Origin of the sequence: Microbacterium sp. (genome assembly GCF_040394595.1) — a bacterium.
Lineage (GTDB): Bacteria > Actinomycetota > Actinomycetes > Actinomycetales > Microbacteriaceae > Microbacterium.
The window spans coordinates 112,575-166,545 of the sequence record NZ_JBEBSA010000004.1; the positions used below are offsets into that span (position 1 = coordinate 112,575).

Consider the following 53,971-nt stretch of genomic DNA (forward strand, 5'->3'; position numbering starts at 1 on the left):
GCAATCCATTCGGGCTGCGTCACGGCGGCGCTCATGACCGGCTCCGTCGCGCCACGCGCTCGCCGCAAACGCCGTGCTCGAAACACCGAACACCGGCCGGAGCCGAGTGTGCCGCACAGGCGACGGCCAGCGCCGACGGCAGGATCGCCCTTGCCTTGAGCCGACTCCGAACGACGTTCGGGGGCGTCATCAGGAGGTCGTCATGCTCCTGAGCCTGCTCCGCTTGCGCGGGCCGGGCGGTTCGCAGCCGAGCTGCGATATTGGCGGCGGATGCTCCGCCGTGGCGATCAATTGGCATTGTCATTCCCTTCCTTGTCACGTTGTTCCCCGCACGGCACGCAGTCGAGCAGTGCAGGTGTGAGGTCGTGCATGCGCAGCAGGAAGCCGGTGATCTGGCGCTGCTGGCAGTAACGCCGCCGCATGAGCGCCCGACGATCGGCGAGAGCGTCGAGCGTCTCGTCTTCCGGGTAGTCGGCCCACTCCTGCGCGCGGATCACGGGAGCGACGAGACGGAACCAGCGATCCTGCCGTCGCGCGTGCACGGTCATCTCGTGATACGGCGTCCTCCAACGGCATGCCTCCAGCGCCCGCGCGCCGCAGGTCGGGCACGCGACGCCGTGCGGATCGTCGAGGAACACGGTTCCGGCATCCCTGATGGTCGTCATGGCTTCTCCTCCTGCGCTCGGTCGTAGACGTCGTACTTCGCCCCGCGAACGGTCTTGCGTGTGACAGAGAAGCCCAGCGAACGGAGCGGCCCTGCGTTCTTGGTGAGCATCTGGCTGAGGCCGCTCGGCGTCTTCGGCAGGTACGCATCGTGCCGACCGAACGGCGGCAAGGACGCCCGTAGCGCCGTCAGCGCATCCGACGGCGCCATCGTGAACGGCAGGCCGTTCTTCTCAGCGATGCCCCGGAGCCAGTCGGCTACCGCTCCGATGAACGGGTCGCCCTCGGCAACCTCGCGGACCATGTCGGCGGTGGCCTCGCGGTAGGCGTTGTCGATCGCGGGGTCGAGCGCATAGAGCACGTCCGAGAAGTCGGCCATGCGAGGGCGTGACCGCTTCGTTGCCTGCACCTCCGGGAGTTGCCCGAGCACCCGCACGACGTCATCCAGCACAGCGCCGAGGATCTGCGGATGCGCGTCGTCGAACGCCGCCCGCATCCGCGACTCGCTCGTGCGCTCGCCCGAGGGGATCGTCTCGCAGTGCACGGGGATGATCCGCTCCAGGGCATCGGCTTCGAGCATCGGGAGCGAGAGAGCCGTGATGATCCCCGTCCTGCGGATCGCGCGGACGTGCACGTCCTCGTCGGAGTAGAGCACCCTGCGTTCATCGCTCCCGCCCGTCACCAGCCGGCAGATGAGGTTGCTCGTCTCGATCGAGACAGAGGTGATGTTGTCCCAAGCCGCGATGTATCGAGCACCAGCCGCGACCAAGGCATCGCGCTCGTCCTTGCCGAGGGAGCCGCCGAGCTCGTCCCGCGGATCGAGCACGCTCGCCAGCACGCGGCCCCGGAAGGTCTTCCCGCTTCCGGCTGTCCCGGTCGCGAAGAGCAGAGGCCGGGCGATGTCGGGGAATAGGGCTGCGGCGAGCCACCCGCGCGCCATGAGCCAACGACCGTCCTTCTTCGACCAGCCGAGCAGTCGGCGAAGCGTCTTGTGCCCGTGGGCGCCGTGCTTCGGCTCGGGCAGTGCGCGAGTGGCACGACTGAGCCGGAAGTGCACCCCTGCGGGTGGACGGTCGCGAGCTTTCCATCCCTTCCGCGTGATGACGATGCACCGCGTCGAGTTCATCTCGCCCAGGTCGAGCACGATCATCCCCGGCTTCGGCTGCGCGGCTCGCAGGTGGAGGTCGGCGACCGGCGCCGTCTGCGGGGCGAGATCATGTGCCCACGTCAGTGCTTCCACCAGCGCCGAGCGCGGCACGCGCGGCGACTCGCCCTCAGAGGCAAGCCGGAGCACGCCCAGCGCCGCCCCTTCGCCTCGCGGCGTGAGCATGATCGCCCGACCGCCATCGCGTGGCACCGCGAACGGACTGCCGTCGGAGGTGACGTACACCTCGAAAGTGCGATCCAGCACGCGGCGGGCGACGACGATCGGATCTTCCTTGGTGCTCATAGCGTCGTCACCTCCTCGCCGCGGATATCGGCGATCACGCGAGCCAGCGCGCGCTCCATGTCGGCCTCGAACTTCCTCGTGTCGTACTTCTCGCAATAGGGATCGCGGATGTGCTCGACGAACAGGTCGAACGCCTTGCGTCCGCCAGGCCGGCCTATGCACGCGCGAGCGGCGAGACCGACGTGTGCGAGCAGGTTCGTATTGCCGACATCGCAGCGGCGCACCGCCGTCATCTCAGCGCGCAGGAGCGACGACGGTTCGCCATCGGGCAGCCGGTCGAGCCATCGCACCACATCATCAGACCCCGCGCGCCTCGACGGCCCTGCTGTCGCGTCGGCTCGTAGGAAGTTGATCCAGGACGCGGGCAAAGCCGCGACGTCAGAGCGAAGCGGAGTACGGATGCGCTCTCTCTCAGCGGAGTACCAGCGGTACCGGGTGCCGTCCTTGAGGCGTGAGGGCCAGACGACCGCGAATCGGTGATGGTGCTGGATCAGCTCGACATCGGCCAGCGCACGCTCGCTCAGCCGCACGCCTTCGGGGATCTCGTAGAAGTGGATGCGGGTATCCGATTCGGCACCGTGTCGTGTTGACGAGAGCGTGCCCGGTAGAGTCCCGAGGCGGGAGGAGAGAGCGTCGATCGATGTCGGACCGCTCTTGCCTTCGCCGTGGTCGGCGCCGTCGATGTCGAAGCCGATCAGCCAGGCCGGGACGCGAAAGCCGACGTTGCCGCGCGGATGCCTCTCCGCATCGGTGCGTGCGAGCTCCAGACTCGTCTCGCCGTCGTAGCCAGTGCGGCCGGCCAGGGGCGGCGACTTCTTCCCGCGAGGGAGCGGCACCAGGCCGTCGGCCACGAATGATCCGGTGCGGGCGTACTCGCGCACGGCCCTCGCGAAAGGGGAACGTCCGAGGCCCGCGCTATCGTGCTTGTGATGATTCCTCGCCGGATTCTTCGCGCCCGCCCTGGCCTTGCCCGCCAGGGCGGCGGTCTTCCCGGGAGTCACCGCGTCTGCCCCTGCGGGCGGGCGAGGGCGGGGCGCAGGATGCGGGAAAGCCGTTCGCGAGTGGCGGCGCTCAGCGGCGGAGCATCGGCAACGAGACGCGCGAGGGTGCCGTCCTCGACTTCGAGGGCGATCATCGCGCCGCACCATTCAGACGGGCCGCGAGCTGAGCCGCGTGCTCACGCTTGAGACTGGCGCCGGAAGCAGTCAGCGCGTCGGTGATGGCGTGGTCGATCTTGGCGGCGGCGAGGTCGCTGCGGGCGCTCCGCTCAGCGGATGCGTCACCGCGTCGAACCGCGCGCCCGATCGCCGCGACAGCGATCCGAGAGGCCGGGATGGACATGGGAAACCCGATCGGTAGTAGATCTACCGATCGGTGCACTCAACCCGCGTACTCTCCGGGCGGCTGATTGGCGCTGCGCCCGGATCCTCTGCGGCACCACGGTTTCCCGCGTGCTACCTCTCGTCGAGGGGTATCCCTCTAGCGGCCCTTGCGTCCGCTTTTCGAGTAGTTCAACTCTAGCACTACGACTAGCCAGAATGCAAGAAAAAGCCCAGGTCACGTGACCTATTAGGTGACGTGACTATCCTCCGTGGATGCTCGGCGCACCGCCGTCGTCTGGCTTGGATACCCAAGGGGCGTCTTCGGCGTGACTGCATTCAGGGCAACGCCAGCCGCCCCGAACCTCGCGTAGAAGGATGCCGCACTCCGGGCACCGCGGGGACTGGCCGAACTCGTCAACGATATCCACAGAGTCGATCGGCTATTCGTCGCCGAGGGCTGCTCGGGCTTGATCAATGCCGGCTTGCGCCGAGCGGCCCACCTTCTGGACACTCTCCATCTCTTCGAGTAGGTCGAAGCGGCGATTGATGGTGACCCAATCGTCATCGGTGATGTCTTGCGGCTCCTTCGAGAGCGGGTCGTCGAGGTTACTGAGCTCGTTCCTGGCGGCGAAAAAGCGTTCCATCGCGTCGAGCTTGTCTTCCTCTAGTCGCTCAATCCAGGCTTCAGCCTCGTCGCGCGTCGCGAAGGACTGCGCCGGCGGCGCAAGACGCTCTTCCGCAGCCTCGTAGGCGCGATCGACGGCGAGTGAAGCGTCAACCGCCTCGCCGGCCAGCTTGCCCGCGACCATAAGCAGCGCCCGTGCCTCTTCGTTGAGGGGGGCACCTACAACGCCATCGCGCGCCACGTCACCGTATCGACTCTCGAAGAGTTCAAGCGCCATCTTCGCCGCCATCCGCTTCAACACGAAAGCTTGCTCCAGCTCGTTGATATCGTCAGTCATGCCCCGAGCGTAGCGCTACCGATATACGCCTAATCTCTGCCACAGTTGCGGCGGTGGCGTTCGCCGGGCTGCTGGTGATCATCATGCGCTCGGACGAGGTGCGGGGGATCCTCACCGATCTCGTGCGCCGCGCGCTCACGGTGTCATGACCGGACCGCACCGGCGCGGCCCCGTCCGAGAAAGGGCGGGAAACCCGCGGAAGGGACGGGGCGCGGGGCGGGGAACGGGGCAGCGGCGGAGGAGCGAGCGGGGGTCGGTGGCCGCCGAGCTGGCGGTCGCCCTCCCCGCCGTCGTCCTCGTCCTCTCCATGGGTGCTGCCGCCCTCGCGGGGGCAGCCAGGCAGGTCGCCCTGCAGGACGCGGCGGCGGATGCGGCCCGGCTGCTCGGCCGGGGGGAGAGCGCCGCGCGGGCGTTCGGGCTCATCGCCGCGGGGGTCGCCGGGGCGTCGGGGTCGTCCTCCCTCCGTGGGGAGCTGGTGTGCGTGACGGCCTCGGCCGAGCTGAGAGTCGGACGGCTGATCTCCGTGCCGCTGCGCGCGTCGAGCTGCGCGCTCGCCGGAGGGCGATGATCCGGGCGTCCCGTCGGGGAGGAGCCGAGAAGGAGAGGGATCCGAGGGGATCCGAGAAGGAGGAGGGAAATGGCAGGTACCGTGCTCGCCGCGGGAGTCCTCGCGGTGGCCGCGACACTCGCGCTCGGACTCGCCGCGGTCGGCGGGGCGGCCGTCACCGCTCAGCGGGCAGCCGGGGCCGCCGACGCCGCTGCGCTCGCCGCGGCCGACGCGGCTTCCGGTGCCGTCGATGCACCGGAAGGGCCCTGCGCGCTCGCGGAACGCGTCGTCGCGGCGTCCGGAGCGGTCCTGTCCGGATGCCTGGTCGAGGGGCTCGTGGCGACGGTGGAGGTCAGGGCGGCGTACGCTGGTCTCGCTGCCGTCTCCCGCGCCCGTGCCGGGCCACCCGAGGGATCCTGACGGCGTGCATGTTCCCGATCGCCGCTGTGATCACATCACGACAGCGGTGTGTATGGTGTGCTTCGAAGAAAGGACGCACCCTTGGCTGAAGGCAAGAAGCTCGTCATCGTCGAGTCCCCGACGAAGATGCGGTCTATTCAGGGGTACCTCGGCGACGGCTATGAGGTGCTGAGCTCGGTCGGGCACATCCGCGACCTCGCCGACAAGAAGGACATCCCCGCTGCCGACAAGAAGGCGTACGGCAAGTACTCCATCGACGTGGAGAACGGCTTCGACCCCTACTACGTCGTCTCCGATCGGAAGACCAAGACGGTCGCGGAGCTCAGGCGCGCCCTCAAGACCGCCGACGAGCTCCTGCTGGCCACTGATGAGGATCGCGAGGGCGAGGCCATCGCCTGGCACCTGCTGGAGACCCTCAAGCCGAAGGTCCCCGTCAAGAGGATGGTCTTCCACGAGATCACCAAGGACGCCATCCAGGCCGCCGTCGGCAACACCCGTGAGCTCGACCTCGCGCTCGTCGACGCGCAGGAGACCCGGCGCATCCTCGACCGGCTGTACGGCTGGGACGTGTCGCCCGTGCTCTGGTACAAGGTGAAGACCGGTCTCTCCGCGGGGCGGGTGCAGTCCGCCGCCACCCGCATGATCGTCGACCGGGAGCGCGAGCGCATGGCGTTCGTCTCCGCGGAGTACTGGGACGTCGAGGCGTCCGCCGCCGCATCCGGCTCGTCCTTCACCGTGCGGCTGGTCCGTGTCGACGGCGGTCAGCTCGCCCGGGGCACCGACTTCGACGACACCGGCTCGCTGAAGAAGGCCGTGGTCGTCCTCAGCGAGAAGCAGGCCGGCGAGCTCGCCGCGGCCGTCGAGGCGGCCGGAGCCGCCCGCGTCTCCAAGGTCGAGGCCAAGCCCGGCACGCGCAGCCCATACGCGCCCTTCACCACCTCCACGATGCAGCAGGAGGCCGGGCGCAAGCTCTCGATGAGCGCGAAGCAGGCGATGAGCGTCGCCCAGCGTCTCTACGAGAAGGGGTACATCACCTATATGCGCACCGACTCGACGGCGCTGAGCACGCAGGCCGTCCAGGCCGCGCGCAATCAGGCCGTCGCGCTCTACGGCGACGCCGCGGTGCCGCTCAAGCCGCGCGTGTACAAGTCCAAGAGCAAGAACGCGCAGGAGGCGCACGAGGCGATCCGTCCCTCGGGCGAGACCTTCCGCACGCCGGCATCCGTCTCGTCGCAGCTCGACAAGGAGGAGCAGCGGCTCTACGACCTCATCTGGAAGCGCACGGTCGCCAGTCAGATGGCCGACGCGAAGTACGAGACCACCACCGTCACGCTCGAGGTCGACGCCGCGGGGAAGAAGGCCGAGTTCACGGCCTCCGGCACCGTCTACACCTTCAAGGGCTTCCTCGAGGCGTACGAGGAGGGGCGCGACGAGAAGCGCAACTCCCAGGACGCCGCCGACGACCAGTCGCTTCCGGCCGTCGCGGTCGGCGACGAGCTCGGCATGAGCGACGCCGAGGCGAAGGGTCACCGCACCACCCCGAAGCCCCGCTACACCGAGGCATCCCTCGTGAAGGCCCTCGAGGAGCACGGCATCGGACGTCCCTCCACCTTCGCCAGCATCATCGGCACGGTGATCGACCGCGGCTACGCGACCAAGCGCGGGCAGGCGCTCGTGCCGACCTGGCTGGCCTTCAGCGTGGTGCGGCTGCTCGAGCAGCACTTCACCGACCTGATCGACTACGACTTCACCGCCGCTCTCGAGGATGATCTCGACGCCATCGCCCGCGGCGAGCAGAATCGCAACGAGTGGCTGCGGTCGTTCTACTTCGGATCGGACGCCCACGTCGGCCTCCGGCAGATCGTGGACAACCTCGGCGAGATCGACGCGAGGGCGCTGAACTCGACGCGGATCACCGAGACGGCCACCCTGCGGTTCGGCAAGTACGGGCCCTACCTTGAGGTGAGCGACCCCGAGAACCCCGAGGCCAAGCCGCGGATCGTCAACGTCCCCGAGGACCTCGCCCCGGATGAGCTGACATCGGTCAAGGCGCAGGAGCTCATCGACGCACCCGTCGCCGGTGACCGTGTGCTCGGCGAGAACCCCGAGAACGGCAAGATCATCGTCGTCAAGGACGGCAGGTTCGGACCGTACGTGCAGGAGAACGATCCGGTGTCGGAGGACGCCGCGGTCGACGAGGCGACGGGCGAGGTCGTCGAGGAGGCGCCGAAGAAGCGGGGAGCGAAGAAGGACGTCGCCCCCAAGCCGCGCACCGCGTCGCTCCTGCGTTCGATGTCGGTCGACACGATCGAGCTCGAGCAGGCACTGCAGTTGCTCAGCCTGCCCCGCGTCGTCGGAGTCGACCCCGAGTCGGGCGACGAGATCACCGCGCAGAACGGCCGGTTCGGACCGTACCTGAAGAAGGGCGCCGATTCCCGTTCGCTCGAGAGCGAGCAGCAGATCTTCGACGTCACCCTGGAGCAGGCCCTCGAGATCTACGCGCAGCCGAAGTACGGCGCCCGCCGCGCATCGAGCGCACTCGCGGAGTTCGACGCCGATCCCACCAGCGGCAAGCCGATCCGCATCCGGGACGGGCGTTTCGGCCCCTACGTGACCGACGGCGAGACCAACGTCACGATCCCGCGCGGGCAGCAGCCGACCGACATCACCTTCGAGATCGCCGTGCAGATGCTCGCGGACAAGCGCGCCAAGGGGCCGGCTCCCCAGCGCGGCCGCGCGGCGGCGAAGAAGGCGCCGGCGAAGACCACGGCCAAGAAGGCCCCTACCAAGAAGGCCCCGGCGAAGACGGATGCCGAGAAGGCGGCGGCGCGTTCCGCGGCGGCGAAGAAGGCTGCGGCGACCCGCGCCGCGAACGCGGCGAAGAAGTCGTCGTGACCTCCGGGCCCGGCCTCTGGATCACCCTCGAGGGCGGAGACGGCTCGGGGAAGACCACGCAGGCGGAACTGCTGACGAGCGGGCTCACGGCGCGGGGGCGCACGGTGCTGCGCACCCGCGAGCCCGGAGGCTCCGAGGTGGGGCGGCTCATCCGCGACATCGTGCTGCACCACCGCGGGGACATCGCCCCGCGCGCCGAGGCGCTGCTCTACGCGGCCGACCGCGCGCACCACGTCGCGACGGTCGTGCGGCCCGCCCTCGCGCGCGGCGAGGTCGTCATCCAGGACCGCTACCTCGACTCCTCCGTGGCCTATCAGGGCGCCGGGCGGGTGCTCGACGCGGAGGAGGTCCGCGGCCTCTCCCTCTGGGCGACCGAGGGCGCGCTGCCCGACCTGACCGTGCTCCTCGATCTCGACCCCGCCGTCGCACGAAAGCGCCTGGACGCGGACGACAAGCCCTTCGACCGGCTCGAGGCCGAGAAGGAGGAGTTCCACGCCCGCGTGCGCGACGCCTACCTGCAGCTCGCCGAGGCCGAGCCGCAGCGTTTCCTGGTGGTCGACGCCGCCCTCCCCGCCGAGGAGATCGCCGGCCGGGTGCGCTCCCGCGTGGACTCCCTGCTCTGACCCGCCCGGGCGGGTCGGGCCCGGCACGGGCGTGACCGTCGGCGTCGGACGCCCCGGTTAGGCTGGAGCGCATGACCTCCACCGACCTCGCGCCGTTCCCCTGGGGTGAGGTGTGGGGGCAGGACGCCGCCGTCGAGACGCTGCGCACCGCGGCGTCCGATCCGGCGGCGATGTCGCACGCCTGGCTGATCACCGGGCCGCCGGGATCCGGGCGGTCGACCCTCGCCTATGCCTTCGCCGCGGCGCTCGTCGCGGACCGGCCCGACGACGAGAGCGCGATGCGGCAGGTGCTCGCCGGCACGCATCCCGACGTCACGTCGCTGCGCACCGACAAGGTGATCATCACGATCGCCGAGGCGCGTGCCCTCGTCGAGCGCTCCTACTTCGCCCCCTCCGTCGGACGCTACCGCGTGATCGTCGTCGAGGATGCGGACCGCATGGTCGAACGCACCTCGAACGTGCTGCTGAAGGCGCTCGAGGAGCCCCCGGAGCAGACGGTGTGGATCCTCTGCGCCCCGAGCGAGGCCGACCTGCTGCCGACCATCCGCTCCCGCGTGCGCTCGCTGCGCCTGCGCGAGCCCGACGTCGCCGACGTCGCCCGTCTCATCACGCTGCGCACCGGCGCCGACGAGCAGACCGCCGAGCAGGCCGCGCGGCACGCGCAGCGCCACATCGGCATGGCCCAGCGCCTCGCCACCGACGACGCGGCCCGCCGGCGCCGCGACGACACGCTGCGGTCCGTGCTCGGTGTCCGCGGCGTCCGCGACGCGGTCGATGTCGCGGGACGGGTGATCCAGGCCGCCACCGACGACGCGAAGGCCCTCACGGCCGAGCGCGACGAGGCCGAGCGCCAGGCGCTGCTGCGCACGGTCGGCATCGCGGAGGGACAGGCCGTCCCCCCGGCGCTGCGCGCCCAGGTCTCCGCGCTGGAGGACGACCAGAAGAAGCGCGCAACCCGCAGCCTGCGCGACGGCATCGACCGGGTGCTCACCGATCTGCAGTCGATGTACCGCGACGTGGTGATGCTGCAGTTCGGCCGCGGCGATGAGCTCATCAACGCCGAGTTGCGCGCCGAGCTGACCGCGATCGCCTCCGACTGGCCCGCGGAACGTACCCTGGTGGTGCTCGACCAGCTCGCCGAGACCCGCGAGTCGCTGGAGCGCAACGTCGCCCCGCTGCTCGCCCTGGAAAGCCTTCTCGTGACCGTCACGAGCGGAAGGACACCGTGAATCACCGAACGACACCCCGCCTGCGCCGCCTGACGGCGATCGTCGCAGGCTTGGCCGCCACGGCGATCGCGCTGAGCGGATGCCTGTACGCGAACATCCCCGACGGCGGGACCACCGCGGGCCCGGACCGTGAGCCGGACACCTCGGACGTCGCACCGGACCTCCAGCCCTTCTACTCGCAGAAGCTCGACTGGAGTTCGTGCGGCACCGGTTTCGACTGCGCGGAGGTGAGTGCCCCACTCGACTGGGAGAACCCGGGCGACGGCAAGAAGATGTCGCTCGCGATCGTGCGGCACAAGGCGAACAAGACCGCGAAGGGCTCGCTGCTGGTCAACCCCGGTGGGCCCGGGGCGAGCGGCAAGGGCTTCGTGCAGAACAGCCTCGACTACGCCGTGGGCAAGGCGCTGATCGACGACTACGACGTCATCGGCTTCGACCCCCGCGGTGTCGGCGAGTCCACCGCCGTCTCCTGCTTCGATGCGAAGGAGATGGACGCCTACCTCTATGGGATTCCGAAGTCGCCGCGGAACACCCCGGAGTGGAAGACCGAGATCGGCGAGGGGAACAAGAGGTTCGCCGACGCCTGCGTCGCGAACAGCGATGGCATCCTCCCGTACATCACCACGGTGAACTCGGCGCGCGACATGGACCTGATCCGTGCGGTGCTCGGCGACAAGGAGCTGCACTACCTGGGGTACTCCTACGGGACCTTCCTCGGCGCCACCTACGCCAAGCTCTACCCGCAGCGCGCGACCCGCCTCGTCCTCGACGGGGCGATCGACCCCGCGATCCCCGGCCTCGACGTCGGCACGACCCAGGCCCTCGGCTTCGAGTCCGCGCTGACCGCCTATCTGAAGGACTGCCTCTCGACGAGCGAATGCCCGTTCAACGGCACCGTCGACGAGGCGAAGTCCGACGTGGGGGCGCTGCTCGCCTCGGTCGACCGCACCCCGCTGACCGGCGCCGACGGGCGGAAGATGAACGCGGACTCGATGATGACCGGGATCATCCAGGCGATGTACACCCAGGACTACTGGCAGTACCTCAGCAAGGGATTCGCGGACGCGCTCCAGGGCGACCCGGAGATGATGTTCGCGCTCGCGGACTCCTACAACGGCCGTGACAAGGACGGGCAGTACACCGACAACACCTCCGAGGCGTTCCGTGCGTACAACTGCATGGACTACCCGGTGGAGGACGATCCGGCCGCGCAGGCCGCCGCCGACGCCAAGGTCGCGAAGGGCGCCCCCACGTTCGCGCCCTACTGGAACGCGCCCGATCCGTGCGAGCAGTGGCCCTACCCGGCCACCGGGAAGCGGGAGGCGATCACGGCGGAGGGCTCGGGCCCGATCCTCGTGGTCGGCACCACCAACGACCCGGCGACCCCCTACGAGTGGGCGGTCTCCCTCGCCAAGCAGCTCTCCGAGGGCGTGCTGATCACCCGCGTGGGCGAGGGGCACACCGGGTACAACAAGGGCAACTCCTGCGTGAACGAGGCGGTGGAGAGGTTCCTGCTCGATGGCACCGTGCCGAAGGACGGGCTTCGGTGCGAATGAGCCCGCAGGCGACGGTCGAAGGACGAGCGGAGACACGATGACCGGAGCCGGCAGTACGCCGTCCCGGCACGGGGCCTTCTGGATCGCGCTCGGCATCGCCGTGGTCGTCGTGCTCATTGATCAGCTGTCGAAGGTCTGGGCTGTCGCCGCGCTCGCCGACGGCCGTGTCGTGGATGTGATCGGCGACGCCGTCCGGTTCCAGCTCGCGTACAACACCGGCGGGGCCTTCTCCACGGGCAGCGGCGTCACCTGGATCTTCACGATCGTGTCGGGCGTCGCCGCCGTCGCGCTCGCGGTGTTCGCGTGGCGGGTGACATCGCCCGGGTGGGCGATCGGGATCGGCGCCCTCCTCGGCGGAGCCGTCAGCCACTTCGGCGACAGGCTCCTCCGCGGGGCATCGCTCGGCAACGGTCACGTGGTCGATTTCATCGATTACTTCGGCTGGTTCATCGGCAACGTGGCGGACATCGCGATCGTGCTGAGCGTCGTCTACCTGTTCATGCTCGCGCTGCGGAAGGTGCCGACGAGGCACGACGCCCACCCGCAACCGGAGGAGCCCGCGGACGCAGAGGAGTCCTAGGGCGCCTGCTCTCGGCTCGAATCGAAGAGGCCCGGATGCGTGATGCATCCGGGCCTCTCTGTGGAGCCGCCTAAGGGAATCGAACCCTTGACCTATTCATTACGAGTGAATCGCTCTGCCGTCTGAGCTAAGGCGGCGTGCGCCTGGCACGAGAAGAAATACTACCCTGCGAGCCGGGCAGGAGCGAAACCGACGGTGTCCCCTCCCGCACTTCCAGTCTATCGGCGGGGTGGGGGCTTGCGGCAAGGCCCCCGGCAGGGGGCAGAATCGACCTTCGCCGCGGCGGCCCGCGCCGCGCAGGAAGGACCTCCGTGCCCCGCACTCCCGATACCTTCTTCGCCCTCCCGTCCGACCGCACCGCCAAGTCCGACATCGCCTTCACGGCCGCGGATGACGCACGGCTCGCCGAGATCGCCGCGACGATCGACGCGGACAACCGTCGCATCCGCCGCCGGCTCGACGAACTGCGCCGCCGTGCCGTGCGCGCCGGTGCCGCCGCCCTCGAACGGGACCAGAACATCCGCGCGCTCAGCACCCGGCTGCGAGTGCGGGAGCGGTTCGGAGCCGATCTGTGCCTGGGGAGGATCGTTCCGGACGACGGATCCGACCCGGTGTACATCGGCCGGCTGGGTCTGACCGGAGCCGACGGACGGCAACTGCTCGTGGACTGGAGGGCGCCCGCCGCGGAGCCGTTCTTCGGCGCGACGCACGCCGAACCGATGGGGACGCGCAGCCGGCGGCGGTTCCGCTGGGCGGGAGGGACGATCCGCGACTACTGGGACGAGGCGTTCACCGAGGCCGGGCTGGCCGACGCCGCGGTGCTCGATGACCGGTCGGCGTTCATCGCCAGCCTCGCCGAGAGCCGCACCTCCCGGATGCGGGACGTGCTCGGGACGATCCAGGCGGATCAGGACGCGATCATCCGCGCCGGAGCGGGGAAGGCCCTCGTCGTCGACGGAGGTCCCGGAACCGGGAAGACCGTGGTCGCGCTGCACCGGGCCTCGTACCTGCTGTACGCCGACCCGCGGGTCGACGAGCGGGGCATCCTCTTCATCGGACCGCATGAGCCCTATCTCTCCTACATCGCCGACGTGCTGCCCGGTCTCGGGGAGGACGGGGTGCGCGCATGCACGCTCCGCGACCTGGTGGCCGAGGGGGTGCGGGCCGCTCCGGAGGAGGATTCGCGCATCGCCGCCCTCAAGGCCGACGTGCGCATGGTCGAGGCGATCGAGCCCGCGGTGCGCCTGTACGAGGAGCCTCCGGTCGTCGATCTCGCGATCGAGACCGAATGGGCCGACCTCGAGGTGTCGGCGGCGGACTGGGCGGATGCGTTCGCCGCCGCCGAGCCCGGCGTCCCGCACAATGAGGCCCGCGACCAGGTGTGGCAGGCCCTCGTCGAGATCTTGCGGACGCAGGCGGAGGAGCAGGTGGGCGACGACGTGCCGCTGCGCGCCCTGCAACGGCAGCTCGCCCGGCACCCTCTGCTCACTCGCACCTTCGCGCGCGCCTGGCCGCTGCTCGAGGCGTCGGCGCTCGTCGCCGATCTGTGGGCCGTCCCTGCATACCTGCGCCGCTGCGCGCCCTGGCTCGACGCGGACGGGGCGGGACTGCTGCGGAGACCCCGTACGGATGCCTGGACCGATGCCGACCTTCCGCTGATCGACGCGGCCCGGCATCGGCTCGGCGACCCGGACGGTGCGCGCCTGCGCCGACGGCGGGAGGCCGCTCTCGCGGAACAGTGCGAGTACATGGGCGAGGTCGTCGAGGCCTTCGTCTCGGCGGGCCATGAGGTGATGCAGTGGATGAACGGCGCCGACCTGCGCAACAGCCTCATCGACGAGAGCGCCCTGCCCGAGATCGAGAGGGACGCGCTCGCGGGCCCCTTCGCGCACATCGTCGTCGACGAGGCCCAGGAGCTCACCGACGCCGAGTGGCGGATGCTGCTGCGTCGGTGCCCGTCCCGGAGCCTGACCGTCGTGGGCGATCGCGCGCAGGCGCGGCAGGGGTTCGCCGAGACCTGGGGGCAGCGGCTCCGCCGTATCGGGATCCCGGACGCCGACCAGCGCTCGCTGACGATCAACTACCGCACGCCCGAGGAGATCATGACGGCGGCCGAGCCCGTGATCCGCGCGGCGTTCCCCGACGCCAACGTCCCTGTCTCGGTGCGCCGCAGCAGCGTCCCCGTGCGGCGGGGGAGGGCGGGTGATCTGGACGAGGTGCTGGACGAGTGGCTCCGCGGGCATCCGGACGGGACGGCCTGCGTGATCGGAGCGGCGCGCGGCGACGACCCGGCCGGGCGGGTGCGCTCGCTGACACCGGTCACCGCCAAAGGGCTCGAGTTCGACCTCGTGGTGCTCGTCGACCCGCTGTCCTTCGGCACCGGCATCCGGGGTGCCGTCGACCGCTACGTGTCGATGACCCGGGCGACCGGTGAGCTCGTGGTGCTCGACGAGGCGTGAGCGATCAGGCGTTCCAGCGGGCCTCGGCGACCTCGGGGGCGGGGGACGAGGCGTCGTAGACGCGCACCCAGGCGGGGCGGACGGCGACCACGGCGAATCCGTCCGTGAGCGCCCGGGAGCCCGGGAACCGGGTCTCGTACTCGGCGGCCAGGGCGACGCGCTCCTCGCCCTCGACCACCAGGGCCGTGCCTTCGACCTGCACGGACACATCGCCGCCGGTGCCGATCACGACGGCCACGCGGTCGTCGGCACGGAGGTTCGCGATCTTGCGAAAGGTCTCCGGGCTGTCGAAGATCAGCGTCCCGTCGTCCCGCGCGGTCAGCCCGACGAGGGCCGCCTCCGGAGCGCCGTCCGGCGAGACCGTCGCCACGACGCCGCGTCCCTCGGCGCGCACGAAGGCGGCGAGGGACGCGGGGCGGTGCGGGTCCGGGGCCATGCGGGGACTCTACCGAACCGGCGCGGGCGGCGTACCCTCGGATCATGGCCAGGGCACTGCTGATCGTCGACGTCCAGAACGACTTCACGGAGGGCGGCGCGCTCGCCGTCGAGGGCGGGGACGCCGTGGCGGCCGGCGTCACGGCCCTCCTCGCTGCGAGATCCGGCGACTACGCGGTCATCGTCGCCTCGCGGGACTGGCACGACGCGGACGGCGACAACGGCGGGCACTTCTCCGCGGAGCCCGACTACCGGGACAGCTGGCCGGTGCACTGCGTCGCCGGGACCGACGGCGCGGCCTACGACCCGCTGCTCGTGATCGACGCGGTCACCCACCACGTGAGGAAGGGGCAGGGAAAGCCCGCCTATTCGATGTTCGAGGGCGTCTCCGACGACGGGGAGACCGTGGGCGACATCCTCTCCGCGCACGGCGTGGTCGCGGCGGACGTCGTCGGCATCGCGACCGACCACTGCGTGCGCGCCTCGGCGCTCGACGCGATCGCGCACGGCGTGCGGGTGCGGATCCTCACCGACCTCGTGGCCGGCGTCGCCCCCGCGCCCAGCGAGGCGGCCCTCGCAGAGTTCGCCCATGCCGGGGCAGAGCTCGCCGCGAGCGGTCTGTGACCGTGCGCGGCGCCCTGCTGCTGCGCGCGGTGAACGTCGGCGGACGGAACCGCGTGCCGATGGCCGAGCTGCGGTCGCTCCTGAGCGGGCGTCTGGGGCTCGAGAACGTGTCGACCTACATCGCCAGCGGCAACATCCTCAGCGATCTGCCGGCGGACCGCCCGGCACTCTCCGCGGAGGTGCGCGCGCTCATCGCGGAGGAGTTCTCCGTCGACACGCCGGTGATCGTCCGCACCCACGACGAGCTGGTCGCGGCGCTCGCGACCAACCCCTTCCCCGATGCGGCGGAGGACCGGATGCTGCACACGATGTTCCTCGAGGGGCCCGCCGACGGCGGGGCGATCGAGGCCCTCACGCCGCGGCTCCAGCCGGGGGAGAGGATCGCCCTCGTCGGCGCCGACCTCTGGATCGACTACGGGACCGGCGGCGTGCAGTCGACGAAGCTCACCACGGGGGTGCTCGATCGGGCGCTGGGGGTCTCCGGAACCGCGCGGAACCTGCGGACCGTGCGCACTCTCGCCGAGCTCGCCGCGGACACCGACCGGTGACCGCGATGCCGTTCCCCGCGACGATCGCGGGGGCCGTCGAGCATGAACTGGTCATCAAGAAGTCGCGGTTCATCGCACAGCTCTCCCCGGTCTCCTCCGCGGCGGAGGCCGACGAGGTCATCGCCGCGGCAAAGCGACGGTTCTGGGATGCGCGGCACAACTGCAGCGCGCAGGTGACCGGGCTGCACGGCGACCGTGCCCGGTCCTCCGACGACGGCGAGCCGTCCGGAACGGCCGGCATGCCGATGCTGGAGGTGCTGCGGCGCCGGGGGCTGACCGACCTCGTCGCCGTGGTGACCCGGTACTTCGGCGGGGTGAAGCTCGGGGCCGGAGGTCTGGTCCGGGCATACTCCTCCGCGGTCTCCGAGGGTCTCGACCGCGCGGCACTGGTGGACCGGATGCTGCTGGCGCAGGCCGTGCTGTCCGTGCCCCACGCCGAGGCGGGTCGCTACGACAACGCGCTCCGTGCGTGGGCCGCGGCACATGGCGGAGTGCGGGGCGAGACCCGGTACGCCGCCGATGCGCGGTTCGAGCTCTGGGCGCCCCCGGCGTCGCTGCCGCGGCTCGCCGCCGACGTCGCCGAGCTGTCAGCGGGCGCCGTCGAGGCTGTCGTCACCGGCGAGGAGCGCGTCACCGGCATCCCGCGGACCTGAGCGATGCGGCCGCGGGCGGCGTTCAGGCGGGGGCGCCCAGCCAGCCGCGGTCCTCGGCGATGCGTGCGGCATCGGCGCGCGTGCGCGCCTCGAGCTTCTGCATCGCCGACGACAGGTAGTTGCGGGTCGTGCCCTCGGACAGGTGCAGCTCGGCGGCGATGTCCGCGATCGTGCCCCCTCCCCGCGCCGCGGACAGCACGTCCGTCTCGCGCGGCGTCAGCGGCGACTGCCCCGCGGTGAGCGCATCGGTCGCGAGCGCGGCGTCGATCACGCGCTCCCCGCGCACCACGCGGCGCACCACGTCTGCGAGCTCGGTCGCCGGAGTGTCCTTCACGACGTACCCGGTCACGCCCGCGGCGAGGGCGCGGGAGAGGTATCCCGCACGCCCGAAGGTCGTCACGATCACGACGCGGATCCCGGGCATCTCGGAGCGCAGCTGCGCGGCGGCGGCGAGGCCGTCGATCCCCGGCATCTCCACGTCGAGCAGCGCGACCTGCGGGTCGTGCGTCCTCGCGGCCTCCAGGACCTCGTCGCCGCGCCCGACCTGGGCGACGACCTCGAGATCGTCCTCGAGCGACAGCAGCGTGGCCAGGGCCCCGCGCACGAGCGCCTGATCGTCGGCGACGAGCAGCCGGATCATGCGGAGACCTCCAGCAGGAAGCCGCCGCGGCGCGAGCGTCCGATGCGGATCGCACCGCCGGCATCCCGCGCGCGCTCCGCCAGGCCGTGCAGCCCGTTCCCGCTCCCCGCCCCTGCCCCCTCGGCGGGTCCCACGCCGTCGTCCTCGATCGTGATGCGGCGGGGGGCGAGCGTGACCCAGCATTCGGATGCCTGCGAGTGGCGGAGGATGTTCGTGGCGGCCTCCCGCAGCGTCCAGCCGAACAGCTCCCGGTTCTCCTCCGGGACGTCGTCCGTGGTGCTGGGGAGGTGAGCCTCGAGCCCGGCGGCGGCGAGCAGCGCGCGGATGGAGGCGAGTTCGCTCGCCACCCGCACCTGCCGATAGCCGGAGACGACGGCGCGCATGTCGCCGAGGGTCGCGCGCGCCAGCGACTGCACCTCCCTGACCTCCTGCGCTGCGGAGGCGGGGTCCCGCTCGGAGAGGGCAGCGGCGAGGTCGGCCTTCAGCGCGATCGCGGAGAGCGAGTGGCCCAGGATGTCGTGCATGTCGCGGGCCATCCGGTTGCGCTCCTCCTCGACGGCCACTGCGGCGAGCTCCTGCTGAGTGGCGCGCAGCTCGCGCATGGTCTGCAGATTGCGTGCGAACGCTACCATCAGGCTGCCCACCGACCCGATCACCAGAGGCACCGACCAGGAGGGCGTGCCGCGGTCGGCCTCGAACGCCGGGTCGAGCGCGGCCATGACCTCGATCACGAGGAAGGACAGCAGGGCGAGGGAGAAGACGACGATCATCGCCGTGCGCGAGCCGAGGCACAGCGCCGATGCGACCGCGACGTACACCCAGAGGAGGGTCGAGCCGGGGCCGAGCAGGCCGATCAGCGGGATGGTGAAGAGCATGAGCACCGCGGGCGGCACCCACTGGAAGCCCAGCGGCAGCGCGAGCGCGACGGGAGTGGAGGTCACGAACATCGCGCAGAACAGCACGAGTCCTGCGACGATGCCCCACGAGGCGGGCGCCGCCACCTGGGTGAGCGTCGGGATGATCGTGAACCCGAGCGCGAAGAGCAGGCTCAGCGCCGCCCCGGGATACCAGCGCAGCGACGCGGGAGCGGTCAGCGCTGCCAGGAGGCGCTGCCACCCGCGGGCATCGCCGAGCGCGCGCCGATCGAGCAGCCAGTCCTTCGTGCGCGGCTGCGTGCGCGGGCCGTCATCGCACTCGTCCATGGGCTCCACCCCTCCATCTTCCGCCCGCCCCGGGCCCTGGTGCCAGCGCGCGGCGCGCCGCGCTCCGTCACCGGAGGCGTCGCGCCGCGCGACGAGCCGCGCCGTGGTCACACGCGCTTGGTGTCGCGACGGAACATGAGCACCGCGAACCCGGTGAACAGCACGAACCAGACGACGAGGTTGGGAACCGCCCAGACATCCGGCGCCTCGCCCACGATCGCCGACTGCGAGAGGTTCGCGATGCCCCAGACCGGGGTGAACTTCGCCGCGACCTGCACGCCCTCGGGCATCAGGGCCAGCGGGAAGAACAGGCCGCCCATGAAGCTGAGGATCGGGAGGATCGGGCCGAGGTAGCGCATCGCGTTCTGCGCGGGGAAGGCGTAGCCGACGGCGAGGCCGAGGCTGGTCATCATCAGCGAGCTGATCCAGGCGAGGATCGCGGCGCCGATGAGGTTGCCGACCGGGGCCGTGATGCCCAGGGCGGTGCCGACGATGAGGGTGATGAGCACCGCGAGCCCGCCGAGGAGCAGGCCGCAGAGCACCTTGACGAGGATGTAGACCACCGGGTTGAGCGGGGTGAGCCTGAGCTGTCTGCTCCAGCCCTGCGCGCGCTCCGAGGCCACGGAGACCCCGGTCATGGTGCTGGCGACCATCGCCCCGTACACCGCCATCGAGATCATGATCGGCACGGCGGCGGAGATCCCGCCCTGGGCGAGGGGGACGTCGGAGATGGACTTGTCGCGGTTGGGGAGCGCGACGAGGATCAGCATCGCGAGCGGGAAGATCAGGGTGAAGATCACCACGCTCGCGTTGCGGAAGAGACGCTTGATCTCGACCGAGAGGAAGGTCCAGCTGAAGCCGCCGTAGGACGGGGCCCGGCGGGAGGCGGGGTCGATCGTGTCGAGGCGGTCGAGGGATGCAGCGGACATCTCATTCTCCTTCGTTGTCGTCGCCGGTCAGGCGCAGGAACGCCTGCTCGAGGTTCTGGCTGGTGATCGTGACGTCGTGCGCCGGCGTCTGGGCGAGCAGGTAGCGGGCCACGGCGTCGGAGTCGCTGGACCGCACGAGCACCCGGGATCCGCGGACCTCGACGGAGTCGACGCCGGGGATGCGCGAGAGCGCGGACTGGTCGGCGCCCTCCCACTCGGCCTCGATGGTGCGGCCGGCGGCCATCGCCTTGATCTCGGCCGTCGTGCCGTCGGCGACGATCCGCCCCTTGCGGATGAGGATGATCCGGTCGGCGTATTGGTCGGCCTCCTCCAGGTAGTGCGTGGCGAACAGCACCGTACGGCCGCGCTGGGCATCGGCGTGGATGGCCTGCCAGAAGGAGTGCCGCCCCTCGACGTCCATCCCCGTCGTCGGCTCGTCGAGCACGATCAGCCCGGGATCGGAGACGAGGGCCATGGCGAACCGGAGTCGCTGCTGCTGGCCGCCGGAGCACTTGGACACGCGGCGGTCGGCGATGTCGAGGATGCCGGCGCGCTCGAGCGCCGCGTCGATGCCGGTGGTCTGGGCGAACAGCGAGGCCGTGAGCTTCATGGTGTCGCGTACGGTGATGTCTCCGAGCAGCCCTCCGGTCTGCATGACGGCGGAGACGAGGCCTCGGCTGATGGCCTGGCGGGGCGTCAGCCCGAAGAGGGCGATCTCGCCGTGGTCGGGCTGCGAGAGCCCGAGCAGCATGTCGATCGTGGTCGTCTTCCCGGCGCCGTTCGGGCCGAGGAATGCGACGACCTCGCCCTGACGGACGGTGATGTCCACGCCGTCGACGGCGGTGAAGCCGCGGAAGGACTTGGTGAGCCCCGTGGCCGCGACGGCGGGGCGGGCGGCGGCGGGCGCCGTTCGCGCCGCGCTCCGGGTGGGTGCTGTCTCTGTCATGCCTCCAGTCTGCGTTCCGCGGTCCGCGGCGGCTCATGAGCGATGTCATCTCCTCGACATGACATCCGTCACAGAGCGGCAGGGCCGTGTGGGCGAACCGCCGCTATCATCGGGGACTGTGAGCGAGAGTAGCGCTGATCGGATCGTGAGCGAACTGCGGTCCTGGATCTCGGACGCGGCGCCCGGTGCGCGACTGCCGTCGAGCCGAGAGCTCGCGGCCCGGTTCGGCGCCAGCCCGGTGACCGTGCAGAAGGCGATGCACACGCTCGTCGGGCTGGGACTGGTGGAGAGCCGGCCCGGTGCGGGCAGCTTCGTGCGGGGAGGGCGCGCGCCGCGCACGCTCGACTTCGGGTGGCAGACCGGAGCGCTGCGCACCGCGCAGGCCAGAGTTCCCGCCCTCTCGACGCCGATGCGCGACGCGGCCGTCGACGCGATCGGCCTGCACTCCGGCTACCCGGCGGGCGAGCTGCTGCCGGAGCGCGCGGTGCGGGCCGCACTCGCCCGGGCCGCCCGTGCCGATGCGGCCACGAGCCGTTCGGCGGTCGGCGGTCTCCCGGAGCTGCAGGCCTGGTTCGCCCGTGAGCTGGGGGAGCGCACACCGGCCGGGGTGACGCCGCCCGCCGCGCGGGACGTGATCGTGGCGCCGGGCAGTCAGAGCGCGCTGAGCTCGGTGTTCCGTGCGCTGACGGATCCCGGGCAGCCGGTGGTGATGGAGTCGCCCACCTACTGGGGGGCGATCCTGGCCGCTGCGCAGGCCGGGGTGCGGATCGTACCGGTCTCGGGCGACGGGGAGGGGCCCGACCCCGATGATCTCGTCCGCGCCCTCGCGGAGACCGGCGCTCGGGTCTTCTACGCGCAGCCGAACTTCCAGAACCCGACCGGGGTGCAGTGGTCGCCCGCGCGGCGGGAGCGCGTGATGGCCGCCGTGCGCGCGCACGGCGCCTTCCTGGTGGAGGACGACTGGGCGCATGACTTCGGGATCGACGCGGATGCGGTGCCGATGGCCGCCTTCGACGACGGCGGCCATGTCGTGTACGTGCGCTCGCTGACCAAGAGCGTCTCCCCGGCGGTGCGGGTCGCGGCCGTGATCGCCCGCGGTCCGGTCCGCGATCGGATCCTCGCCGACCGGGGCGCCGAGTCGATGTACGTCAGCGGCGTGCTGCAGGCGGCCGCTCTCGACGTCGTGCTGCAGCCGGCGTGGCGGTCCCATCTGCGGGGGCTGCGGACGCGGCTGCGCGAACGCAGGGATCTGCTCGCGGCGAGCCTCGCCGAGCACGCGCCTGCCCTGCGCGTCGAGCGGATGCCACGGGGCGGGCTGAACCTCTGGGCGCGTCTGCCCGACGGGGCGGACGCCGACCGCCTGATGCGGGACTGCGAGGCGGAGGGCGTGCTGATCGCCGCCGGGACCGAATGGTTCCCGGCCGAGCCGCCGGCGGCGTTCGTCCGGCTGAACTTCTCCGGTCCCGATCCCTCCCGTTTCGGCGACGGCGCGGCGGCGATCGGCAGAGCGCTCCGGCGTCAGCGCGTGGGATAGTAACTGCTACGCTGTTGTATGAAAGAACAGAGTAGCGCTATTCACAAGGTCGCCGCGCCGGTATCCTCCCGCGCCGGGCTCGGATGGGGCTTCCTCGGGGTCGCGGCCTTCTCGTTCACGGTGCCGCTGACCCGGATCGCCGTCGAAGGCGGCGCGATGTCCCCGCTGTTCGTGGGTGCCGGGCGTGCGGTGGTCGCCGCAGTGCTCGCCGGGCTGGCCCTCGGCCTCACTCGGCAGCGGCTGCCGAGGGGCGTGCAGTGGTGGCGTCTGGCCGTCGTCGCCGGCGGAGTGGTGGTCGGGTTCCCGCTCCTGACGTCCTTCGCGCTCACCACCGTCCCCGCGAGCCACGGCGCGGTGGTGATCGCGCTGCTCCCCGCCGCCACGGCGGTCGCGGCGGTGCTCCGCACGCGGGAGCGTCCGCGGCGCTCGTTCTGGATCGCCGCGGGGCTCGGGGCGGTCGCGGCGGTGCTGTTCGCCGTGCTCAACGGCGGAGGTCTCGGGGGTCTCGGCGTCTCCGACCTGCTGCTGTTCGGGGCGGTGGTCGCCGCCGCGATCGGCTACGCGGAGGGTGGTCTGCTCGCCCGTGAGCTCGGAGCGTGGCAGACGGTGTCGTGGGCGCTCGTGCTGTCGGCTCCGCTGATGATCCTGCTCACCGGGCTCGCGATGGCGGAGTATCCTCCGACGGGGGGAGCGGCGGAATGGGCGTCGTTCGCGTATCTCGCTGTGGTCAGCATGTTCCTCGGGTTCTTCGCCTGGTATCGGGGTCTCGCGATCGGTCCGATGGCCCAGGTCAGCCAGATACAGCTGACGCAGCCGGTGATGACGTTGTGCTGGGCGGCGCTGCTGCTCGGCGAGCACCTGACCTGGGTGACGATCCTCGGCGGCGTCGCGGTGATCGGCTGCGCGCTGCTCGCCGTGCGATCGCGGAGCGCCGCGCCTCAGCGGGTGGCGACGACGGGATGACTGAGCATGGCGGGCGGCATCCCTCCGTCGGCGCGGAGGTCGACGCGGCGGGTGCCGCACGCCGTGCAGCGCACATACACGACGAGACCCTCGGACGTGCGGTGCGAGGACTCGGTCGTCCAGCCGTGCTCGTGCGCGGTGACGGGGATACCGGAGGTCTCGGGGAGGGCGTGGATTGCGGTCATGGAACGAGCCTGATGTAATGCCCTTATGCATCTCAACCCTTACGGTGAGTACGCGGTGCTGCTCGCGGCCTCCCTCGCGAACGACTGGCCCGCGGATCGGGAGGGGATCGTCGAGCGGACACGCGACTTCGGGATGACGATGTCGTTCGCGGTGGGTGACGACGATCACACGGAGACGCGGATCGTCGTCGACGACTGGCTGCGGGTGGTCGACGCCGAGGAGCCGGAGGATCGTGCCGCGCAGCTGAATGCGCAGATGGCGATGGTCGCGGCGTATCCCCGCCTGGTCGACCACGACGAGGAGGGGTGGCATCTGCACTACCGCGACGAGGTCGACCGCCTTCCCTTCGTGATGCGTGCCGTGTTCGGCGTGGGCACCGCGATGCACCTCTCCGAGCGCGGCATGCACCGGATGGGACGCTGCGCCGCGGCGCCCTGCCGGAAGGTGGTGGTCGACGTGACGCGCAACGGCCGCCAGCGCTACTGCTCGGTGCGCTGCGCCAACCGCGACGCGGTGCGCCGCCACCGTGCACGGCAGGCCTGAGGCGGCGCGTCGGAACGGAGACCGTGGATCAGGAGGCGGCGGCGGCCTGGGTGCTGCGCCGGATGCCGGTCGCGTACGGCGTCGGCGTCGGACCGAACCGCCTCTCGAACCGTCCGGAGTCGAAGAGGTAGGGCGCCTCGTACTGGTACGCCATCTCCAGGGTCTCCCGCGCCTCGACGCTGGCGACCGCGGCGAGGCGCAGCAGGCCGCGTCCGATCACCCGCGTCCGTCCCGGAGCGCCGCCCGCGGCCTCGACGTACTCCGCACCCGTGAGGGCGGGTGCGGTGGGCAGGTGCCAGACGCCGTGCTCGGACGACTCCCCGAGCACGGCCAGTGCCTCGCCGATGTCCGGCGTGTACGTCATCGAGTGCGAGAGCGACGCGTCGAACAGCCAGGCGCCGCGCCGGCCATGCCGCAGCGGATCGACCGCGAACCGGTTGAAGACGCTGGTCCGCGCCCCGGGCCCGTAGAAGTCGGCGGCGACCGCGACGGCGACACCGGGGAGACCGCTCAGCAGCTCGCGTGCCCGAGCCCGGACGGCGCCCTTCCTGCTCACCGGCCGCAGCGGGGCGTCCTCGGTCATCGGACCCGTCACGCGACCGTAGGCGTACACGTTGTCGAAGGCGACGAGCCGCGCGTCGGCGGCGTCGGCGGCCGCCACCGCATTGCGCACGATCACCGGCCAGTCCCGTTCCCAGACGGCGCTCGAGTAGGGGAGGCCGGCGACGAGGTGCACCACGTCGGCGCCGCGGACCGCGCGTCGGGTCGCCTCGGGATCGAGCAGGTCCGCCCGCCGCGACTCGACGTCGGCGTCGGAAGCACCCGCGGACCGTCCGACCGAGATCACCCGGGCGTGCCTGCGCCGGAGCGCGGCGACGGTCTCGCGGCCGATCACCCCTCCTGCGCCGAGCACCGCGTGCACGGTCATGCGCCCGCTCCGTCCCGTGTCTGTCGCAGACCGGGGAACAGCACCTCGGCGTTCCCCGTCCGTGCGAGGGAGGCGTGCTCGGCGGAGAGCACGGTGCCGAGCAGCGCCGCGTCCTCGGCGAGCTCGCCCGCGGCCTGGAACGGGAAGTCGGTGCCGAGCACCAGGCGGTCGCCGCCGAGCACCTCGGAGGCGGCACGGAGCGCCGCCGGATTGACGTGCGTGACGGTGTCGAACCAGGCGCGGCGCGCGGCGGTCGTCGGCGGCTCGGGAGCGTCGGGCGCCTCCCACGGCTGCTGCGCCTGCATCCGCGGGAGGAGCATCGGCAGCGCCCCGCCGAGATGCGTGCCGATCACGCGGATCCCCGGGAAGCGGGACAAGTGCCCGGCGAGCAGCAGGTCCGCCATCGCGATCGTGTCCTCGATCGGTGCGCCGACCGCCCAGCGCATCGGCCGGTCGGCGAGCAGCGCGCTGCGGGCGTCTCCGCCCACGGGGTGCAGCAGGACCGTCGCCGAGCGGGCGTCGAGCGCGGCGAACAGCGGATCGAAGCGGACGTCCGTGAGCGGGGTCCCGAGGATGTCCGTGGTGAGGGCGACGCCGACGAAGGCGTCGTCGTCCAGCCGTTCGAGCGCCCTCGTCGCCGCCTCCAGATGCGGGAGCGGCAGAGCGAGGAACGCACGGAACCGACCGGGGAAGCGCGAGACGATCGCGGCGTACTCGTCGTTCACATGCCGGGCCGCCGCGATCGCCGCCTCCGGATCGTCGAGATGCGGGACGAGAGGGGTGGCCGAGAGGATCTGCAGGTCGATCCCGCCGTCGTCCATCAGCGCGAAGCGACGCTCGAGGTCGGCGTCTCCGGCGCCGGCTCCGAGGTGGCGGTACATCTCGAGACCGGCGACGCCCGATCCGGCGAGCAGGTCGATGTACTCCGGCGTCCACAGGTGCGCGTGCACGTCGACGACCGGGGCGCTCATCGCGCGGCCCCCGCCCAGACCTCGGGGCGCCGGGAGCGCCAGGGCAGCCGCGCCTCGACCTCCGCGGCGAGGGAGAGCAGCGTCGCATCCGTGCCGTGCCGCGACCAGAGCTGCACGCCGACGGGCACGCCGGCCTCGTCGTCGAACCCGCCCGGGACGCTCACGGCCGGGGTCCCCGTCACGTTCGCCGGCGACGCGAGAGGGGCGGACTCGAGCGACCTCATCAGCCAGGCCTCACCGTCGTCCTCCTTCGCCCCGGTGCCGAACTCGCCGATCCGGGGCGCGGGGGCGAGCGTGGTCGGGGAGAGCACGACGTCGACCTCGTCGAAGAGCCGCGCGACGCCCCGGTCGGTCAGGGCGAGCACCTCCCGGCTGTCGGCGAGCTCTGCGGGGGAGAGGGCGCGGCCGTACTCCCGCAGCGCCCGCGTCTGCGGTTCGAGCAGGGCGTCGGGATCCCGGCCGAGCAGGCCGGCGAGCGCGTCGATCCATTCCGCGGTGGTGGCCGCCCAGATCGCGCTCGTCGCGTGCGCGAACCGTCGCCACTCCACCCCGAGGTCGAGACCGCCCGCGACGACGGTGTGCCCCGCGTCCCGCAGCGCGGCGGACACCGCCCCCGCAGCGCGGAGGGTCGACGCCGCGGCGGGGCGCGAGCCCAGCGCACCGTCGGTCAGCAGGATCCGGAGATGTCGTCGCTCGGCATCCGGCATCGCGTCCGACACCTCGGCGAAGAGGGTCTGCGCATCGCGCACGGATCTCGTGACGACGAAGGGCACAGCGAGGCCGTCGACCGGGGCCGGGTCGGGCGCCCACGAGACCGCGTCGCGGCTGGGCTTGAGCCCGACGAGCCCGGTGTGGGCGGCCGGCACCCGGATCGATCCCGCGGCATCGGTCGCGTGCGCGATCGGGACGATGCCCGCGGCGACGGCAGCCGCACTCCCTCCGCTGGATCCACCGGCCGAGCGGTCGGGGGCGAACGGGTTGCGGGTCGCACCCGCCACCGCGGACTCCGTGACCACGGCGGCGGCGAACTCGGGGATGGTCGTGCGGCCCAGGGGGACGAGCCCGGCCCGGCGGAAGCGGTCGACGAGGGCGGCGCGATACCCGGGCTCCCAGCCCTCCGTGAGCCGGGACCCCAGTTCCATGCGGCGGCCCGGTACCGGTGCTCCCATGTCCTTCAGCAGCATCGGCACGCCCGCGAACGGACCGTCGCCGAGTGCGGGCTCGGGATCGGTCCAGGTCTCGACCACGGCTCCGATCCGCCCGTCCACCGCGGCGGCGGCGTCTCGGGCGAGGCTCTGCAGCTCCTCGGGTGTCGTCTCGCGGCGGCGGACGGCCGCCGTCGCCGCCGTCGCGTCCAGCTCCGCGTACTCGTCGAGTCTCATCGGTCTTCCTTTCCATAGGAGCTCCAGAACACCGCGACCGCTCCCTCGGCGATCTCGGGCAGCTCGGCGGCGTCGAAGTCCGCCGGCCGGAAGGTCGCGACCAGCTGCGGAGCGCCGACCGCCATCGCGATCAGCTGCCGCAGGGGGAGGTCTCCGCGCGGGAGGTCGAGCAGCCCCGCGCGGGACATCGCGGTCAGCGCCTCCGCGAGGGGGCGGTCGCCGTAGGTCGCGTTGGTGAGCGCCCAGAGCGATGCGAGGCGCGGAAACCTCTCCGCCTCGCCGATGACCGTGCGCCGCAGTGCGATGGTCTCGGGCGAGAGGAGCCGCCGGGCCCAGTCGAGGAGGAAGGCGCGCACGGCTTCGCGGGCGGTCCGCGCTGACGACCATTCGCCGACGGGGGAGAGCCCCGTGTATGCCGAGATGAGGGCGTCGCCGATCGCATCGAGGAACAGACGCTCCTTGGTGTCGAAATACGAGTAGATCGTCGGTTTGGAGACGCCCGATCCGCGAGCGATCTCGTCGACGGATCCGCCGAGGTAGCCGTGCAGTCGGAACTCCGCGACCGCGGCGTCGCGGACCGCGAGGAGGCGGTCGCGGGACCGGGGCGAGGCGAGGGGGATGTCGGGGAAGCCGCATTCGAGGCGGAGTCGCTGCGCGGTGTCGGTGACGGTGCTCATAGCGAACTTAACTCATGAGTTAAGTTCGCTATTCCCGATCCGCCGGATCCGTTTCTCCCCGGTGCGGGGCCGCGAGGGCGGCGAGGGCTTCGCGCACCGTCTCACGACCGCGGACGAGCGCCGCGATCCTTTCGTCGATCACCTGCAGCTGCTCTTCGAGGAGCGCGGTCCGCCGGTCGTCGGCCATGGTCTCCCAGTCCTGCATACGGCCGCGCATCTGGGCGAGCGAGAAGCCGGCGGCGCGTCCGGCGAGGATCAGCTCCACGCGGCGCAGGGCTCCCGGGGTGTAGTCGCGATAGCCGTTCGCATCCCGGCGCACCTGTCCGGGGCTGAACATGTCGCGCTGCTCGTAGTAGCGGATCGCCGACGGCGCCAGACCCGTCAGCCGCGCCAGTTCCCTGATCCTCATGCGTCCTCCTTGACCTTCAAGCTACTTGAAGGTTTAGCGTTCCTGGAGTACCGCTCCACAAACTCGAAGAAGGCGTCCCATGGCTCTTCCCCTCCTCGTCCTCGCCGCCGCGCTGTTCGCGCTCCGGCTCGTGCTCTTCCTCGCGCTGCATCTGATGCCCGGCGGCATCCACCCGGTGCGCGACACCGTGAGCGACTACGCGGCGTCGGACTCGCGGCGCACGAGGACTCTGGCCGCCACGGCGTCCTGGGCCGCGGCCGCGGCCTGGCTGGTGCTCGGCGCCGGCGTGCTGCTCGACACGGGGCTCGGCGACGGGCGGGTGGCGGTCGGCATCTGGCTGCTCGTGCTCGGCGTGGTGCTCGCAGCCATGCCGTTCGTCCCGACCGATCGCACGGGGACGCCGGCGACCCTCCGCGGGCGGGTCCATCTGCTCTTCGCGATCGCCTGGTTCGCGATCGCCTACGGCACGATCGGCCCCCTCGGTCGTCTGCTCGACGGTCCGGCGGCATCTGTCCTCGGCGTGCTCGACGTGGTCGCCGCGGTCGCGCTGGGTGCCCTCGTGATCTCGCTCGTGCTCCCGCGGCTGCGCACCCGGACGTTCGGAGTGAGCGAGCGCGCGTTCATCCTGGTGGTCACGGTCGCCCCGCTGATCGCCGGCGTCGCGCTCGCCGTGGGGCGCTGAGAAAGGATCCCCGGGCAGGGAGAGGTGGGCCCGGAGGGGCTCGAACCCTCGACCCGCGGATTAAAAGTCCGATGCTCTGCCAACTGAGCTACAGGCCCGTCCCCTCCAGTCTAGGGCGCGCGCATGGGTGTGCCGTCCGGGCATCGCGCGTAGCCTGGGTCGGTGCCGAAGCCCTTCCACCGCCCCGTCCGCCGTCCCTCCGCGTCATTCGACAACATCGTCGGCGCCGGGGACCCGGCCGATGACCTGCGGGTGGCCCATACGACGGCGTCTGCGCTTCTGGAGCGGGCGCGCACGGATGCCACGGGCGAGACCGCGCAGCGACTGATCGATTTCACCGCCGAGCACGGCATCGACGAGATCGCGGAGGTGTGGGCCAAGGCGCCGGCCCGTTCGCTGCCCGGGGCGCTCTGGCGGCTGTACCTGCTGCAGGCGTCCATCCAGGGGGATCCGGCGCTCACGGCGCTGCTCTACGAGCGCGGGCGGGTCGAGCTGCGCACGGCCGACGCCGTGATCGCGGGGGCGCCGACGCCGGCGAGCCCGGAGGAGCTCGGCGCGCTGATCGACACGATCCTGCACGGCGTCTTCCGCGGCGACTTCGCGGTCGCGCTCGATCGGGCCGCGGCGTTCTGCCGGGTCGTCGCCGCCGGGGCCACGCACGCGGCGGACGACGACGAAGGAACGGAGCCGCAACGCGCGACGGCGCTCACGCAGCGCGCGTACCGGCTGACCACGTCGGCCGAGGACCTCACCGCGTGCGCCGCGGCGTGGCGGCGCGGCGTGCTGATCTGACGGCCAGAGGCCCCGACCGCTTATCGCGGGCAGAGAAAGACCGGGCCGCAAGAACGCCTCTCGGCGGAAGGCCGCTCGCAGCGGCAGAAGTTGGAGCCCGGGGTTATGCGGCCCGGCCGATCAAGTGTAACGCGCCGCGCCCGCGGGTATTCCCGATCGCCGTAGGCTTCATCCATGGCCACCCGCTTCGCGCTGATGATCGTCCCCGCCGACGCCGATGAGGAGCGCGCCGACTTCGCCGACTCGTTCACCGCCGTCGACGCCTCGGCACCTGCTCTCAGCGTGGGGGAGCTCAGCACGCAGCGGGGCGACGGGGTGTTCGAGTCGATCGGCGTGATCGACGGCCACCCGCAGGAGATCGAGCCCCACGTGCAGCGCCTGGCGCACTCCGCCGCACTGTGCGACCTCCCCGCCCCGAACCTCGAGCAGTGGCGCCAGGCGGTCGCGGTCGCCGCCGCGGAGTGCCCTCCGGGGGAGGCGGTCGTCAAGCTCATCCTCAGCAGGGGCGTCGAGCACGGCCCGACGCCCACCGCCTGGGCGACGGCGTCGAAGGCCGCGGACTTCTCCGCGGCGCGCACCCGGGGCATCCGCGTCGTCACTCTCGACCGCGGCTACGACGTCGGCGCGGCGGAGCGCGCCCCCTGGCTCCTGCTCGGAGCCAAGACCCTCTCCTACGCCGTGAACATGGCGGCGTTGCGGGAAGCCCACCGTCGCGGCGCCGACGACGCGGTGTTCCTCACCTCGGACGGGTACGTGCTCGAGGCGCCGACGGCGTCGCTGATCCTCCGTTTCGGCGATCGTTTCGTCACGCCGGCGCCCTCCGGCGGCATCCTGCACGGCACCACGCAGCTGAGCGTGTATGAACACCTCGCCGGGCTCGGCCACGACGCCGGATACGCGCAGATCCCGGCAACCGACCTCTCCCGGGCCGATGCCGCCTGGCTGGTCTCCAGCGTGCGCCTGGCCGCTCCGATCACCGCGATCGACGGGGCGTCCCTGGCGATCGACCCGCTCACGGCCGAACTGAACGCGTTCCTGCTCTCCCCGCGCTGAGAGGCCGGGGCGTCAGGCTGGTCGTGAGCATTCCTGTGCGCCCCTTAGGCTCTTTCCATGAGCACAATCTGGAAACGCGCCATCGCGGCCACGACCATCGCTCTCGTTGCGGGCTTCGGCATCACCGCCTGCAGCACGGGGGACAACACCAAGCCCGAGTCCTCGAAGGGCTCGGCAAGCCAGCAGCCGGAGGGGAAGAAGGACGACGGCGGCGGCGCGCTGACCGCCGACAACTTCGTGCAGCGCATCACCGACGCGCAGCAGAAGGCGGGCACCGCCGAGATCTCGCAGAGCATGACCGTTCAGGGTCAGACCGTCGCCACGACCGGTCAGATGAAGATCGACAAGGACCCGAAGAAGATCGCCATGTCGATGACGTCCAAGATGCCGGACGGCAACCAGATGGAGATCCGCATCGTCGACGGGGTCACCTACATGAACCTCGGCGCGATGACCGACAACAAGTTCGCCAAGCTCGACGGCGCAGGCAGCCAGCTGGAGAAGCAGCTCGGCACGAGCCAGGCGGACGTGACCGCTCAGCTCGGCGCCTTCAAGACCGCGCTCGTCGACTTCAAGCAGGACGGCTCGGAGAAGCTCGACGGCGTGGACGCCGCCCGCTACGTGCTGACGCTCGACACGGCGAAGCTGTTCAAGGCGATGGGCAACGAGGTCCCTGCCGAGTCCAAGCTCGGCAAGACGATCAACTATGAGATGTTCATCGGCCCCGACGACCTGGTGCGCCGCTACAAGATGGACGTCGCCGGTACGCCCGTCCAGGTCGACTACAGCAAGTGGGGCGAGCCGCTCGACATCGTCGCGCCGACCGCCGACCAGCTCACCGACAAGAAGCTTCCGTTCTGATCGGCATCCGCCGAGAAGGAGAAAGGCCGTGTCCCTCGGGGCGCGGCCTTTCTCCTTCCCCGGAGGCGGTCATTCCGGGACGGTGGCGTCCTCGTGCCGCGCGTTCCTCAGCGGCGAGAGGAGCACGACCATCGTCGCGACGACGAACACCGCGGCGCCGATCCCGATGGTCGGGCGGTACCCCAGCAGCGTCATGAGCGCGCCGGTGAGCAGGGCGCCGAAGAAGAACACCACCCGGTTCACCGTGCGGATCGTGGAGTTCATCCGCCCCTGGATGCCATCGGGCGCGGTCGCCTGGCGGTAGGCGATGTCGTTCGCGTCCTCGATGCCCATCGCCAGGCAGTACACGAACTGTGCGGCGGACACCACGGCGAGCACGACGCCGACGCCGACGCCCGCGGTGAGCGGTACCGCCGCGAGCGCGGCCCAGGGGAGCACGACGAGAGCGCGGCCGAGGAGGATCGCGCGCCCGGCGCCGAGCCTCATGCCGATGCGGGGTGCGATGACGGCGCCGAGGAACCCTCCGACGCCGCCGAACGCCAGCGCGATGCCGAACGCCCAGGGAGGCAGCCCCAGCTCGCGGAGGACGAAGACGGCGAACGCGGTCGTGACGATGCTGTTGGCGAGGAACCAGGTGTGCACGGAGAGGGCCAGCGGGCGGAGGGTGCGGTGCCGGTAGGTGTAGCGCATGCCCTCGGCGATGTCGCGCCACACATGGCTCCCCGGCTCACGGGGCCGGGCGCGGGGCTCCTCGACGGGGATGCGTGCCTGGAGGATCGCGGCGATCGCGTTGATGACCGCGTCGAAGGCGAACAGGATCGGCGGCCCGAGCAGGTTCAGCAGGGCGCCGCCGAGCGCGGGCCCTGCGGTCTCGGCCACCGTCTGGCTCTGGCCGAGCCGCGCATTGGCGAGCACGAGCGAGCTCCGCGGGACGATGCGCGGGAGGAAGGGCTGGGCGGCGGAGTCGGCGAAGAGCGTCAGCACCCCGAGCAGCAGGACGATCGTCGTCAGCGACCAGAACGTGAGCGTGCCGGTGAGCATGAGCACCGGGATGGCGGCCAGGGCGGCGGCGCGCCCGATGCTGGTGATCACGAGCGTGCGCTGGCGGCGCCACCTGTCCATCAGTGCGCCGATGATCAGTCCGAAGAAGAGGTAGGGGACCACGCCCGTCGCGTTGAGGACGCTGATCTCGAACGGGCTCGCGTCGAGGATCGTGACGACCAGGACCTGGAGGGCCATCCCCGCGATCGCGCCTCCGAAGGCCCGGATCGTGCTGGCGCTCCAGAAGAGCGCGAAGGCACGGGAACGGAGCGGCTCGGGCGGGCGCTCCGAGGGCTGCCCGTCCCTGTCCGCCCCGTCGCGCATGCCCTCAGCGTATCGGTGCCGAGACGCAGGATGCCGCGGCCCGAGGGGCCGCGGCATCCTGGACGGACGGGCGATGGATCACCCGAAGCGGCCCGAGACGTAGTCCTCGGTGGCCTGCACCGACGGCGTGGTGAAGATCGTCGTGGTGTCGTCGTATTCGATGAGCTTGCCGGGCTTGCCGGTGCCCGCGATGTTGAAGAACGCGGTCTTGTCGCTCACACGCGAGGCCTGCTGCATGTTGTGCGTGACGATCACGATCGTGTACTCGTTCTTGAGCTCGCCGATCAGCTCCTCGATCGCGTAGGTCGAGATCGGGTCGAGGGCGGAGCAGGGCTCGTCCATCAGCAGCACCTCGGGTGCGACCGCGATCGCGCGGGCGATGCAGAGACGCTGCTGCTGGCCGCCGGAGAGCCCGGAGCCGGGCTTGTCGAGGCGGTCCTTGACCTCGTTCCAGAGGTTGGCGCCCATCAGCGAGCGCTCGACCAGCACGTCCTCGTCGGAGCGCGACATGCGCTTGTTGTTCAGCTTGACGCCGGCCAGCACATTCTCGCGGATCGACATCGTGGGGAACGGGTTGGGGCGCTGGAACACCATGCCCACCTGGCGGCGCACGAGCACCGGGTCGACGCCCGTGCCGTAGAGGTCCTTGCCGTCGAGCAGCACCTCGCCCTCCACGCGGGCGCCGGGGATGACCTCGTGCATGCGGTTGAGGGTGCGGAGGAACGTGGACTTGCCGCAGCCCGAGGGGCCGATGAACGCGGTGACGCTGCGCGGCTGGATGTCGAGGGACACGCCCTCGACGGCGAGGAAGTCGCCGTAGTAGACGTTGAGGTCGTTGACTTCGATGCTCTTGGACACGATATTCCTTCGGGTGGTGCTCAGCGGCCCTTGGCCGGAGCGAAGAACTTGGCGACGAGTCGGGCGATGAGGTTCAGCGCCATGACGATGAGGATGAGGACGAGCGCGGCCGCCCAGGCGCGGTTGACGTACGCCTCGGGCGGGATGCCCTGGTTCATGTACTGCGTGTAGACGAAGACCGGCAGCGTCATCATGCGCCCGTCGAAGAGGTTGTAGTTCATCGAGGCGGTGAAGCCCGCGGTGATCAGCAGCGGCGCGGTCTCGCCGATGACGCGGGCGATCGCGAGCATCACGCCGGTGACGATGCCGGCGATCGACGTGGGCAGCACCACCTTGAGGATGGTCAGCCACTTCGGGACGCCCAGCGCGAAGGACGCCTCGCGCAGCTCGTTGGGGACCAACCGCAGCATCTCCTCGCTGGAGCGGACGACGACGGGGATCATCAGCACCGCGAGCGACAGCGCGCCCATCACGCCGAGGCGGATGCCCGGGCCTACGAGCAGCGCGAACAGGGCGTAGATGAAGAGGCCGGCGACGATCGACGGGATGCCGGTCATGACGTCCACCAGGAAGGTGATGCCGCGCGCGAGGCGTCCGCGTCCGTACTCGACGAGATAGATCGCGGTGAGCAGGCCGATCGGGATCGAGACGACCGCCGCCGCGAGGGTGATGATCACCGTGCCCATGATCGCGTGCAGGGCGCCGCCGCCCTCGCCGACGACGTTGCGCATCGAGCTGGAGAAGAACTCCGCGGTGAGCCCGGCGACGCCGTTCTGCACCACGGTGATCGCCACCGATACGAGCGGGACCATCGCGAGGGCGAAGGCGCCGGTGACCAGTCCCGTGACGACGCGGTCGGTCGCCTTGCGGCGGCCCTCGACGACGGTGGAGACGACGCCGATCAGCACGAGGTAGAGCAGGGCGCCGACGATGATCATGCCGACGACGTTGAAGCCCGCGCCGCCGACCGCGATCACGCCGAAGACGGCGGCCGAGATGACGAAGGAGATGCCGAGGATCGCCCAGGGCGACCAGGAGGGCAGGTGGCCGTTGGTGATCCGCATGGAACGCGGCGTCTGCACGGCCGGGGGAGTAGCGGTGATGGTCATGTCAGTTCGCTCCCGAGAATTCCTTGCGGCGGTTCACGATCCACCGCGCGACCGCGTTGACCAGGAACGTGACGACGAAGAGGATGAGGCCCGTGGCGATCAGGACGTTGACGTTGACGCCGTACGCCTCGGGGAAGGTCTGCGCGATGTTCGCGGGGATGGTGTTCGGGTTCTGCGCGGTGAGCAGGCGCCAAGTGATGCCGCCCGAGGCGGAGAGCACCATGGCGACCGCCATCGTCTCGCCGAGAGCACGGCCGAGACCGAGCATCGCGGCCGAGACGATGCCGCCGCGCGCGAAGGGCAGCACGGCCATCCGGATCATCTCCCAGCGGGTCGCGCCGAGGGCCAGGGCGGCCTCCTCGTGCAGCGGCGGGGTCTGGAGGAAGATCTCGCGGCAGATCGCGGTCATGATCGGGAGCACCATCACGGCGAGCACGATCGCGGCGGTGAGGATGTTGCGGCCGGAGGGGTTGCCGTCAAAGAGCGGGATCCAGCCGAGGTTCTGCGTCAGCCAGGTGTACACCGGGAGGGCGGCCGGCGCGAGCACCGCGATGCCCCAGATGCCGAAGACGACCGAGGGGACGGCGGCGAGCAGGTCGACGATGTAGCCGAGGCCCTGCGAGAGCCGGCGCGGTGCGTAGTGCGAGATGAACAGCGCGACCGCGATGGAGAGCGGCACCGCGATGAGCAGCGCCAGCGCAGCGGCCCAGATGGTGCCGAACGCGAGGGGGCCGACGTAGCCCCAGAAGTTGTCCTTGAGGATCGACGCGTCCTCTTTGGTGGCGACGAGGCCGGGGATCGACTGGACGACGAGGAAGACGGCGACGGCAGCGAGGGTGACCAGGATCATCGAACCGGCGAACAGCGCCGATCCGGAGAACCATCGATCGCCCGGGCGCTGCTTCGCCGTCGGAGTCGCAGTGGCCGTGGTGGTCATCGGGATGATTCCTCAGTTCTCCTGGATGGGATGTCGAGCCAGCGGCGGTCCGGGGAGCGTCTGCTCCCCGGACCGCCGCGGTGGATCACTTGATCAGGTCGACCGCGGCCTGGGCCTTGGTGCGCAGGTCGTCCGAGATCGGGGCGCTGCCCGCGGCCTCGGCGGCGGCCTTCTGGCCGTCGGCGCTGATCGCGACGTTGAAGAAGCCCTTGACCAGTGCGGCCTGCTTCGCGTCGGCGTACTGCTCGCAGCCGATCAGGTAGCTGACGAGGACGATCGGGTAGACGCCTTCCTTGTCGCTGGTGCGGTCGAGCTTGACGGCCAGGTCGCCCTTGCCCTTGCGCTCCTCGAGCGGCGAGTGGTCGACGATCGCGGCCGCGGCCTCCGGCGAGTAGCCGACGAACTTGTCGCCGACCTTCACCGAGACGGTGCCGAGCTTGCCGGCGCGCGAGGCGTCGGCGTAGCCGATGGTGCCCTTGCCGCCCTCGACGGCCTGGACGACGCCCGAGGTGCCCTGAGCGGCCTCGCCGGACTTGATCGGCCACTCCTCGACCGAGCCGTGGGTCCAGACGTCGGCCGCGGCGGCGCCGAGGTAGTCGGTGAAGTTGCCGGTGGTGCCCGACTTGTCGGCGCGGTGCACCGGGTTGATCGCCAGGTCGGGGAGCGTGACGCCCGAGTTGGTGGCGGCGATCTTCGGGTCGTTCCACTTGGTGATGGTGCCCGCGAAGATGCCGGCGAGGGTCTGCGGGTCCAGCTCGAGCTTGTCGACGCCGTCGAGGTTGAAGATGACGGCGATCGGCGAGATGTAGGCCGGGACCTCGACGATGCCGGAGTCGGCGGCGCAGCCCTTGAAGGTCATGGACGTGAGCTCGTCGGTCTTGAACGCGCGGTCCGAGCCGGCGAAGGTGTAGGCGCCGGCGGCGAAGGACTCGCGTCCGGTGCCGGAGCCCTGCGGGTCGTAGTCGACGGTGACGTCGGGGTTCGCGGTCTGGAACTGCTTGGTCCAGGCGGAGATGGCGACTTCCTGCGAGGTGGCGCCGCCGCCGACGAGGTTGCCGCTGAGGCTGGAGGCGGTGGGCTTGTCGGAGCCGCCAGGCGCGGGGGTCTCGTTCGCGGCACAGCCGGCGAGGGCGAGAGCGGCGACAGCGCCGACGGCGCTGATGCGGGCGATGCGGGAGATCTTCACTGTGGATCCGTTCGATCGTGGGTGGGTTTCGGGCCCGGTGCAGGGCACACAGTGACGTTATGAGCGACGGTTAACGAGACTCTCCCGGGCGGGTGAACGGAAGGTGAACGGCACGCGGCGCGACGGTGCCGTCCCGCGGAAAGACGCCGGATCAGACCTGAGGGTCGTGCGTCTCGATCGAGATGATGCCGGAGCCGGGATTGGTGGCCGAGAGGTGGACGACGGAGAAGGCGCCCACCTCCAGGGCGCTCGCGCTGCCGACGTAGGAGCCGTGCAGCGTGCCGGTGGCGAGGGCGATCTCCGAGAGGATGCCGGGCAGCACCGGCCCATGGCTGCAGATCACCGCGGACTTGCGGGCCCGGACGCGCTTGCCGATCACGGCGCGGATGTCGGAGACTCCGTCCTCCCAGGCGTCCTGGCTGATGAGGTCGGTGAGCACCGGCTTGCGCTTCATGGTCTTCGCGAGGGGCGCGACGGTCTGCACGCAGCGCACCGCGTCGCTGGTGACGACGCGGCGCACGCCGAAGGCGCGCAGCGGTCCCACGATGGCCTTCGCCTGGGCGAGTCCGCGGCCCGTGAGCGGTCGCGCGGCATCGGCGCCGTCCCAGTCCGAGCGCGCGGTCGCCTTGGCGTGACGCAGCGCGATGAGCGGGAACGTGTGCAGCACGCCGTCGTCGACGAGCCGGGTGAAGTTGTCGAGGATCTCGACGTCGACCGGGTAGCTCAGCCGGGCCCGCGCCTTCTTCAGGCCGACCCATTCGACCGCCGCGATCTCGTTGTTGGGCACGAAAGCCGACTTCCGGATCGCGTCGTCGGTCGCCTCGGCGGCCCAGTAGTGCACGACCTTCTGCCGCTTGGGTTTCAGGAAGTACCTGCTCACGCCGACGGGCGCGCCGAGCGCGACACGGATGCCGGTCTCCTCGTGCACCTCGCGCACCGCGGTCTCGGCGAGCATCTCACCGGGGTCGACCTTGCCCTTGGGCAGCGTGACGTCGCGGTACTTCGTGCGGTGGATCAGCAGCACGCGGAGCTTGCCCTCGACGAGGCGCCACACGACCGCGCCCGCCGCGTACACGGCTCTGTCGGATGCCTTCGCGATGGTGGTCGGGATCATGGTGCCATTCAGGAGATCGACATGCCGTTCGAGGTCAGCGGGTCGCGCGCGGCCGGCGCTTGCGCTGCACCTGCGCCATTGTCTCATCCTGCAGGTCGATCAGCGGCTTCCCCTGCGCCGACTCCGCGAAGCGCGTCCACACGCCGCCCCCGCCGAGGTGCCAGGAGTTGGTGCCCTCGTCCATCGCCTTGTCGAACAGTGCGATGAGCTCCTTCACATGGCGCTGCTCGCTCACCCGCACCAGGGCCTCCACCCGGCGGTCGAGGTTGCGGTGCATCATGTCGGCGCTGCCGATGTACGCCTGCGGATCGCCGTCGTTGTCGAAGGCGAAGATCCGGGAGTGCTCCAGATAGCGGCCGAGGATGCTGCGCACCGTGATGTTGTCGCTCACGCCCGGGAGGTCGGTGCGCAGGCTGCAGATCCCGCGCACCCACACCTCCACCTTCACCCCGGCCTGGCTGGCGCGGTAGAGCGCATCGATGATCTGCTCGTCGACCATCGAGTTGACCTTGATGCGGATGCGCGCGGACTTCCCGTCCTCGGCGTTCTGCCGCTCGGCGTTGATGAGCCGCAGCAGCCCCTTGCGCAGGTGCAGCGGTGCGACGAGCAGGCGCTTGAACTTCTTCTCGATCGCGTAGCCGCTGAGCTCGTTGAACAGGCGCGTGAGGTCCTTGCCCACCTGAGCGTCGGCGGTGAACAGCCCGAAGTCCTCGTAGATGCGGCTGGTCTTCGGGTTGTAGTTGCCGGTCCCGACGTGCGAGTAGTGGCGCAGCACGCCGTCCTCCTCGCGGATCACCAGCGCGAGCTTGCAGTGCGTCTTCAGGCCGACGAGCCCGTAGACCACGTGCACGCCCGCCTTCTCGAGCTTGCGCGCCCAGACGATGTTGTTCGCCTCGTCGAACCGCGCCTTCACCTCGACGAGGGCGAGCACCTGCTTGCCCGCTTCGGCGGCGTCGATCAGCGCCTGCACGATCGGGCTGTCGCCCGAGGTGCGGTACAGCGTCTGCTTGATGGCGAGCACGTGCGGGTCGCGGGCGGCCTGCTCGAGGAAGGCCTGCACGCTGGTCGCGAACGACTCGTAGGGGTGGTGCACCAGCACGTCGCCCTTGCCGATCGCCTTGAAGACGTCGGGGCGCTCGTTGCTGTCGCCGGGCTGGAAGGCCACCGCGGTCGTCGGGAGGTGCGGCGGGTAGCGCAGGTCGGGACGGTCGATGCGGGACAGGTCGAACAGCCCGCGCAGGTCGAGCGGGCCGGGGAGACGGTAGACCTCCTGGTCGGTGATGTCGAGCTCGGTGATGAGCAGCTCGAGGGTCACGTCGTCCATGTCGTCGGTGATCTCCAGGCGGATCGGCGGACCGAACCGGCGCTTGAGCAGCTCGGCCTCGAGCGCCTGGATGAGGTTCTCGGACTCGTCCTCCTCGATCTCCACGTCCTCGTTGCGGGTGAGGCGGAAGGCGTGGTGGTCGAGCACCTCCATGCCCGGGAAGAGGTCGCCGAGGTGGTTGGCGATGAGCTCCTCGAGGCGGATGAAGCGGACGATCTCACCGCCGCCGGGGACCATGACGAAGCGGGGGAGCATGGGCGGCACCTTCAGACGCGCGAACTCCTGGCGTCCGGTGCGAGCGTTGCGGATGCGGATCGCGAGGTTGAGGGAGAGCCCCGAGATGTACGGGAACGGGTGGGCCGGGTCGACCGCGAGCGGCATGAGCACGGGGAAGACCTGCGCCTGGAAATACTCGGTCAGCGCACTGCGCTCACCGTCGGTGAGATCGGACCAGTCGGTGATCTCCACGCCGTTCTCGGCCAGGGCGGGACGCACGAGCTGTGTCCAGGCGTCGGCGTGGCGGAGCTGCAGCTTGTGGGCCTCGGCGGAGATGTCCGCGAGGACGTCCGTGGGCGCGCGCCCGACGTTGGTCGGCACGGCGAGGCCGGTGAGGATGCGTCGCTTGAGGCCCGCGACGCGCACCATGAAGAACTCGTCGAGGTTGCTGGCGAAGATCGCCAGGAAGTTCGCCCGCTCGAGCTCGGGCAGCGTCGGATCCTCGGCGAGCTCGAGCACGCGCTGGTTGAACGCGAGCCAGCTCAGCTCCCGGTCGAGGTAGCGGTGGTCGGGCAGCAGCGAGTCCGGCTCCTCGAGGGCGTCGAAGTCGTCGTCCTCGGCGTCGCCGAGCCCGGAGTCTGCCAGTGCGGGATCGATCATGCGTACATCCTCGCATCGACGAGTGACCAGCGGGTGAACTCAGGACGCCTCGGTCGGGTGGTCGTCGTAGATGTTGAAGCGGTAGCCGACGTTGCGCACCGTGCCGATGATCTGGTCGGCGTCGCCGAGCTTCGCCCGCAGCCGCCGCACGTGCACGTCCACCGTTCGGGTGCCGCCGAAGTAGTCGTATCCCCACACCTCGCTGAGCAGCTGCTCGCGGGTGAACACGCGATCGGGATGCGTGGCGAGGAAGTGCAGCAGCTGGAACTCCTTGTAGGTGAGGTCGAGCGGCTTGCCGTGCAGCTTGGCCGAATACGACTGCTCGTCGATCGTCACCCCGGACGCCTGCACCCGGTCCGGCTCCGATGCGGCGGCGCGGGAGATCGCCAGCCGGATGCGGGCGTCCGCCTCGGCGGGCCCCGCGGCGGCGAGCAGCACGTCGTCGAAGCCCCAGTCGGCAGACACGGCCGACAGTCCGCCCTCGGTGACGATCAGCAGCACGGGGGAGGAGGCGCCGACGGTTCCCGTCAGCAGGCGGCAGAGGGTCTTCGCCCCGACGAGGTCGGTGCGCCCGTCGACGAGCAGGACATCGGCCTCCGGCGCTGAGGCGACGTGCGCGGGAGAGGCAGGATGACGACGCACCTGGTGCGGCAGGAGCTCGAGCGAGGGCAGCACGGCGTCCGCATCCGCAGAGAACAGCAGCAGCCGGGCCACCAGACCATGCTAGCCACCCGCCGGCGCGCAGCCGTGGATCGCGTCATCTCCCGCCTCGGCCGACTCGTGGGGGAAGATAGAGGCATGACCGAACCTGCGCTCGCGCCGCGGAACGCCTACCACGGCGTCTTCGCCGTGTGGGGCGTCGCCCTCGTGGCCGCCGTCGTGCTGGGCATCGTGCTGCCCGAGGCCGACCGCGTGCCCTGGCTGCTCGTCGCCTTCGGCATCATCGTGCTGCTGTCCTTCGCGGTGCAGCTCTTCTATGCGCAGGTGGAGGGATTCATCGTGCGCCTGTCCGCGAGCGTGGTCGGCGCGCTCGTCGTGATGGGTCTCATCTCGGTCGGATTCGGCATCGCGGCGCTCATCCCCGCGTTCTGACCCGCTCCGCTCCTCAGCGGTGACGAGAGGCTAGAGTGGAGGCATGGACGTCCTCGCGCTCGAATACTTCTTCCTCGGTCTGCTGGGGCTGGCGAGCCTCGCGATCGTCTTCGTGGCCGGCGTGGTGCTGGTCAACCTGTTCCGCGGCCAGCGCTGATCGGATCGTGCTCGATCTGCCCACCGGCCTTCCCGCCGATCTCGGCCCGCTCTCGTGGCTGATCGGCGTGTGGGAGGGCACCGGGGTCATCGAATACTCCGCCGGTGAGCGGCGGCACCGGGGCGAGTTCTCGCATCGCGTGAGCTTCAGTCACGACGGTGGCCCGTTCCTCAACTACGCGGCCACCGCCTCGTTCCTGGGCGCGGAGGGGCGCGACGCCCCGATCCCGCTCGTCGCGGAGAGCGGCTTCTGGCGGCTGGGGCGCGCGCTCGGCGATGCCGAGCCCGGTCCGGCGCTGCTGCCTCCCGCGGAGCAGGCGGCCGCTCGCACCGCCGAAGACGTCGAGGAGCTCCGTACCGGCGACGGCTTCCCGCTCGAGGTGTCGCTCGCGCACTCCGACGGCACCCTGGAGCTCTACCTCGGACGCATCTCCGGTCCGAGGATCGACCTGGCGACCGATGCGGTGGTGCGCCCGGCGGGCGCGAAGCCCTACACGGCCGCCTCCCGGATGTACGGTCTCGTCGACGGGCATCTGCTCTGGGCCTGGGACATCGCGGCCTTCGACACGGCGCTGCGCCCGCACGCCTCGGCACGACTGGCGAGGGTCTGACGTGCCCGCATTCGATCAGAGGCCGGGGGCGGTGCGCGACGGCGCGGCGATCGCCCACTTCGGCGATCCGATCACCGAGCAGCGCCGGCTGGCGGCGGGGGCGGCCGTCGTTCCGCTCGAGGACCGCACCGTGATCGAGGTGGCCGGCGAGGACCGGCTCGGCTGGCTCGACTCGATCACCTCCCAGGCGCTGACCGGGCTGGCGCCGGGCGAGAGCACCGAGCTGCTGGTGCTCGATCCGCAGGGACGCGTCGAGCACGCGGCCGGAGTGTTCGAAGACGGATCGTCGGTGTGGCTGATCGCCGATGGCGGAGACGCCGAGGGGCTCGCCGCCTGGCTGCAGCGGATGGTCTTCCGCTCGCGCGCGACCGTGACCCTGCGCCCCGAACTGGCCCTGATGGGCTTCGTCGCCGGCGGCGAGGCCGAGAAGACCGTGGTCGCCGACGCCCCGAACGGGGGGCCGCTGGTCTGGGCCGACCCCTGGCAGCACGTCCAGCCCGGCGGGTTCCAGTACGCGCAGGCCGATCGGCATCCCGGGGAGGAGCTGGCGTGGCGCGTCGCGATCCTCTCCGACGCCGCCCCTCTCGCCGCCGGCGAGCTCGAGGTCGCGGGTGCGCTCGCCGCCGAGGCCCTGCGGCTCGCCGCCTGGCGACCACGCTGGTCGACCGAGGTCGATGAGCGGTCCCTTCCTCATGAGACGGACTGGATCCGCAGCGCGGTGCACCTGAACAAGGGCTGCTACCGCGGGCAGGAGACGGTCGCGAAGGTGCACAACCTCGGGCATCCGCCGCGCCGCCTGGTCGCGCTGCAGCTCGACGGGAGCGACGCGGTGCTGCCGGAGCCCGGCGCCCCGGTGCTCGCTGGCGACGAGGAGGTCGGCCGGGTGACCTCGGTCGCGCGCCACCATGAGGACGGTCCGATCGCGCTCGCGATCCTCTCCCGCCGGGCGCCGGTCGGCGATCTCGTCGTCCGTGCCGATGGCGTCGACGTCGCCGCGGCCCAGCAGGTGATCGTGCCGGCCGACGCCGGCGCCACCGCCGACGTCCCCCGCCTCACCCGGCTCTCGCGGCGGCCTGCCGGCGAGGATCCCCGCGCCGCGCACTGAACCCCGGGCGGTCCGGGCTGTGTCCCCCTCGAGGAGCGTTGCCGGATGGCGTGCGGATGCGGGCGGAGCCCGTGGATGCCGAGGAGCCGGTGCGCACGCACGAGGTGATCGACGGAGCCGATCCGGAGCACATCGACGCCGTGCGCGGGGGTGACCGGAAGCCGGTTCGACAAGGTGCGGCAGCCCGCACTGCAGAAACATGCCCACCTGCGCGAACATGCCCGCCTGCGCGCGTTCCAGCGCCGTGGGGCCCCCACCGGCCTCGACCGGCTGTGCGAGCGCGGGGTTGAAGACGTCCCCGGGGAGTCGGCGGATCGGCTCAGGCCGCCGGGGCGACGACGCTCCACGGCACCGTGAGCTCGCCGAGCCGCCAGCGCCGCCTGTCGCCCCGCACGGGGACGCCCTGATCGCGCAGCGCGCCCGCGACCGCGATGAAGCGCTGGCTCGCGCCGAACGCCGACAGGGGCGCGGCCCGCTCCCACTCGCGGTCGAGCGCCTGCAGCAGTCCGTGCACGCGCTCGCCGGGGACGTTGCGGTGGATGAGGGCCTTCGGCAGCCGCTCGGCCACGATACCCGGGCGCTCGAGGTCCGAGAGCCGCAGCGAGATCGTGAAGCACTGCGGGGCGCCGTCGGCGTCGACCTCCGCCCAGGAGGCGACCCGTCCGATCTCGTCGCAGGTCCCCTCGAACAGCAGGCCGCCGGGTGCGAGTCGCGCGCCCACCGTCTGCCAGGCCTGTGCGACGTCGGCCTCGTCGTACTGCCGCAGCACGTTCATCGCGCGGATGACCGCGGGCCGCCGCCCGCCGGGGACCGGCACCTCGAAGCCTCCGCGCGCGAAGCCCACCGGGAGGTCGGAGGGGAACCCCGTGTCCCCGGCGCGCACCTCCTCGAGCTGGCGACGAGCGGTTGTCACGCGTCCGGGGTCGAGCTCGAGGCCGAGGACCTCGGCGTCGTCGCGGACGGTCCGCAGCCGGCGGGCGAGCTCGAAGGCCGTGACGCCGCTGGCGCCGAAGCCCAGGTCGATCACGAGAGGGTCAGCCGCCTTGCGGAAGGCCCGGGAAGCGGCGATCGCGCGGTCGTTGCGCCGCAGCCGGTTGGTGCCGGTCGTGCCCCGCGTGGGCTGTCCGATCGGTGACGCCATGCCTCCCATTCTCCTCTCTCCGCTGTCTTCGCTCTCCTCCGCCCGCCGCTCCATCCCGGAACACAACGGAGCGCTCCGGGAACACAAGGGCGCGGGGGTGCTCCCGGAACGAGCATCGGGGTGCCGCCGAAGGCGGCGGGGTCCCCGTCCTGCGAGTGCAGGGAGCACCCCCGCGCCCGGGACCCTCTCTTCCTCTCCGTACCTTCCTCTCCGTGCCCTCGGCTTTCCTCGACGTCCCCTTCGACGTCCCTCGATAAGCTGAAGGCATGACGCGCACCCTGATCCTGCTCCGCCACGGCCAGAGCGAATGGAACGAGCTGAACCTCTTCACCGGCTGGGTGGACGTCCGCCTGACCGACCAGGGCAAGGGCGAGGCCCGCCGCGGCGGCGAGCTGCTGGCGGAGTCGGGCATCCTCCCCGACGTGCTGCACACCTCGCTGCTGAGCCGCGCGATCCAGACCGCGGACATCGCGCTCGACGCCGCCGACCGCCTGTGGATCCCGGTGACGCGCTCGTGGCGCCTCAACGAGCGCCACTACGGAGCGCTGCAGGGCAAGGACAAGGCGCAGACGCTGGAGGAGTTCGGCCCTGAGCAGTTCCAGCTGTGGCGTCGTTCCTTCGACGTTCCGCCGCCGCCCCTCGACGACGCGAGCGAGTTCAGCCAGGTGAACGACCCGCGATACGCCGGGATCGACGGCGAGGTGCCGCGTACCGAGTCGCTGAAGCTCGTCATCGACCGTCTGCTGCCCTACTGGGAGAGCGCGATCGTGCCCGACCTCGCGGCGGGCAAGACCGTGATGGTCACCGCGCACGGCAACTCGCTGCGCGGACTCGTGAAGCACCTCGAGGGAATCAGCGACGACGACATCGCGGAGCTGAACATCCCCACCGGCATCCCGCTGGTCTACGAGCTCGACGACGACAACGTGCCGACCGGTCCCGGCCGCTACCTCGACCCGGAGGCCGCCGCCGCCGGCGCGGCCGCGGTGGCCGCCCAGGGCAAGAAGTAAGCCTCGACGACATGAGGAGGGGGCGGGTGCCGCAGCACCCGCCCCCTCCTCATGTCTGCGTCAGGACTCGTCGGCGGGAGCCGCCTCGGCGACCTGTGCCTCGGCGGCGAGGGTGATGGTCTCGTCGTCGACGGCCCAGTCGCCGGTGGCGAGGTAGACGACCTTCTTCGCGACGGCCACCGCGTGGTCGGCGAAGCGCTCGTGGTAGCGGCTGGCGAGCGTGGCGTCGACGGTCGCCGTGGCCTCGCCCTTCCAGTTGTCGCTGAGCACCTTCTCGAAGACGCGGGCGTGCAGCTCGTCGACGTCGTCGTCCGCGTTGCGGATGGTGTCGGCGAGGCGGAGATCCTGGGTGCGGAGGAGCTCGGTGAGGGTGCTGGAGATCTCGACGTCCAGTTCGCCCATCCGGGTGAAGGTGCTCTTGAGCCCCTTGGGGATGGCGCGCTCGGGGAAGCGCAGGCGCGCGAGCTGCGCGATGTGCTCGGCCATGTCGCCCATGCGCTCGAGCGATGCGCTCACACGGAGCGCGGTGATGACGATGCGCAGGTCGCGGGCGACCGGCTGCTGCCGGGCGAGGATCTCGATGGCCTGCTCGTCGAGGACGACGGCGAGCTCGTCGATCTTGGCGTCGTCGGCGATGACCTCCTCCGCAAGGGTCACGTCGCTGGTCGCGAACGCGCGGGTGGCCTTGTCGATCGAGACGGTGACGAGGCTCGCGATCTCGACCAGGCGGGCCTGCAGATCCTCGAGGGACTGGTGGAAGACTTCGCGCATGTTCCGGCGCAACCTTTCGTCGTGGGGTCGGCGTGGGGCCGAGGAGGGCGCGTGCGCGGGCGGCGCGACGACCCGAGGGCGATTGTGTCCGTCGAAGGTTAACGAACGGTGCCCGACACGTGAATACTAGGCCGTGCGCCCGCTCGTGGCGTGGCCACGCGCGGGATCGGCGGCTGAACGGGCTCTACTCTTGAGTGATGACCTCCCCCCAGATCGCCCTGATCGCGCTCGCTGTCGGAGCGGTCATCGGCGTCGGTGTGGTGCTGCTGATCGGGTGGGCGTACCGGGCGCGCGCGCAGGCGGTGGAGGAGACGTCGAGCGCTGTTCCGCACGGTGCCGCCGAGGTGCTCGCGAGCATGGATGATGCGGCCTGTGTGATGGACGCCTCGGGCCTGGTCGTCGCCGCGTCGCACGCCGCCGCCCGGTTCGGCATCGAGGTCGGCACGGTGCTGGAGAACGCCGACCTCCGGCAGCTGGTGCGCTCGGTGCGGCAGGCGGGGACGAGCGAGACGCAGACCATGCGGCTGTCGCGGGGCGGGCTGCGGTTGGATCCGCGCCTGGTGTCCGCGCGCGCGAGCGCTATGGGGCCCCGCCTGACGCTCCTGATCATCCGCGACGTCACCGAGCGCGAGCGGCTCGACCAGATGCGCAACGACTTCGTGGCGAACACCAGCCACGAGCTGAAGACCCCGGTGGGTGCGGTGAGCCTGCTCGCCGAGGCGATCGAGTCGGCCGCGGACGATCCCGCGCAGGTGCGCGTCTTCGCATCCCGGATCCTGGCCGAGGCTGCGAGGCTCGGCCAGCTCACCGGCCGGATCATGAGCCTGTCCCGGCTGCAGGCGGCCGACGGTCTCACCGAGGTGACGCCGGTGTCGCTCGACGAGGTGATCGCCTCGTCGCTCGAGGCGCACACGGTGCAGGCGGACTCGGCGGCGGTCGAGCTGGCCCGCGGCGGCGACCGGGGCGTATGGGTGCGGGGTGACGCGCAGATCCTCGTCGAGGCGATCGGCAACCTGCTGGCCAACGCGATCGCGTATTCGCCGAAGGGCTCCCGTGTGGGGATCGGCGTGAAGGCGGACGGCGAGGTCGTCGAGATCGCCGTCACCGATCAGGGGATCGGGATCGCCGAAGAGGACCGCGAGCGCATCTTCGAGCGCTTCTACCGCGCAGACGAGGCACGATCCCGCCGCACCGGAGGCACGGGCCTCGGTCTCTCGATCGTCAAGCACGCCACCCAGCGCCACGGCGGCGAGGTGCGGCTCTGGTCGCGGCCCGGCCGCGGCTCCACCTTCACCATCCGCCTTCCGCGGATCGACGCCCCGGACGTCGTCGATCCCGGCAAGAAGAAGTCCAAGAAGAAGCGGGCGCGCAAGGCCGCCAAGGGGCAGGCGCGCACCCGGAACGGAGAGAAAGCATGACCCGCATCCTTCTCGTCGAGGACGAGCCCGATCTCGCGGATCCGCTCGCCTATCTGCTGCGCCGCGAGGGCTACGAGGTGGAGATCGCCGAGGACGGCCCGGGCGCTCTCGCGGCGTTCCGGGAGCGCGGGGCGGACATCGTCCTCCTCGACCTCATGCTCCCGGGGATGCCGGGGACCGAGGTCTGCAAGCAGATCCGCCAGACGTCCTCCGTGCCGATCATCATGCTCACCGCGAAGGACTCGGAGGTCGACATCGTGGTGGGCCTCGAGCTCGGGGCGGATGACTACATCACCAAGCCGTACTCATCCCGGGAGCTGCTGGCGCGCATGCGCGCGGTGCTGCGCCGGGTGGTGCAGGCCGAGAGCGAGCTCGACGAGCGGGTGCTCGAGGGCGGCCGGGTGAGCCTGGACATCGACCGGCACACGGTCGCGGTCGGCGGTGAGCAGATCAACATGCCGCTGAAGGAGTTCGAGCTGCTCGAGGTGCTGATGCGCAACTCCGGTCGCGTGCTCACCCGCGGTCAGCTGATCGACCGGGTGTGGGGGAGTGACTACTTCGGCGACACGAAGACCCTCGACGTGCACATCAAGCGCATCCGCTCCCGTATCGAGGAGAACCCCTCGGAGCCGGTGATGCTGGTCACGGTCCGCGGTCTCGGGTACCGCTTCGAGGGCTGACGAGGCCGAGATGAAGAGGAGGCCAGCGCCCAGGGCGCCGGCCTCCTCTTCTTCGGAGCTCGTGGATGCTACGACGTCGGCTTGTCCGTCTCGGTCGGCAGCGGGGTCGGCGCCTCGGTGGGCACGAGGTCGGCGTAGTACGGCAGGGCGCCGTCGAGCACGGGGACCTCGTCGGCGCGGCCGGTGGAGTCGCCTGACTGGAAGAAGACCTTGACGTTGGCTCCCGCCTTGACGTCGAGTCCGTCGATGCGCAGCGGCTCCTCGTCGGCGCCGAGCTTGAGGCTGCCGCCGGCGGGCACCTTCACGGCGATCGCCGGGAGGTCGCCCACCGTGATGTGGAGGGTCTGCGACGAGTCGGTGTCGTTGATGATGCCGGCGACGAAGTTGCCGACCGAGCCGTCCTCGTTCGCGATGATCATCGCGTTGCGCACCTTCACGGGGCCCGACTCGTCGTTGATGTTGACGCCGTCGGAGGCCGAGTACGCGATGGTGCTCGCCTGGTGTGTGATGAAGGTGCAGCCCGTGGTGCCGAACAGGGCGACGGCGCAGAGAGCGATGGACGCAGCAAGGCGCGATTTCACGGATCCTCCTGAGGTGCAGTCGATGGTCCGCGACAAGTCTAGTGGGTGCGGGAGCCTTCCCCGGAGCGCGGTCGCCGGATGCGGGGGCAAACCTTAGTGCATATTCGCTGTGGTATCCTGGAGATCGCCGAAAGGACACGTTTTTATGCTTTTTGAGGTTGGCGAGACCGTCGTCTATCCGCACCACGGGGCCGCGACGATCATCGAGGTCAAAGACCGCATCATCAAGGGTGAGACCAAGAAGTATCTGAAGCTCAACGTCACCCAGGGCGATCTGATCATCGAGGTTCCCGCAGAGAACGTCGACCTGGTCGGCGTGCGCGACGTGATCGGCAAGGAGGGGCTCGACCACGTGTTCGAGGTGCTCCGCGCCCCGTTCACCGAGGAGCCGACCAACTGGTCGCGCCGCTACAAGGCGAACCTCGAGAAGCTCGCATCGGGCGACGTCATCAAGGTCAGCGAGGTCGTGCGCGACCTCTGGCGCCGCGATCAGGACCGCGGCCTGTCCGCGGGGGAGAAGCGGATGCTGGCCAAGGCCCGGCAGATCCTCATCTCCGAGCTCGCGCTCGCCGAGAAGATCGACGAGGACAAGGCCGGCGAGCTGCTCGACGAGGTGCTCGCCTCCTGACGGAGTCGTGAGGGAGGGCGGATGCTTCGGCGTCCGCCCTCCCTCATTTTCTCTGTGCTCCGGTCAGATCGACCGCTGATAGTTGCGGATGGCCCGCACCGACCAGATGAAGGCGAGCACCGCCAGGGCGAGGAGGCCGGCCGCCTGCCACCAGCCCGCGGCGGGGTAGGCGCCGGTGAGGCCGCCCCGCCCGAGCTCGACGGCCCAGGTCATCGGGTTCCAGCGCGCGACGTTCTGCACCCACTCCGGCATCGCGGCGGCGGGCATCATCGTGGTCGAGAGGAAGGTCGCCGGCAGCACGATCAGCTGCGAGAGGCTGATCAGCGCGATCTGGCTGCGCGCGGTCAGCGCCACGGCGGCCGAGGCGCTGCAGAAGATCGCCGCGAGCAGCGTCGCCACGCCGACGGCGGCGAGCATCCCGAGGAAGCCGCCCGGATAGCGGGCCCCGCCCAGCCAGCCGATGCCGAGCACCACCACGGACTGCAGCAGGTTGATCACCAGCTGCTGCGCGAGCTGCCCGGCGACGATCGACGAGCGCGACAGCGGCGAGGTGAGGTACTGGTCCATCACGCCGGAGTCGATGTCCTCGATGAAGCCGGTGCCGGCCCAGGCGCCCGAGTACAGCACGGTCATCATGAGGATGCCCGGCACCAGATAGCCGATGTACCCCTGCGAGCCGAACTGAGGCAGCGCGCCGAGGGCGTGGAACACCTGCCCGAACAGCAGGATCCAGATGACCGGCTGGATGAGGCTCATGATCGGGCCCCAGGCCTCCCGGATCGAGACGAGCGACCAGCGGCGGAAGACCTGGCCCGTCTGGGTCAGCCATCCGGGCGCGGTGGCCGGGGCGGTGATGGCGCTCATGCGGCGACCTCCTCTGCGGCGGAGACGGCGTCGCCTCCGAACGTGTGGCCGACGAAGTGCAGGTACACGTCGTCGAGGGTGGGGTGCGAGGCGGAGACCTGCGCATAGCGGATGCCGGCGGCGTCGAGCGCGGAGATCACCTGGCCGACCGCCGCCGATGCGTCGTCGACGCGGGCGATGAGCTGTCCGCCGACGCCGGCGGCCTCGACGACGACGTCGCGGAGCGCGGGGACCGTCCTCGCGGCCGCGCGCACGCTCTCGGCGTCCGGCTCGACCAGGGCGACCCGCACGGTGTCGCCGTGCAGAGCCGCCTTGAGCTCCTCGGGCGTTCCCTGTGCCACCGCCGTGCCACGGTCGACGAGCAGCAGCTCATGGGCGAGGCGATCGGCCTCCTCCATGTAGTGCGTGGTGAGGATGACGGTGAGCGACTCCTCGGCGGAGAGCCGGCGGATCTCGTTCCACATCGCCGCCCGCGCCTCGGGGTCGAGCCCGGTCGTGGGCTCGTCGAGGAAGAGCACGCGAGGGCGGTGGACGAGTGCGGCGGCCACGTCGAGCCGTCGTCGCATCCCGCCGGAGAACGTCTTCACCGGGCGGTCCGCGGCGTCGGCGAGGGCGAACTCGTCGAGGAGGTGCGTGGCCCGCGACCGGGCGTCCACGGTGGTGGCGCCACGCATCCTGGCGGCGATGACGAGGTTCTCGGCCGCTGTCAGGTGCGGGTCGGTGGCGGCGCCCTGCGAGACGTAGCCGATCGCGCTGCGCACGGCGGCCGCCTCCGAGGCGACGTCGTGCCCGGCGACGACGGCCCGTCCGCCGGTGGGGCGGGAGAGGGTCGTGAGGATCTTGGTGGTGGTCGACTTCCCTGCGCCGTTGGGGCCGAGGAGGCCGAACACGCGCCCCGGTGGAACGGAGAAGGAGAGGTCGTCGAGGGCGCGCACCGCGGGGCGGCGGCTTCTGCCGCGATAGACCTTCACGAGGTCTTCTGCGACGACGGCGGGGCTGTTTTCGGGCATGACGGGACATCCCTTCTTTCGAATGGGTCTTTCAGACGGTCTCGCGAAACGGGTGGGAGGTGCCGGCGGCGCCGGTCAGTCCCTCTTCTCGGGGCGGAACAGCATGCGGGCGAGCAGCAGCATCATCGCGGCGAACCCGCCGACGAAGGCGACCGGCGCCCACCACCATCCGACGGTGAAGACGAGCACGGCGATGATCGCAAAGGTCACGATCCAGAGCACGGCGGTGTAGATGCCGAAGCGCGCGGCGGTCTCCGGCTCGCGCTCGAACCGGTTCGGCGGGGTGTCGTGGTGCACCATACGGGTCCACGCCTTGTGCCGATTGGTCTGCGTCGCTCCGAGGAAGGCGAACAGGATGATCGAGGCGATCACGCCGAGGGCGGCGAAGACCACGCACCAGACGGGGAGTGCCTGGAGTCCGACCAGCCCGGCGAACCCGAGGCCGAACAGGGCGAGGAAGCTCGCCACCCCGTAGCCGGCCGCGCGGGTCTCGGGCATCGGGTGGTTGGTGGTGGTCTCCTGGGACAGCGAGTCACCGACCAGGAGCCAGAGCCCGGTGGAGGCGACCCCGAGGAAGGCGATGAGCGGGCCGGCCGGAACGGTGATCACGTGTGTGGCGCCGAGCACCGCGAGCACGACGCCCACGACGATCATGAGCGACCAGACCGTGGCGCGCACGACGAAGCCCGGCTTGGGCCGGACGCGGTGGCGCAGCGCCAGGGCGGTGTAGCCGGACGGGGCGCGCCCGCCGGTCTCCCCGACCGCCTCGTCGAGCAGCGCGCGCACGTCGCCGAGCTCGGCGACCGCCTGGCGGGCGGCGTCTGCGGGGGAGGCGCCGCCCGCGACCAGCTCGTCGACCTGGGCGGAGAGGTTCGCCCGGATCTCCTCCTTGAGGTCCTGTGCGTCGGGGGTCATCTCGATCCCGGCGAACGCCTCGTCGAGGAGGCGGTGGATGTCGGTGTTCATGAGTTCTCTTCCTTCACGTCCAGGAGTGCGTCGATGATGCGGCGGGTGGCGACCCAGGCCGCGACGTTGCCGCGGTAGACCGCGCGGCCGGCATCGGTGATCCTGTAGTACTTGCGACGGCCGCCCTGCGTCTCGTCGCCCCAGGACGACTCGACGAGGCCGTCCTTCTCGAGCCGGCGGTAGGTGGCGTACAGGGTCGCCTCCTTGATCTCGTGGTCGCCGCCGGTCGCATCGCGGATCGCCTTGTAGATCTCGAATCCGTAGCGCTCGCCGCCGCGCAGCACGCCGAGCACGATCGTGTCCGTGTGGCCGCGCAGCAGGTCCGCCGCGAAGGCATCCTCTTTGGTCATGTCAAGTACTGTATCAGATCAAGTACTTGACGCAATAGGGAACATGCGTCGCCGCCGAGCGGATGCCGTGGAGGGTAGCGTGTGAGCGTGACCCTCATCCCCGTCCCCTCCGCCGCGATCATCGTCGTCGCCGCCGGCTCCGGCACTCGCCTGGGCGCGGGGGCGCCGAAGGCCTTCGTGGGCATCGACGAGCGGTCGATCCTCGCCCACGCGCTCGAGGGCGTGTTCGCGGCCGATCCGTTGCAGGTGATCGTCGTGGCGCCCGTGGGGCGTGAGGGCGAGGCCGAGGCGGAGCTGCGGGCCGCGGGCGGTGACCGCGCCGATCTCGGCGTCGTCGTCACCGGAGGGGAGACCCGGCAGTCCTCGGTGGCGGCTGGGCTCGCGGCGCTCTGGGGCGATGTGCGCACGGTGCTCGTGCACGACGCCGCCCGTGCGCTCACGCCCTCCTCGCTCATCGACGCCGTCGTCGCGGCGGTGGACGAGCGCACGGGTGTGATCCCCGCCCTCCCGGTGGTCGACACCCTGAAGAAGGTGGACGACGACCTCGTCGTGGCCGCCGTGGACCGCGCCGTGCTCGCCGCCGCCCAGACGCCGCAGGGCTTCCCGCGCGCCGCGCTGGAGGCGTCCTACGCCGCCGCCCTCGCCTCCGGCGCCGAGTACACCGACGATGCGGCCCTGTTCGCCGCGGCCGGGCACGGGGTGCGCCGGATCCCCGGCTCGGAGCGCGCGTTCAAGATCACCACCGGCGCCGACCTCGAACGTGCCCGCCACCTGATCGGCTCCGCGCCCGCGGCCCCCCACACCGCCCCGCGCCCGGCGGCGGTGCTTCCTCGCGTGGGCGTCGGCACGGATGTGCACGCCTTCGGCGGGGACGGGGTGCTCTGGCTCGCCGGGCTCGAGTGGCCGGGGGAGCCCGCGCTCTCCGGGCACTCCGACGGCGATGTCGTGGCCCATGCGATCGTGGACGCGCTCCTCGCCGCGGCCGGGCTCGGCGACATCGGCGAGCACTTCGGCACCTCGCATCCGGAGTACGCCGGGGCGCACGGAGCGGTGTTCCTGTCGCGCACCCGCGAGATCCTCGCCGCGGCCGGCTACGCGATCGGCAACGTGTCCGTGCAGTTCCAGGGGAACCGCCCGCGCTTCAGCCCCCGCCGT

The 53,971-nt window shown here is 71.0% G+C and carries 60 protein-coding genes and 2 tRNA genes (2 of these 62 only partly in view); 27 read left to right on the forward strand and 35 right to left on the reverse strand.

The annotated features are described in order from the left end of the window. From ABWO84_RS07370 to ABWO84_RS07405, 7 genes are all read right to left on the reverse strand, one after another. Window positions 1–35, reverse strand: partial view of a hypothetical protein gene (locus ABWO84_RS07370; protein ID WP_353113869.1) — the 5' end (the start) only. Its footprint begins 286 nt before the window's first position; 35 of the gene's 321 nt are visible here — the first part of the coding sequence; the start codon lies at window positions 33–35; its stop codon lies beyond the left edge, outside the window. A gap of 252 nt (window positions 36–287) precedes the next feature. Beyond that, a complete protein-coding gene (locus ABWO84_RS07375; protein WP_353113870.1) occupies window positions 288–665 on the reverse strand; it encodes a zinc finger domain-containing protein in 378 nt (125 codons plus the stop codon). Next, a complete protein-coding gene (locus ABWO84_RS07380) occupies window positions 662–2,113 on the reverse strand; it encodes an AICE element replication initiation protein (RefSeq protein ID WP_353113871.1) in 1,452 nt (483 codons plus the stop codon). The genes ABWO84_RS07375 and ABWO84_RS07380 overlap by 4 nt, the downstream gene beginning before the upstream one ends. Beyond that, complete coding sequence (locus ABWO84_RS07385; RefSeq protein WP_353113872.1) at window positions 2,110–2,964, reverse strand: bifunctional DNA primase/polymerase; 855 nt, start codon at window positions 2,962–2,964, stop codon at window positions 2,110–2,112. The genes ABWO84_RS07380 and ABWO84_RS07385 overlap by 4 nt, the downstream gene beginning before the upstream one ends. Window positions 2,965–3,110: 146 nt before the next feature. Further along, window positions 3,111–3,248, reverse strand: a complete 138-nt coding sequence (locus ABWO84_RS07390) for a hypothetical protein (RefSeq protein WP_353113873.1) — start codon at window positions 3,246–3,248, stop codon at window positions 3,111–3,113. Then, the gene (locus tag ABWO84_RS07395; RefSeq protein WP_353113874.1) at window positions 3,245–3,454 is read right to left on the reverse strand and encodes a hypothetical protein; all 210 of its coding nucleotides are present in this window, start codon (window positions 3,452–3,454) and stop codon (window positions 3,245–3,247) included. Before ABWO84_RS07395 ends, ABWO84_RS07390 begins: the two co-directional genes overlap by 4 nt. Window positions 3,455–3,875: 421 nt before the next feature. Further along, window positions 3,876–4,397, reverse strand: coding sequence for a hypothetical protein (locus ABWO84_RS07405; RefSeq protein ID WP_353113876.1), 522 nt, complete (start codon window positions 4,395–4,397; stop codon window positions 3,876–3,878). Between the two features lie 23 nt (window positions 4,398–4,420). Between ABWO84_RS07405 and ABWO84_RS07410 the strand changes: the two genes are divergently transcribed. From ABWO84_RS07410 to ABWO84_RS07445, 8 genes are all read left to right on the forward strand, one after another. Further along, window positions 4,421–4,546: a DUF4244 domain-containing protein gene (locus tag ABWO84_RS07410; protein ID WP_502915403.1), complete on the forward strand. Its 126-nt coding sequence runs from the start codon at window positions 4,421–4,423 to the stop codon at window positions 4,544–4,546. Between the two features lie 107 nt (window positions 4,547–4,653). Then, window positions 4,654–4,965, forward strand: a complete 312-nt coding sequence (locus ABWO84_RS07415) for a TadE family type IV pilus minor pilin (RefSeq protein ID WP_353113877.1) — start codon at window positions 4,654–4,656, stop codon at window positions 4,963–4,965. A gap of 69 nt (window positions 4,966–5,034) precedes the next feature. Next, window positions 5,035–5,364, forward strand: coding sequence for an Rv3654c family TadE-like protein (locus tag ABWO84_RS07420; RefSeq protein WP_353113878.1), 330 nt, complete (start codon window positions 5,035–5,037; stop codon window positions 5,362–5,364). 81 nt (window positions 5,365–5,445) lie between these two features. Further along, entirely contained in the window at window positions 5,446–8,259 is a 2,814-nt protein-coding gene (gene topA, locus ABWO84_RS07425; RefSeq protein WP_353113879.1) for a type I DNA topoisomerase, read from the forward strand. Then, window positions 8,256–8,882, forward strand: coding sequence for a dTMP kinase (gene tmk / locus ABWO84_RS07430; protein WP_353113880.1), 627 nt, complete (start codon window positions 8,256–8,258; stop codon window positions 8,880–8,882). The genes topA and tmk overlap by 4 nt, the downstream gene beginning before the upstream one ends. 71 nt (window positions 8,883–8,953) lie before the next feature. Next, the gene (locus ABWO84_RS07435; RefSeq protein WP_353113881.1) at window positions 8,954–10,111 is read left to right on the forward strand and encodes a DNA polymerase III subunit delta'; all 1,158 of its coding nucleotides are present in this window, start codon (window positions 8,954–8,956) and stop codon (window positions 10,109–10,111) included. Next, window positions 10,108–11,667 (forward strand): alpha/beta hydrolase, encoded by a 1,560-nt coding sequence (locus ABWO84_RS07440; protein ID WP_353113882.1) that lies wholly within the window; start codon window positions 10,108–10,110, stop codon window positions 11,665–11,667. The genes ABWO84_RS07435 and ABWO84_RS07440 overlap by 4 nt, the downstream gene beginning before the upstream one ends. Window positions 11,668–11,704: 37 nt before the next feature. Further along, complete coding sequence (locus ABWO84_RS07445; protein WP_353113883.1) at window positions 11,705–12,247, forward strand: signal peptidase II; 543 nt, start codon at window positions 11,705–11,707, stop codon at window positions 12,245–12,247. 61 nt (window positions 12,248–12,308) lie between these two features. Here ABWO84_RS07445 and ABWO84_RS07450 read toward each other — a convergent pair. Continuing rightward, window positions 12,309–12,384: transfer RNA gene (locus tag ABWO84_RS07450), tRNA-Thr, on the reverse strand. Window positions 12,385–12,558: 174 nt separating this feature from the next. Here ABWO84_RS07450 and helR point away from each other — a divergent pair. Further along, on the forward strand, window positions 12,559–14,706 hold the full coding sequence (gene helR / locus ABWO84_RS07455; protein ID WP_353113884.1) for an RNA polymerase recycling motor ATPase HelR: 2,148 nt from the start codon (window positions 12,559–12,561) through the stop codon (window positions 14,704–14,706). Window positions 14,707–14,710: 4 nt separating this feature from the next. On the opposite strand, the gene ABWO84_RS07460 is transcribed toward helR, so the two are convergent. Next, entirely contained in the window at window positions 14,711–15,142 is a 432-nt protein-coding gene (locus tag ABWO84_RS07460; protein WP_353113885.1) for a pyridoxamine 5'-phosphate oxidase family protein, read from the reverse strand. Between the two features lie 44 nt (window positions 15,143–15,186). On the opposite strand from ABWO84_RS07460, the gene ABWO84_RS07465 reads away from it, so the two are divergent. From ABWO84_RS07465 to ABWO84_RS07475, 3 genes are read left to right on the forward strand one after another with little or no spacing between them, the layout of a single operon-like run. Then, a complete protein-coding gene (locus ABWO84_RS07465) occupies window positions 15,187–15,765 on the forward strand; it encodes an isochorismatase family protein (RefSeq protein WP_353113886.1) in 579 nt (192 codons plus the stop codon). Next, window positions 15,762–16,313 (forward strand): DUF1697 domain-containing protein, encoded by a 552-nt coding sequence (locus ABWO84_RS07470; protein WP_353113887.1) that lies wholly within the window; start codon window positions 15,762–15,764, stop codon window positions 16,311–16,313. The genes ABWO84_RS07465 and ABWO84_RS07470 overlap by 4 nt, the downstream gene beginning before the upstream one ends. 5 nt (window positions 16,314–16,318) lie before the next feature. Continuing rightward, a complete protein-coding gene (locus ABWO84_RS07475) occupies window positions 16,319–16,966 on the forward strand; it encodes an IMPACT family protein (RefSeq protein WP_353113999.1) in 648 nt (215 codons plus the stop codon). A gap of 22 nt (window positions 16,967–16,988) precedes the next feature. On the opposite strand, the gene ABWO84_RS07480 is transcribed toward ABWO84_RS07475, so the two are convergent. From ABWO84_RS07480 to ABWO84_RS07495, 4 genes are all read right to left on the reverse strand, one after another. After that, window positions 16,989–17,606 (reverse strand): response regulator transcription factor, encoded by a 618-nt coding sequence (locus ABWO84_RS07480; protein WP_353113888.1) that lies wholly within the window; start codon window positions 17,604–17,606, stop codon window positions 16,989–16,991. Further along, entirely contained in the window at window positions 17,603–18,808 is a 1,206-nt protein-coding gene (locus ABWO84_RS07485; protein WP_353113889.1) for a sensor histidine kinase, read from the reverse strand. Before ABWO84_RS07485 ends, ABWO84_RS07480 begins: the two co-directional genes overlap by 4 nt. 107 nt (window positions 18,809–18,915) lie before the next feature. Continuing rightward, complete coding sequence (locus ABWO84_RS07490) at window positions 18,916–19,737, reverse strand: ABC transporter permease (protein ID WP_353113890.1); 822 nt, start codon at window positions 19,735–19,737, stop codon at window positions 18,916–18,918. Window position 19,738: 1 nt separating this feature from the next. After that, the gene (locus tag ABWO84_RS07495; RefSeq protein ID WP_353113891.1) at window positions 19,739–20,683 is read right to left on the reverse strand and encodes an ABC transporter ATP-binding protein; all 945 of its coding nucleotides are present in this window, start codon (window positions 20,681–20,683) and stop codon (window positions 19,739–19,741) included. A gap of 118 nt (window positions 20,684–20,801) precedes the next feature. Here ABWO84_RS07495 and ABWO84_RS07500 point away from each other — a divergent pair, with 118 nt between their 5' ends. Both ABWO84_RS07500 and ABWO84_RS07505 read left to right on the forward strand, forming a co-directional pair. Beyond that, a complete protein-coding gene (locus ABWO84_RS07500) occupies window positions 20,802–22,217 on the forward strand; it encodes an aminotransferase-like domain-containing protein (protein ID WP_353113892.1) in 1,416 nt (471 codons plus the stop codon). A gap of 18 nt (window positions 22,218–22,235) precedes the next feature. Beyond that, entirely contained in the window at window positions 22,236–23,180 is a 945-nt protein-coding gene (locus tag ABWO84_RS07505) for a DMT family transporter (protein WP_353113893.1), read from the forward strand. On the opposite strand, the gene ABWO84_RS07510 is transcribed toward ABWO84_RS07505, so the two are convergent. Then, the gene (locus ABWO84_RS07510) at window positions 23,156–23,365 is read right to left on the reverse strand and encodes a hypothetical protein (protein ID WP_353113895.1); all 210 of its coding nucleotides are present in this window, start codon (window positions 23,363–23,365) and stop codon (window positions 23,156–23,158) included. The two genes, ABWO84_RS07505 and ABWO84_RS07510, sit on opposite strands and share 25 nt — an antisense overlap. A gap of 25 nt (window positions 23,366–23,390) precedes the next feature. Here ABWO84_RS07510 and ABWO84_RS07515 point away from each other — a divergent pair, with 25 nt between their 5' ends. Next, window positions 23,391–23,909 (forward strand): CGNR zinc finger domain-containing protein, encoded by a 519-nt coding sequence (locus ABWO84_RS07515; protein WP_353113896.1) that lies wholly within the window; start codon window positions 23,391–23,393, stop codon window positions 23,907–23,909. Window positions 23,910–23,937: 28 nt separating this feature from the next. On the opposite strand, the gene ABWO84_RS07520 is transcribed toward ABWO84_RS07515, so the two are convergent. Genes ABWO84_RS07520 through ABWO84_RS07540 form a run of 5 tightly spaced genes read right to left on the reverse strand, consistent with a single transcriptional unit; the run spans window position 23,938 to window position 28,276 of the window. After that, a complete protein-coding gene (locus tag ABWO84_RS07520) occupies window positions 23,938–24,837 on the reverse strand; it encodes an NAD-dependent epimerase/dehydratase family protein (RefSeq protein ID WP_353113897.1) in 900 nt (299 codons plus the stop codon). Further along, window positions 24,834–25,808, reverse strand: a complete 975-nt coding sequence (locus ABWO84_RS07525; protein ID WP_353113898.1) for an amidohydrolase family protein — start codon at window positions 25,806–25,808, stop codon at window positions 24,834–24,836. The genes ABWO84_RS07520 and ABWO84_RS07525 overlap by 4 nt, the downstream gene beginning before the upstream one ends. Beyond that, on the reverse strand, window positions 25,805–27,190 hold the full coding sequence (locus ABWO84_RS07530) for an amidase (protein WP_353113899.1): 1,386 nt from the start codon (window positions 27,188–27,190) through the stop codon (window positions 25,805–25,807). The genes ABWO84_RS07525 and ABWO84_RS07530 overlap by 4 nt, the downstream gene beginning before the upstream one ends. Then, window positions 27,187–27,867 (reverse strand): TetR/AcrR family transcriptional regulator, encoded by a 681-nt coding sequence (locus ABWO84_RS07535; RefSeq protein WP_353113900.1) that lies wholly within the window; start codon window positions 27,865–27,867, stop codon window positions 27,187–27,189. The genes ABWO84_RS07530 and ABWO84_RS07535 overlap by 4 nt, the downstream gene beginning before the upstream one ends. 28 nt (window positions 27,868–27,895) lie before the next feature. Beyond that, complete coding sequence (locus tag ABWO84_RS07540; protein ID WP_353113901.1) at window positions 27,896–28,276, reverse strand: MerR family transcriptional regulator; 381 nt, start codon at window positions 28,274–28,276, stop codon at window positions 27,896–27,898. A 79-nt stretch (window positions 28,277–28,355) separates the two neighbouring features. On the opposite strand from ABWO84_RS07540, the gene ABWO84_RS07545 reads away from it, so the two are divergent. Beyond that, window positions 28,356–28,958, forward strand: a complete 603-nt coding sequence (locus ABWO84_RS07545) for a DUF998 domain-containing protein (protein WP_353113902.1) — start codon at window positions 28,356–28,358, stop codon at window positions 28,956–28,958. Window positions 28,959–28,983: 25 nt separating this feature from the next. Here the strand turns inward: ABWO84_RS07545 and ABWO84_RS07550 are convergent. Then, window positions 28,984–29,056, reverse strand: a tRNA-Lys gene (locus tag ABWO84_RS07550). Window positions 29,057–29,120: 64 nt separating this feature from the next. On the opposite strand from ABWO84_RS07550, the gene ABWO84_RS07555 reads away from it, so the two are divergent. From ABWO84_RS07555 to ABWO84_RS07565, 3 genes are all read left to right on the forward strand, one after another. Further along, on the forward strand, window positions 29,121–29,750 hold the full coding sequence (locus tag ABWO84_RS07555) for a DNA-directed RNA polymerase subunit beta (RefSeq protein WP_353113903.1): 630 nt from the start codon (window positions 29,121–29,123) through the stop codon (window positions 29,748–29,750). A 174-nt stretch (window positions 29,751–29,924) separates the two neighbouring features. Further along, window positions 29,925–30,803, forward strand: a complete 879-nt coding sequence (locus ABWO84_RS07560; protein WP_353113904.1) for an aminodeoxychorismate lyase — start codon at window positions 29,925–29,927, stop codon at window positions 30,801–30,803. 57 nt (window positions 30,804–30,860) lie between these two features. Beyond that, a complete protein-coding gene (locus ABWO84_RS07565; protein ID WP_353113905.1) occupies window positions 30,861–31,664 on the forward strand; it encodes an SCO4651 family lipoprotein in 804 nt (267 codons plus the stop codon). Between the two features lie 69 nt (window positions 31,665–31,733). Here ABWO84_RS07565 and ABWO84_RS07570 read toward each other — a convergent pair whose 3' ends face one another. The 8 genes from ABWO84_RS07570 to ABWO84_RS07605 all read right to left on the reverse strand — a co-directional run bounded on the left by ABWO84_RS07570 (window position 31,734) and on the right by ABWO84_RS07605 (window position 41,147). Beyond that, the gene (locus ABWO84_RS07570) at window positions 31,734–33,029 is read right to left on the reverse strand and encodes an MFS transporter (RefSeq protein ID WP_353113906.1); all 1,296 of its coding nucleotides are present in this window, start codon (window positions 33,027–33,029) and stop codon (window positions 31,734–31,736) included. A gap of 78 nt (window positions 33,030–33,107) precedes the next feature. After that, window positions 33,108–33,887 (reverse strand): phosphate ABC transporter ATP-binding protein PstB, encoded by a 780-nt coding sequence (pstB, locus tag ABWO84_RS07575; protein WP_353113907.1) that lies wholly within the window; start codon window positions 33,885–33,887, stop codon window positions 33,108–33,110. A gap of 20 nt (window positions 33,888–33,907) precedes the next feature. Further along, complete coding sequence (gene pstA / locus ABWO84_RS07580) at window positions 33,908–34,996, reverse strand: phosphate ABC transporter permease PstA (RefSeq protein WP_353113908.1); 1,089 nt, start codon at window positions 34,994–34,996, stop codon at window positions 33,908–33,910. A 1-nt stretch (window position 34,997) separates the two neighbouring features. Next, complete coding sequence (gene pstC / locus ABWO84_RS07585) at window positions 34,998–35,933, reverse strand: phosphate ABC transporter permease subunit PstC (RefSeq protein WP_353113909.1); 936 nt, start codon at window positions 35,931–35,933, stop codon at window positions 34,998–35,000. 85 nt (window positions 35,934–36,018) lie between these two features. After that, window positions 36,019–37,119 (reverse strand): phosphate ABC transporter substrate-binding protein PstS, encoded by a 1,101-nt coding sequence (gene pstS, locus ABWO84_RS07590; protein WP_353113910.1) that lies wholly within the window; start codon window positions 37,117–37,119, stop codon window positions 36,019–36,021. Window positions 37,120–37,270: 151 nt separating this feature from the next. After that, on the reverse strand, window positions 37,271–38,233 hold the full coding sequence (locus ABWO84_RS07595) for an NUDIX hydrolase (RefSeq protein WP_353113911.1): 963 nt from the start codon (window positions 38,231–38,233) through the stop codon (window positions 37,271–37,273). A 34-nt stretch (window positions 38,234–38,267) separates the two neighbouring features. Continuing rightward, window positions 38,268–40,433 carry an RNA degradosome polyphosphate kinase gene (locus ABWO84_RS07600; RefSeq protein WP_353113912.1) on the reverse strand — a complete coding sequence of 722 codons (2,166 nt, stop codon included), beginning with the start codon at window positions 40,431–40,433 and terminating at the stop codon, window positions 38,268–38,270. Between the two features lie 39 nt (window positions 40,434–40,472). Beyond that, window positions 40,473–41,147, reverse strand: a complete 675-nt coding sequence (locus tag ABWO84_RS07605; protein ID WP_353113913.1) for a response regulator transcription factor — start codon at window positions 41,145–41,147, stop codon at window positions 40,473–40,475. Between the two features lie 84 nt (window positions 41,148–41,231). Between ABWO84_RS07605 and ABWO84_RS07610 the strand changes: the two genes are divergently transcribed. From ABWO84_RS07610 to ygfZ, 3 genes are all read left to right on the forward strand, one after another. Beyond that, on the forward strand, window positions 41,232–41,525 hold the full coding sequence (locus ABWO84_RS07610) for a hypothetical protein (protein ID WP_353113914.1): 294 nt from the start codon (window positions 41,232–41,234) through the stop codon (window positions 41,523–41,525). Between the two features lie 164 nt (window positions 41,526–41,689). Continuing rightward, entirely contained in the window at window positions 41,690–42,292 is a 603-nt protein-coding gene (locus tag ABWO84_RS07615) for a heme-binding beta-barrel domain-containing protein (protein ID WP_353113915.1), read from the forward strand. A 1-nt stretch (window position 42,293) separates the two neighbouring features. Then, the gene (gene ygfZ / locus ABWO84_RS07620; protein WP_353113916.1) at window positions 42,294–43,397 is read left to right on the forward strand and encodes a CAF17-like 4Fe-4S cluster assembly/insertion protein YgfZ; all 1,104 of its coding nucleotides are present in this window, start codon (window positions 42,294–42,296) and stop codon (window positions 43,395–43,397) included. Window positions 43,398–43,716: 319 nt separating this feature from the next. On the opposite strand, the gene ABWO84_RS07625 is transcribed toward ygfZ, so the two are convergent. Then, entirely contained in the window at window positions 43,717–44,547 is an 831-nt protein-coding gene (locus tag ABWO84_RS07625; RefSeq protein ID WP_502915400.1) for a class I SAM-dependent methyltransferase, read from the reverse strand. A 257-nt stretch (window positions 44,548–44,804) separates the two neighbouring features. Between ABWO84_RS07625 and ABWO84_RS07630 the strand changes: the two genes are divergently transcribed. Continuing rightward, a complete protein-coding gene (locus ABWO84_RS07630; protein WP_353113918.1) occupies window positions 44,805–45,548 on the forward strand; it encodes a phosphoglyceromutase in 744 nt (247 codons plus the stop codon). 60 nt (window positions 45,549–45,608) lie between these two features. Here the strand turns inward: ABWO84_RS07630 and phoU are convergent, their stop codons facing one another. Next, the gene (gene phoU / locus ABWO84_RS07635) at window positions 45,609–46,319 is read right to left on the reverse strand and encodes a phosphate signaling complex protein PhoU (protein WP_353113919.1); all 711 of its coding nucleotides are present in this window, start codon (window positions 46,317–46,319) and stop codon (window positions 45,609–45,611) included. Between the two features lie 197 nt (window positions 46,320–46,516). Between phoU and ABWO84_RS07640 the strand changes: the two genes are divergently transcribed. Beyond that, the gene (locus ABWO84_RS07640; protein WP_353113920.1) at window positions 46,517–47,737 is read left to right on the forward strand and encodes a sensor histidine kinase; all 1,221 of its coding nucleotides are present in this window, start codon (window positions 46,517–46,519) and stop codon (window positions 47,735–47,737) included. Then, the gene (locus ABWO84_RS07645; protein ID WP_353113921.1) at window positions 47,734–48,417 is read left to right on the forward strand and encodes a response regulator; all 684 of its coding nucleotides are present in this window, start codon (window positions 47,734–47,736) and stop codon (window positions 48,415–48,417) included. Before ABWO84_RS07640 ends, ABWO84_RS07645 begins: the two co-directional genes overlap by 4 nt. 68 nt (window positions 48,418–48,485) lie before the next feature. On the opposite strand, the gene ABWO84_RS07650 is transcribed toward ABWO84_RS07645, so the two are convergent. Beyond that, window positions 48,486–48,998 (reverse strand): DNA modification methylase, encoded by a 513-nt coding sequence (locus ABWO84_RS07650; protein ID WP_353113922.1) that lies wholly within the window; start codon window positions 48,996–48,998, stop codon window positions 48,486–48,488. A 145-nt stretch (window positions 48,999–49,143) separates the two neighbouring features. On the opposite strand from ABWO84_RS07650, the gene ABWO84_RS07655 reads away from it, so the two are divergent. Then, the gene (locus ABWO84_RS07655) at window positions 49,144–49,626 is read left to right on the forward strand and encodes a CarD family transcriptional regulator (RefSeq protein WP_353113923.1); all 483 of its coding nucleotides are present in this window, start codon (window positions 49,144–49,146) and stop codon (window positions 49,624–49,626) included. A 63-nt stretch (window positions 49,627–49,689) separates the two neighbouring features. On the opposite strand, the gene ABWO84_RS07660 is transcribed toward ABWO84_RS07655, so the two are convergent. The 4 genes from ABWO84_RS07660 to ABWO84_RS07675 form a co-directional block, all read right to left on the reverse strand. Next, entirely contained in the window at window positions 49,690–50,490 is an 801-nt protein-coding gene (locus tag ABWO84_RS07660) for an ABC transporter permease (protein ID WP_353113924.1), read from the reverse strand. Then, window positions 50,487–51,500, reverse strand: a complete 1,014-nt coding sequence (locus tag ABWO84_RS07665) for an ABC transporter ATP-binding protein (protein ID WP_353113925.1) — start codon at window positions 51,498–51,500, stop codon at window positions 50,487–50,489. Before ABWO84_RS07665 ends, ABWO84_RS07660 begins: the two co-directional genes overlap by 4 nt. Window positions 51,501–51,575: 75 nt before the next feature. Beyond that, complete coding sequence (locus tag ABWO84_RS07670; RefSeq protein WP_353113926.1) at window positions 51,576–52,466, reverse strand: permease prefix domain 1-containing protein; 891 nt, start codon at window positions 52,464–52,466, stop codon at window positions 51,576–51,578. Further along, window positions 52,463–52,816 carry a PadR family transcriptional regulator gene (locus ABWO84_RS07675; RefSeq protein ID WP_353113927.1) on the reverse strand — a complete coding sequence of 118 codons (354 nt, stop codon included), beginning with the start codon at window positions 52,814–52,816 and terminating at the stop codon, window positions 52,463–52,465. Before ABWO84_RS07675 ends, ABWO84_RS07670 begins: the two co-directional genes overlap by 4 nt. Window positions 52,817–52,903: 87 nt before the next feature. On the opposite strand from ABWO84_RS07675, the gene ispD reads away from it, so the two are divergent. After that, a protein-coding gene (gene ispD, locus ABWO84_RS07680) for a 2-C-methyl-D-erythritol 4-phosphate cytidylyltransferase (protein ID WP_353113928.1) crosses the window boundary here: on the forward strand, window positions 52,904–53,971 show its 5' portion. The gene runs 171 nt beyond the window's last position; 1,068 of the gene's 1,239 nt are visible here — the first part of the coding sequence; its start codon is at window positions 52,904–52,906; its stop codon lies beyond the right edge, outside the window.

Excerpts from the sequence above, each read along its gene's own strand:
- ABWO84_RS07520 (WP_353113897.1), bottom strand. The coding sequence starts at position 24,837 with ATGACCGTGCACGCGGTGCTCGGCGCAGGAGGGGTGATCGGCCGCGAG.
- ABWO84_RS07675 (WP_353113927.1), bottom strand. The coding sequence starts at position 52,816 with ATGACCAAAGAGGATGCCTTCGCGGCGGACCTGCTGCGCGGCCACACG.
- ABWO84_RS07640 (WP_353113920.1), top strand. The coding sequence starts at position 46,517 with ATGACCTCCCCCCAGATCGCCCTGATCGCGCTCGCTGTCGGAGCGGTC.
- ABWO84_RS07475 (WP_353113999.1), top strand. The coding sequence starts at position 16,319 with ATGCCGTTCCCCGCGACGATCGCGGGGGCCGTCGAGCATGAACTGGTC.
- ABWO84_RS07380 (WP_353113871.1), bottom strand. The coding sequence starts at position 2,113 with ATGAGCACCAAGGAAGATCCGATCGTCGTCGCCCGCCGCGTGCTGGAT.
- ABWO84_RS07630 (WP_353113918.1), top strand. The coding sequence starts at position 44,805 with ATGACGCGCACCCTGATCCTGCTCCGCCACGGCCAGAGCGAATGGAAC.
- ABWO84_RS07510 (WP_353113895.1), bottom strand. The coding sequence starts at position 23,365 with ATGACCGCAATCCACGCCCTCCCCGAGACCTCCGGTATCCCCGTCACC.
- ABWO84_RS07495 (WP_353113891.1), bottom strand. The coding sequence starts at position 20,683 with ATGACAGAGACAGCACCCACCCGGAGCGCGGCGCGAACGGCGCCCGCC.
- phoU (WP_353113919.1), bottom strand. The coding sequence starts at position 46,319 with ATGCGCGAAGTCTTCCACCAGTCCCTCGAGGATCTGCAGGCCCGCCTG.
- ABWO84_RS07670 (WP_353113926.1), bottom strand. The coding sequence starts at position 52,466 with ATGAACACCGACATCCACCGCCTCCTCGACGAGGCGTTCGCCGGGATC.
- ABWO84_RS07610 (WP_353113914.1), top strand. The coding sequence starts at position 41,232 with ATGACCGAACCTGCGCTCGCGCCGCGGAACGCCTACCACGGCGTCTTC.
- ABWO84_RS07420 (WP_353113878.1), top strand. The coding sequence starts at position 5,035 with ATGGCAGGTACCGTGCTCGCCGCGGGAGTCCTCGCGGTGGCCGCGACA.
- ABWO84_RS07515 (WP_353113896.1), top strand. The coding sequence starts at position 23,391 with ATGCATCTCAACCCTTACGGTGAGTACGCGGTGCTGCTCGCGGCCTCC.
- ABWO84_RS07660 (WP_353113924.1), bottom strand. The coding sequence starts at position 50,490 with ATGAGCGCCATCACCGCCCCGGCCACCGCGCCCGGATGGCTGACCCAG.
- ABWO84_RS07445 (WP_353113883.1), top strand. The coding sequence starts at position 11,705 with ATGACCGGAGCCGGCAGTACGCCGTCCCGGCACGGGGCCTTCTGGATC.
- ABWO84_RS07490 (WP_353113890.1), bottom strand. The coding sequence starts at position 19,737 with ATGTCCGCTGCATCCCTCGACCGCCTCGACACGATCGACCCCGCCTCC.
- ABWO84_RS07530 (WP_353113899.1), bottom strand. The coding sequence starts at position 27,190 with ATGAGACTCGACGAGTACGCGGAGCTGGACGCGACGGCGGCGACGGCG.
- ABWO84_RS07545 (WP_353113902.1), top strand. The coding sequence starts at position 28,356 with ATGGCTCTTCCCCTCCTCGTCCTCGCCGCCGCGCTGTTCGCGCTCCGG.
- ABWO84_RS07465 (WP_353113886.1), top strand. The coding sequence starts at position 15,187 with ATGGCCAGGGCACTGCTGATCGTCGACGTCCAGAACGACTTCACGGAG.
- ABWO84_RS07655 (WP_353113923.1), top strand. The coding sequence starts at position 49,144 with ATGCTTTTTGAGGTTGGCGAGACCGTCGTCTATCCGCACCACGGGGCC.
- ABWO84_RS07460 (WP_353113885.1), bottom strand. The coding sequence starts at position 15,142 with ATGGCCCCGGACCCGCACCGCCCCGCGTCCCTCGCCGCCTTCGTGCGC.
- ABWO84_RS07560 (WP_353113904.1), top strand. The coding sequence starts at position 29,925 with ATGGCCACCCGCTTCGCGCTGATGATCGTCCCCGCCGACGCCGATGAG.
- pstC (WP_353113909.1), bottom strand. The coding sequence starts at position 35,933 with ATGACCACCACGGCCACTGCGACTCCGACGGCGAAGCAGCGCCCGGGC.
- ABWO84_RS07665 (WP_353113925.1), bottom strand. The coding sequence starts at position 51,500 with ATGCCCGAAAACAGCCCCGCCGTCGTCGCAGAAGACCTCGTGAAGGTC.
- ABWO84_RS07395 (WP_353113874.1), bottom strand. The coding sequence starts at position 3,454 with ATGTCCATCCCGGCCTCTCGGATCGCTGTCGCGGCGATCGGGCGCGCG.
- ABWO84_RS07480 (WP_353113888.1), bottom strand. The coding sequence starts at position 17,606 with ATGATCCGGCTGCTCGTCGCCGACGATCAGGCGCTCGTGCGCGGGGCC.
- pstA (WP_353113908.1), bottom strand. The coding sequence starts at position 34,996 with ATGACCATCACCGCTACTCCCCCGGCCGTGCAGACGCCGCGTTCCATG.
- ABWO84_RS07570 (WP_353113906.1), bottom strand. The coding sequence starts at position 33,029 with ATGCGCGACGGGGCGGACAGGGACGGGCAGCCCTCGGAGCGCCCGCCC.
- ABWO84_RS07485 (WP_353113889.1), bottom strand. The coding sequence starts at position 18,808 with ATGGACGAGTGCGATGACGGCCCGCGCACGCAGCCGCGCACGAAGGAC.
- ABWO84_RS07505 (WP_353113893.1), top strand. The coding sequence starts at position 22,236 with ATGAAAGAACAGAGTAGCGCTATTCACAAGGTCGCCGCGCCGGTATCC.
- ABWO84_RS07525 (WP_353113898.1), bottom strand. The coding sequence starts at position 25,808 with ATGAGCGCCCCGGTCGTCGACGTGCACGCGCACCTGTGGACGCCGGAG.
- ABWO84_RS07405 (WP_353113876.1), bottom strand. The coding sequence starts at position 4,397 with ATGACTGACGATATCAACGAGCTGGAGCAAGCTTTCGTGTTGAAGCGG.
- ABWO84_RS07625 (WP_502915400.1), bottom strand. The coding sequence starts at position 44,547 with ATGGGAGGCATGGCGTCACCGATCGGACAGCCCACGCGGGGCACGACC.
- ABWO84_RS07535 (WP_353113900.1), bottom strand. The coding sequence starts at position 27,867 with ATGAGCACCGTCACCGACACCGCGCAGCGACTCCGCCTCGAATGCGGC.
- ABWO84_RS07595 (WP_353113911.1), bottom strand. The coding sequence starts at position 38,233 with ATGATCCCGACCACCATCGCGAAGGCATCCGACAGAGCCGTGTACGCG.
- ABWO84_RS07600 (WP_353113912.1), bottom strand. The coding sequence starts at position 40,433 with ATGATCGATCCCGCACTGGCAGACTCCGGGCTCGGCGACGCCGAGGAC.
- ABWO84_RS07375 (WP_353113870.1), bottom strand. The coding sequence starts at position 665 with ATGACGACCATCAGGGATGCCGGAACCGTGTTCCTCGACGATCCGCAC.
- ABWO84_RS07645 (WP_353113921.1), top strand. The coding sequence starts at position 47,734 with ATGACCCGCATCCTTCTCGTCGAGGACGAGCCCGATCTCGCGGATCCG.
- ABWO84_RS07435 (WP_353113881.1), top strand. The coding sequence starts at position 8,954 with ATGACCTCCACCGACCTCGCGCCGTTCCCCTGGGGTGAGGTGTGGGGG.
- ABWO84_RS07390 (WP_353113873.1), bottom strand. The coding sequence starts at position 3,248 with ATGATCGCCCTCGAAGTCGAGGACGGCACCCTCGCGCGTCTCGTTGCC.
- ABWO84_RS07565 (WP_353113905.1), top strand. The coding sequence starts at position 30,861 with ATGAGCACAATCTGGAAACGCGCCATCGCGGCCACGACCATCGCTCTC.
- ABWO84_RS07540 (WP_353113901.1), bottom strand. The coding sequence starts at position 28,276 with ATGAGGATCAGGGAACTGGCGCGGCTGACGGGTCTGGCGCCGTCGGCG.